Origin of the sequence: Dyadobacter sp. CY343 (assembly GCF_021390335.1) — a bacterium.
Classification (GTDB): Bacteria; Bacteroidota; Bacteroidia; order Cytophagales; family Spirosomataceae; genus Dyadobacter.
Map to the genome: position 1 here is coordinate 1,441,786 of NZ_JAJUXK010000001.1, position 57,671 is coordinate 1,499,456.

Consider the following 57,671-nt stretch of genomic DNA (forward strand, 5'->3'; position numbering starts at 1 on the left):
CAATGGCGGCGGCTGGATTAGCCCAGGTTTCGGGCGGAACGGTGGAGCAGTGCCTGATGGCGGCGGAAATTGCGATGGAGCATCATCTGGGACTTACGTGCGATCCGGTGGGTGGTTTGGTGCAAATTCCTTGCATTGAACGAAATACAATGGGCGCGATCAAGGCGATCACTGCCTGCCAGCTTGCGTTGCAGAGTAATCCTCAGAATGCGAAAGTGTCACTTGATAATGTGGTTAAAACCATGTGGCAGACCGCGCTGGACATGAACAATCGCTATAAAGAAACCTCGGAAGGTGGCCTGGCAGTGAATATTCCGATCAGCCTGAGCGAATGCTAAATGTGCGATTTTACAAATGCAGCAGCATGTGCGCCAGACCGAAATATACACCGTAACCGATCAGGTCATTGGCCGTTGTAATAAACGGGCCCGAGGCCACAGCCGGATTAATGCCAATTCTTTCCAGTAAAATGGGGGTTATCGTGCCCATAAAGGAAGCAAGGAACACAACCGACATAAGTGCCGTAGATACCACGATCGCCAGATTCAATTCATTGCCTATCAGCAGATTGAATCCAAAAACGATCAGGCTGATGATCATTCCATTGATAAATGCAACTGCAAACATTCTGATCAAACGCTGGCCCACCGTGGTATCAATCCCCGTTTTATCAGCCAGACTTTGCAGAATAATGGAAGAAGTCTGAATGCCCACATTCCCGCCGGTTGAGCCGATAATAGGTATAAATGCGGCCATTGCGGGGATTATTTTAAGATCACCTTCGAAAAAACTGATGAATTTCGCGGCGAGTATTCCTCCCATCATTCCCACTAAAAGCCAGGGAAGGCGCGCTTTGGTTTGTTGCCAGATCGTATCATCTTCCTCTACATCACCAGTAATACCCGCCATTGCAAGCGTATCAGAACTGGCGAGATCGGTGATCACGTCGATCACGTCATCGATCGTAATGCGGCCCAATAACTTCCCCTGCACATTCACAACAGGCAGTGCGTCAAGGTCATAGCGTTGCATTAGTTCCGCTACCTCTACGGCAGGACGGTACGTTTCCACAAAAATCACATCCTTGTCGTACAGACTTTCGATCTTGGTGTTTTTGTGCGCTAATACGATCTTTTTGAGAGATAATATCCCGTGCAGCTTGCCAAAATCGTCCACCACGTACACTGCATACACCTTCCCCACATCCTCTGCCTGCTTGCGCAACTCTTCAATACACTGATTTACATTCCAGTTTACATTCGCTTTTACGAGCTCTTTCTGCATCAAACCACCCGCCACATCTTCATCGTAATGCAGCAGATCAAGGATAAAACGCGCCTGCTCACGGTCTTCCAAAAGGGCAATAACCTCCTCTCTGACACGTATTGGCTGCTCATTCAGCAAATCCACCGCATCATCAGAATCGAAAAGATTGACAAAACCTGAAATTTCCTCGGAAGTAAAAGCCTTCAAAAACTCGCGGCGCTCGTCCGGGTCCATATCAGCCAGGATCGCCGCCCCGGTTTCCAGGTTAAGTTGGTTAACCAGAAATTTCGCGCTCTCCGTTTCGAGCTCGTATACCAAACTGGTAATATCTGCGGGAAAAAGGTTCTCCATCTCGCCGCGGATGGCAACACAATCCTTCTTCTCGATCAGCTCCTGAATATGGTCGACGTATAGTTGTGTTAATTCAAATGTCATTGTCGCAGCTTTTAGCGGGTGGGCGGTTTGCTTTTAGCTTAACTCGATTTCTACGAGGATATTGGATCGTTGGAGAGCGTTTCGGCGATTTTTGTGAGCTCAACAAAGTCGCTGACACTCAGTTGTTCGGCCCGCTTGTCGAGCAGTGGGTGTTCTGGAAATGTGCCTATCGGCTTCAAGGCATTTCTCAGGGTCTTTCGCCTTTGGTTAAAGCCCGTTTTTACAACAGTAAAGAACTTTTTCTCATCGCAATCTAAATGCGTAACCTGATTACGACGCAGACGGATCACGCCCGACTGGACTTTTGGCGGCGGGTTAAATGCGCCCGGCGGCACGGTTACCAGGTAGTCAATATCATAAAATGCCTGCAAAAACACACTCAGGATTCCGTAGTCCTTATTTCCCGGTGGTGAAGCAATGCGTTGCGCAACTTCTTTCTGCAACATGCAAACGATCTCCGGAATGCGGTCCCGGATTTCAAGCGCCCTGAAAAAGATCTGGGAAGAGATATTATAGGGGAAATTTCCGATGATCGCGAAAGGCTCCGAAAAGTGGTCCCCCGGATTGAATTTCAGGAAATCACCTTCAATGATCCGTTCTGAAAGCAGCGGGAAATGTGCGTGCAGGTAGGCAACCGATTCACGGTCAATTTCTATCACGGAGGTGGTAAATTCAGTCTTCGGCAAGAGGAATTGGGTAAGTACGCCCATACCCGGTCCGATTTCCAGAACCTGCTTATAACCGCTGTGGCCAGACAGTCCGTCGGCTATGAGTTGTGCGATATTTAAGTCTTTTAAAAAGTGCTGGCCGAGGTGTTTTTTGGCCCTGACTTTCCATTCATCGGGTTTTTTATAATTCGTTTTCACAGACCAAAATTACGTCTTAATTCGTAGATTTATCGAATAAAGAATTGTAGAGAACCTTAAATATGCCCTGATCCCGAACCATGGAAATGATATTGTCCCAGACTCACTGGCAAACTATACACGCTACACTGCAACACCTTAATTTGATTGGGATTACCTTTTCGCCTGACTTCGTGATCCGAAATATCAGCGCCCACGCACTGATGAAAACAGGCTGGCTGGAATCGGATCTGGTGGGGCAAAGTATATTCGACAGGTTGATCCCGAAGGATGAAGAAGACGAGGTAAGGCAAATGCTGGAAGAGGGTATTCAGGGGAAAAGAAAGCTCGAACAGCGCGAAATTCCCTTTATCGCTCGAAAGGGAACAGTCCGGACTTTTTCTATCAATTCCGTATTAATCCAGCGGGAAAACGATGAGATAGAATGCATTACACTCGTTGGAGATGATATTACCCGGCGGCGGCGCATGGAATCTTCAATCTCCAAATCCAACTCACAATTGCAGGATCTGGTGGACAATACCAGCGACCTGATTCAGCTGGTGGCGATTGACGGGAAGTTCATATTCGTCAACAAAGCGTGGCGCGAAGTGCTGGGTTACGGCCTGGACGAAATCGCGTCGATGCGGATGGAAGATATTCTGCATCCACAGCATAAGGAGGAAGCACTCGTGCAGCTGAAAGAGATTGAGCTAGGCAATCCTAATCCGCGATTCGAGGCTGTTTTTCTGAGTAGGGAAGGGAAAAAAGTGTTTGTGGCTGGAAGTGTGAACTGCCGGTACGATAGTGGGAAGCCGAATGCTTTCAGGTTTATTTTAAATGATTTTACCCAAAAAATACGCGCTGAAAAGGCTCAGAACCTGTATTACAGCATTGCAAACTGGACTGTTACTACCCAGAACCTCGACGATTTTTACCAAAGCATTCATGAAGAGTTAGGAAAGATTATCGATGTTAAAAACTTTTTCATCGCACTCTATGATCCCAGCAAAAGCTTCATTTATTTTCCCTATTACGTTGATCAGTACTTTCAGGGCAATGTAAGATTTACGAAAAGGAAGCTGGGAAATGGGGTAACTGAATATGCGATCGCTTCCAATAAGCCGCTCTTTCTTTCAGACGGAGATATTGAGCAGCTGGCCAAAACCAACAGCCTTTATCTCTACGGAATAACCCCCAAGCAGCTGCTTTGTGTGCCGCTGCGCATTGGGGACAGGGTTACCGGAATAATCGGCGTAAAATCGTACGATGATCCCAATATGTTCGATGCGCGGGACCTGGAACTGCTGGAATTCATTTCCGGGCAGGTGGCGCTCGCGATCGCCAGAAAGCAAAGTGAGGAAGAACTGAGCAAGTATGTAGCCCGGCTGAATGCGATCTTCGATAGCAGTTCACATTTAATTTGGTCGGTGAATAAGTCGCTGCAATTGACTTCTTTTAATAGAAACTATGCTGATCTGATCCAGAACCAACTGGGAGTGAGACCGTCGCTGCAATCGAGTACGGAGAAATTCGGCTGGCGGATGGTGGGCAACAGCAACCGCCGCACGTTGGAAACCAAATACCGTCAGGCACTTAGGGGCGAGGCGCAGTACTTTGAGTTCAAGATCGATCGGAACGACGGCGGGAATATGTGGCTTGAATTTTACCTGAACCCTATTCACTACGCAGATGGCGTGATCGAGGAAGTATCGGGTATCGCCCGGGATATTACCCGGCGCAAGGAAGCGGAATTGTCGCTTCGGCATAGTGAGGAGCTTTTCAGGGGGATATTCGAAAATTTACAGGATATCTATTGCCGGATCAACCGCCAGGGGGAGATCACGATGATCAGCCAGTCGGTGCTGAAAAGGCTGGGATATTTGCCAGAGGAAGTGATCGGGCACAAAGTGCTTGAATTTTTTCAGGATAAAAAACGGATACATTCTGCATTGATCCGGCTTCGGAAAACCAAAAGTCTGCGCAATTTCGAGATCACGCTACCCCGAAAAGACGGTACCGAGCGGCAGTTCATGATCAATATGCTGATGTTTTCCAACGAAAAAGGTAAGCCGACAGAAGTGGCGGTACTTGCCCGCGATATTACCGAGCTGAAACGGAATGAGCTCGAATTGCTGAAAGCGAAAGAGCATGCAGAACGTTCGCTGAAAGTAAAAGAGGGTTTCCTGGCGAATATGAGCCACGAAATTCGTACCCCGATGAACGGCGTGATCGGGATGATCGACCTGTTGGGCGAAACGCCTTTGAATGTAGAGCAACGCGACTACGTGTTGACGATCAAACGCTCGTCGGAAACTTTGCTCAACATTTTAAATGATATTCTTGACCTTTCGAAAATTGAGGCAGGAAAAATGGAATTGCACCAAAGCCCGATTTCGGTCGAGGAGCTTTTGCTAAAACTCGTGTCACTTTTCGGGCAGACTGCAAAGAGCAAAAACAATACGCTTACCTACCATATTGCCGAAGATATTCCACGTTTCATTCTTGCCGACCAAACCCGGCTTTTACAGATACTATCAAATTTAACCTCCAATGCGCTCAAATTCACAGAAAATGGCGCAGTGAAAGTTTTCTTAACACTGTTAAAGAAGGATGGGATCAGAAATAAGATCAAAGTGGAAGTGCAGGATTCGGGAATAGGGATCAGCGCTACTGACAGGCAGATCTTGTTTACTTCTTTTACACAACTAGACAATTCTTCCCGTAAATCGTTCGGGGGAACAGGACTCGGGCTCGCGATTTCGAAGCAGCTTTGTGAATTAATGAATGGAGATATTGGGGTGGAATCGGTACTGGGTCAGGGTAGCACTTTCTGGTTTACATTTGAAACAACTGAAACCACCGGCGCCCTTGTAAGTAACGTCGCGCAGCTGGAAGAGGTACCTATTGAGAACGTATTTGCCAATTATCATCCTACCATTTTGCTGGTCGACGATAATGCGGTGAACAGGAAAGTAGCCAATGAAATCCTGAAAAAGTCAGGCTGTGAAGTGGATCTTGCGGAGAGTGGTTTCAAGGCTATTGAAATCGTGGAGGCACGTTTCAATGCTGGTCAGCCGCTTTATGATATCATTTTTATGGATATTCAAATGCCGGATATGGATGGTGTGGAAACCTCGCAGGAGCTCCGCAAGAAATTCCAGGCACTGCCGCCGATCGTTGCGATGACAGCCTATTCGATGAAGGAAGACCGCGACCGGTTTATCAGTCAGGGAATGGACGATTATATTGCCAAGCCGATCCGCGCGCAGACTTTGGTACAGAAAGTGCGTGAATTAATCGGAAATAAACATCTCGCCAAGCCGGAACCGGTTCAGCTCGCGCCTGTTGCCGAGCCTGTGATTCCTGTTTTGGACAAAGAAATCATCGACCAGCTGAATGGAATAGGAGGCGCAGATCTGGTATGGTCAGTGTTTGAAGACTTCGTTACAGAATCCAATGAGCTCGTGGAAGGGGCGCTCACTGCATTTGCGGCGGGGGATATTCCGACTGTAAAAAGCAATCTGCATACATTGAAAGGAAGTGGCGGAACCGTGGGCGTTTCACAGGTAGCCGAGATTGCGCGCGATGCAGAATGGCGCCTGAAATCTGACGATACGAGCACGCTGGCCGAAGCGCTCCCGGAATTAAAACGGGCGTACGAGCTATTTCTCAGTCAATACGAAGGTTTGCTGAAAAAATGGCTTAAATAGGTGATTGAAACTCGTCGACGTATATGGCTGATTGATCGGTAAAAGTTGGGGCTTCTATCGATTGTGGGGGTTATTTGGGAGTTATAGTTAAACCTTCCCTGCGGGGATCGCTCTAAACTTCCAGAAACCTTTACAGAAATCATGAAACGATATATTTCCTCCGCCGTACTGATCCTGGCATTGCTATTTGGCAGCTTAGCTCAGGCACAGAATGCCCAAATTTCGGGCACCGTTATTGACAGCCTGAACCGGTCTGCGGTGGTAGGCGCCTATGTCGCGGTGAGCAGGAATGTTCCTGATGCCAAGCCGGAATATGTTACTACCGACGTAAATGGTAAGTTTTCTTTTACCGGACTTTCCAAAGAAACCGCCTATCTGGTAAAGGTAACTTACCTCAGCTATAAGGATTTCACCAAAATAATTACACTTACTAGCGAATCGCAGGATCTGGGCACCATCCAGCTCACCGAGGCGGTCGCGAATTTAAAGGAAGTAAAGGTGATCGGCCAGGTAACTGCGATGGAGCAGAAGGGTGATACAACCCAATTCAATGCGGCCGCATTCAAGACAAATCCTGATGCGACAACAGAAGATTTGATTCAGAAAATGCCTGGCATAACTGTTACAAATGGAACGGTAACTGCGCTTGGAGAAACTGTAAATCGCGTTTTGGTGGATGGAAAGCCGTTTTTCGGTGACGATGCCGCACTTACCTTAAAATCCCTTCCCGCAGAAATAGTTGATAAGATCGAAGTTTTTGACAAGCTCAGTGACCAGGCGCAGTTCACCGGATTTGACGATGGGAACGGGCAGAAAACGATCAATATCGTAACCAAAGCCGATCGCAAAATGGGCCAGTTCGGGAAGGTATTTGCTGGTTATGGATTAGATAACCGGTACCAGGCGGGCGGTAACGTCAGTTTCTTCAAAGGCGACCAGCGCATTTCGGTGATCGGGTTGAGTAACAATATCAATATGCAGAATTTCTCGGGCCAGGATCTGCTGGGGGTAACCGGCGGCGGCGGTCGTGGCGGCGGCTCTTCGGGTAACTTTATGGTTGGAAACCAGAGCGGCATTACCGGTACCAATTCTTTTGGACTGAATTATGCCAATAAGTTTGGTAAAAAAGTGGAGGTAACCGGCAGCTATTTTTTCAACCGCACCGGGAATGTAAATGAGCAAACTACTTCGCAGGAATATTTTCTGGCGCAGGCAGACAGCAACCAGTTTTACAATGAAGCGAGCCGCACGTCAAGTACCAATGCAAATCACCGCCTGAACTTTCGAGTTGAATATAATATTGACCCCAAAAATTCACTCATCGTAACGCCGCGCCTCAGTTTCCAGGATAATCAGTCGGGGAGTTTCAAAACTGGACTTACCACACTGGCGGACGGGAGTAAGATCAATGGGCTGGACAATACGCAAAGCAATTTTAATAAAGGCTACAATTTTTCAAATGATCTTTTGTTCCGCCACAGTTTTGAGAAAAAGGGCCGCACGATCAGTTTGAACGTAAATACCCAGCTGAACGACCGGAATGGAACACGGAATCTATATTCCCGTAACTTATATTATGACAATTTCGGCCTTCCCGAGTTTTCAGTGAGAGGCGATACAACCGATCAGTTGAGCTATACCTATTCCGACGGAGTTACACTTGGCGGGAATGTGATCTACACAGAGCCGATCAGCAAAACGGGACAGTTACAGCTGAACTACGGGCTGACCGTGAGTAACAGTAATTCCAGCAGAGAGACTTTCAATATGAGTTTCGACGAAAATACTTACACGGATCTGGACACATTGCTTTCCAACAATTTTGACAACCGATATGTGACCAACCGCGCCGGGCTGGGCTATCGCTACCGGAAAAACAGCTGGTCGGCGAACCTGGGTGTCGATTTTCAGAATACAGGTCTGTATAGTCAGCAGCTTGCGCCTTATAATACGAAAGTGGATCAGTCTTTCACCAATTTCCTGCCGAACTTTATGCTGACTTACCGCTCGAAAACGGGTACGCAGTTCCGGACATCTTTCCGCAGCTCGACCAGCCAGCCTTCGATCTCGCAGTTGCAGAATGTGATCGACAACAGCAATCCGCTTTCATTAACCGCAGGTAATCCAAATCTGAAACAGGAATACCGCAATATGTTCAATGTGCGCTATTCACTTGCAGGGGCAGCCCGTCCGTACAGCCTGAATGCGATGGTTTTTTTGACACAAACTAACAATGCGATCGTGAATTCGACGATTATCGCGCAGGAACCGACGACTTTGCCTAGCGGAATTATACTGGAACGCGGCGCGAGACTGACTTCGCCGATCAACGTGGACGGGAGCTGGAATGCACGCTCGTTCCTGGCTTATGGAAAACCAATTGCGCCATTGAAACTGAACCTGAATGTTACTACCGGATTCAACTATGTGCGTTCGCCTGGGATGATCAACAATGTGCCCAATTTCTCTAATACTTATGCTGTGTCACAGGGGCTTGTAGTTAGCAGTAATGTGAGTGAGAAGCTGGATTTTACGGTTTCCTATTCCGGGAATTACAATATCGTCCGCAACTCCATCCAGCCGAACCTGAACAATAACTATTATACGCAGGGAATTACTGGTCGGGTAAACTGGATATTTGGTAAAGGATTTGTGGTGCAGAGTGATATCAACAATCAATCTTACCGTGGGCTGGGAGAAGGTTTTAATCAAAACTTCACCTTATGGAATGCGAGCGTGGGTAAGAAATTCCTGAAAAACAATGCTGGCGAGCTCAAACTGACCGTTTTTGATATCCTGAAACAAAACAACAGCATTACCCGGAATGTAACCGAAACTTACGTGCAGGACGTTACCAACCGTGTGCTGACCCAATATGCGATGCTGACTTTCACTTATACATTGAAGAATTTTGGTAAAATGCCATCGGGAGACAGCAACCGCAGACGTGATTACGAGGGAGAAGGCGGCGGCTTCCGAAACCGCGGAGACGGTGGAAGAGGACCAGGTGGTTTTTGATAGAGTATTATAAATCCTTCCTATAAGTGCAAAAAAAATCCCGGCTCGGTTTGAGTCGGGATTTTTGTATTGAAGGAAAGTGCTTTTTATTTTCTGGAAGCGAAAGGAACAATCAGTTTTTCGCCGCGCTCTGAAAAGTCTTTCGACCTGCCATTTGCTTTCATTAATGCTTCTTTTGTCACGCCATATTTTCCCGCAACTACCCTCAATACATCGCCCGGCCCCACCGTGTGGACCGTCTGCACCTGGATTTTTAACTTGGTAACCCCTGACTTAACATCAGATACACTGGGATTAAGGCCCTGTAAAGTTTCAGTTTTGAGGTTATATCTGGATGCAATGCTGGAAAACGTTTCGCCGCTTTGTACCGAATGCGTGATTTCCTGTCCTCCCAGAGAAGCTGCGGATATAGCCGGTTTGGTCTCTTTTGCGGGCGTTACGGGCTTTTCTGCAACAGGATCTTTGGTAATAGGTTCGGCTTTTTCGGTTTCCACTACATCGAGCGGCTCGTCAGTAATCGGTTCACCCACAGTGGTTTCACTTAATGTAGAGTCCACAACTACGGAGGTCAGTTCCTCGGAATTGGAAGAACTATCGGAGATATATTCATAGCCGACATAAAGCATGGCTAATACCAAAAGAACTAACACCAACAGTGTAACGACCGGTAAATTAGACTTTTCAGTAGGACGGATATTTCTTTTTTTAGCGAATTCGTCTTCCATAATTTAGCCGTTATTCAATTTTTAGTGGAGTTAATATAATACACGAAAATAATAAACAAGGGTTACTTTGCAAGTTGCTTTTTCAATTCCTCGTTCATCGTCGAAACTTTGTCTTTTAAGCTTTCCTTGAATGCATCCAGCCGTTTTCCGGTCGCTTCGTCGCTGGCGCCAATGATCTGAGCGGCCAGAATTCCTGCGTTTCGGGCACCGTCAAGAGCCACAGTGGCAACTGGTACGCCCGCCGGCATTTGCAATATGGAAAGTACCGAATCCCAGCCGTCGATCGAGTTGCTTGAAAGTACCGGTACACCTATTACGGGTAAAGAAGTGAGTGAGGCTACCATACCCGGCAAATGTGCCGCTCCGCCTGCTCCGGCGATGATCACCTTCAAGCCGCGCGAACGGGCAGTAGCTGCATAGTCCAGCATTCGCTCCGGCGTGCGGTGTGCAGAAACGATCTCCATTTCGAAATCTATCCCCAGCTCGGTCAGTGCGTCGGCGGCCAGCTGCATTACTTTGGAATCCGAAAGACTTCCCATTATTATACCTACCATCTGGTCAATGCTTAGATTCTGTACTGATTACCCTGATATTGTTTTTCACAAATTCTACCTTTTCCTTCAAAGCAGAAAGATTGGTGTCCATAATGGTGATGTGGCCCATTTTACGGAAAGGTTTTGTCTGTTTTTTCCAATATAAAAAAGGAAATACCTGTTCCTGCGCCAAAAGCTTTTCCATTCCTTCATAAACTGCCGGTCCTTGAAAACCGTCTTCGCCAAGCAGATTCACCATCGCAGACGGTCCGTAAGCCTGCGTGCTTCCCAGAGGTAACCCCAAAATCGCCCGCCAGTGCTGTTCGTATTGCGAAGTCGCATTTGCGCGGATCGTGTGGTGGCCGCTGTTATGCGGGCGAGGCGCTACTTCATTAATTAGTACTTCACCGTCTTTGGTGAGGAAAAGCTCAACAGCCAGCAGACCTACTATCTGAAATGCCTCGGCAGTTTTAACAGCGATCTCCTGTGCTTTTGCATTGACTTGTGCATTGATTTCCGCAGGTGCAAAAAGGTATTCTACCAGATTGAGTTCGGGATGAAAAACCATTTCCACGGTCGGGAAAGTAGCCGTTTCGCCTGCACTATTACGCGCGACGAGCACAGCCAGCTCTTTATCAAAATCCACAGCTTTCTCTAAAAGGCCCGGCTGATCGAATGCTTTTGGAAGATCTTCGGCTGATGCAATACGCTGCACGCCGCGGCCGTCGTAACCATCTTTACCGAGCTTGTGAAATGCGGGTAAAAATGAAATATGGTTTGAAACTTCTTCCCGATTTTCGGTTAATATAAAATCGGAAGTAGGAAGATTGTTGTCCAGATAAAACTGTTTCTGAATGCGCTTATCCTGGATTTTGCGAATTACAGAAGGCTGGGGGTAAATTTTCTTGCCTTCCTTTTCAAGCTTTTCGAGCGCGTCTACATTTACTTTTTCGATCTCGATGGTAATTACATCAAGGTCTTTTCCAAAATCATAAACAGTATCAAAATCTTGCAGGGAACCCTGGCGGAAATGGGGGGCAATTTGTTTGCAAGGAGCCTCAGCGTCAGGATCCAGGACATGGATATCGAGGTTCCAGTCGACAGCAGCTTGCAAAAGCATTAAACCCAACTGGCCGCCTCCGAGAATTCCAATTCGGTATGAAAGCATTTAATAATTAAATTTTACCACGCAAAATTGGTGTAAAAACCGCTAACATAAAACACAAACGGCGTCTTTTGGCAAAAATGTGAAGAATTTCGACAATGCAGCCGACTCACTTCATCAGCCTGATCAATGCGATTTCCAGCAATAAAAAGAAGAGTGCGGCATATAAAAAATACTTCCACAGATAAGTGCCCATGTTTTGCTGCTGAAACGCTGTCGCAAATGCATCGTCGTCGATCCGGTCGAATACCTGGACATTTTTCTGTCCGGCAAACAACGTCCGGAGCTCGGTGGGGGAGTAGTATTGCAATTTCGATTCGGCGCTGTTGTGGTTGAGCGCAATGATCTGCTCGGTTTTGTCGTTTTTCACCAGCTCATAGTAGCCCGCTGCCAATCCTTCTCCCAGCTGATCGCCCTGCGGAATACCCAGTAGCAGCTGGTTGCCAGCCAGGCGTTGCACGGGGATTACCTCCGTTTTATTTCTTCGCAACTTATATATTGAATTAGCTTCGGTGCCGGTCACGGAAAGACTGATCGGATCTTCGTCAAACTTGAAGGAAGTCCGCTGCGCACGGACACTTGCCGCTGCAATCTTATACATGACCGGAACGAAAATCGCGTGCTGAGCCACTTTTCCATATTCCGGATTGAGGGGCGCAGCAAAAAGGTATAATTTACCCAGGCCGGCAGAAATTTGACTCAAATAAACCTGCCCGTTACGCAGTGAAAGCAGCGGCTGCCCCAAGCTAGACCAGCTCAGTACCGTTGAAGCAGTAGGTAAATTCAGGTTCATCTCCTGGCGGACAGATTCTTCAAAAACGTCGCTGAAAAACGGGTTATTACGATCGGGCGCGGCGAGGTCAACCGGATTAGGAGCCGCATTGCCAGCCACATTCAACCCTCTCACACCGAGGTTAGCCAGAAATCCGCCGTAGCTTTCTGCCTGTGGATTTGCAGAAGGCAGCAGGGCCAGACTCCCGCCTTTCCGAACAAAATCCTGTAATTCCTGAGGCAAAGTGCCCGAAACCTGATTGACACCTTCCAGTACTACCAGATCTGCATTTTTAATCAGTCCGGGATCGACGTTTTGGGCACTGTAACTTTGCAATGTGAACAGGCTGTCATTGTCGTACACATTTTCAATATAGTTTCCGGACGATTTCTGACCGTAAATATGCAACACCCGGATCAGCGGAGAAGAGTTGAGGACGAAATAGTAATCGTTGTCGAAGGTTACAGGGAAATCGTCGAAAGTGATCTGTCCTTTTTTGTAGCCTTTCCCTTTCAGGTTGAAGTTGAATTTCGCGGTAGCGCTGCCGTTCGCAGGCACATTGACAGAAGCAGTCGAAGCCTGCGTATTGTCCAGGCTCAATTTAAGTACGACATTCTTAGCCTCTTCCGTCCCTGAGTTGCTGACTTTTACAAAAAGAATATTGTTTTGAAGCTCGCGGATAAACGGGGTATTAAGCCACGTTGAATCGACGAATATGTTCTTCTCGGCCGCCGCCTGAACGGGGACCAGAAAGAGCTGGTTCGTTGTATCTGCTTTGATTTTAGACAAGTCGCCAGCAGTGCTCTTTTGAAAATCAGAAAACCAGAAAAGCTGGTTGCTGCCTTGTTGCTGGTGCCGGGAAATGAGATTCTGCTGACGAAGGTAGATCTGCTCGAACGTTCTCGGGGTATTGGACAGATTGATGGTAGTAAGCCGGTCGCGCAGCTTTTCGGCGGGGTAAAGTCCTTGTTCCTGTGCCGAGAAATCGTTGGTTACCAGTTGCAGCGAGGCCGAATTTTTGAAGATACCCAGCAAATCGCTGAGCCGCTGCGTGGCAACATCAAGGTACCTTTTGTTATTCAGCTCGCTTTCCATGCTGAACGAATTATCCAGATAAAGGCTGGTAATGCCCTGCCTGTTTACTGAGAGGTTATTTTTCGCGGGAAGAAATGGCTGGGCAAAGGCAATTGCCAGACAGATAATCGCCAGAATACGCGTCGCCAAAACCAGCCAGTGTTTGATCTGCCGGACTGAGCGCGTTTTGGTATCAACTGCTTTTAGGAAAGCTACATTCGTGAAAAAGACCCTTTTTGTGCGACGAAAGTTGAAGATGTGAATCGCAATCGGAACAGATACGGCCAGTAAACCCCACAAAAAAGACGGAAACAGAAAACTCATCGGATCGGATCAAAAAGGCATATTTACTTCTTCAACGCAGTTAAGAAAGACAAATTACACTAAAATCTCTTAACTGGTTTTTATTTCAATGCCTTTCTGATATGTCGGGCGGTTTTTCCTAACTTTGCACTTTATTTTGCAACCCTATTGATCCTTATCTGGTAGAAAATTAGAATTGTTAATTTAAATTAAGTTATGGCCAAAGTTTCGGTGAACAAACACCAACCCGTTTATCAAATGCCCACGAACCCTGCGGCGGTTCGTACAAAAAGGTATGCATTACCTACAAAAAAATACATTTCGCTGGCCATGCGTTACTTTTTCAAAACGCAGATCAAATGGGCGCTTCTTCCTATTGCCCTGATCCTGGTCAACGCAGTACTGAACCTGACAGACGTTTATCCTAACTACTGGATCTATATTACAGTTTTTGTCGGCGTGATCCTATACGTACTTTTCTGGCTGATCCAGTTTACGGGTATTACCCAGCTCGCGCAGTATAAGCCGATGTTTGAGAAATTTCAGTACGAGATTGACAACCGCCAGATTTTGATGAAGCTGAATCAAAAAGAAGGCAGTGTGATGAAATGGGAGCAGATTATGGATGCTTATAAAGACAAAGACGCTTATGTGCTGGTGATTTCAAAAGGCCAGTTTTTGTATCTGCCTTTCAGCATATTTACATCTGAACACGATATTAAAGTATTTGAGCGAATTATGAAGCAGAAGAACTTTCTTGCAGCATAATCAAGCCTATTCTAATTGGAGCCTGACTGTTTCGTCAGGCTTTTTTTATGTTCTTACTATCATGTTAATGAGCGACTATACGCTAAACTCCATTACTATTTCAGATTTTGAGGAGGAAGAACGAGAGGCGGTAGCGCGGCTTTACGAAAATTCTTATCGCGCCACATTCACCTGGTTCAACGAGGAGCAACTTGGCAGGATTTCATTCGACAGCGATACCGAGGGCGAATTTATCCTTGTTGCCAAGTCAGGAGAGGAAATAGTCGGATTTGCATCGCTTTGGGTGCCGGGTCATTTTATTCACCACTTATATGTAGATGCAGCCCGGCAGCATCAGGGTATAGGAAAGGCGCTTTTACATAAATCGCTCCAAAAACTGAGCGGAAAAGCGACTCTGAAATGTTTGGTAAAAAACCGGCCGGCAGTTGATTTTTATCTGAGAAATGAAGGTTTTCGAAGTCAGGTCGGCGATTCGGAAGATGGGGAATATATCCTTTTTGAATGGAAAGAAACTCCTATTTCAGGCTAGCTTCCTCGCTTTCTTTACCAAATTTCTTTTCCCCTGCACTGATAGCCACGGCAAGGTGATTGGCGCTTGGCGGGATCGGGCAGTTGTATCCTACACTATATGCGCAATACGGGTTGTATGCTTTGTTAAAGTCAATTACATAGCTATTATCCTTGATATCAGTCGTTTTAAGGTCAATATAGCGGCCGCCTCCGTACGATTCGCTTCCATTTGTTTTGTCTTTAAATGGGATAAACAGGTAATCCTTGTATTTGGCGTTTGCCTGTAAGCTCAAACTCCGGTACACGGTAAGTGTCTGCCTTCTTCCATTCACCCGGAATTTCAATATCCCATACCTGACATAAGTTTTATTAATCCCGCTGTAAGTCGGCATTTCGAAAGGCTGACCTTTTACTTTCTCAAACCTTGCCTTAACCTTGAATGCGGAGTCGGGCTCGTAGAAACGCAGATAAGGGAGATCTTTCTTTTTTAAAGGCGAATTTCCGGTTGTCAGAAACTCTTTCTTATAGTGCTCCCGAAACTTGTGGGTTTCATCAGCAAAGCTTTGCGCTAAACAGATGGAAACGGAAAAAAACAGAAACAGAAGTGTGTTGAACGCGATTTTCATAGGTAAAAGGAAATCCGGTAAATTGATTACCGGATTTGAGATTATATTTTCAGTAAGATATAATTAAATAATTGTTCCAGCTTATTTTGCCGATACTTTGCGGATTTTAGATTCGTCGATATTGAATGCTTTTACAACTGCATCGTAATCGTTATAATCAACTGCTCCGTTTTTGCGGGCCACAAAATCAGCAGGAATTACTACGATCCGGAATTCCTGATCCTGTGTATAGGCAGCAGGAAGATTCGCCAGGTTCGCAGTTCCGTCCAAAAATATCGAGAAGTCACTGATCGTCTGATCGTAATTGTAGGTCAGGATCTGGTTACCAGTCAGGAAGGCAGTTTGCGGCATCAGGCGGAAAGTCTTAACAGTTTGATTTCCCGATTCGACGTCTTCCCAGCGAACGTAGATCAGTAGTGCGTCCGATTCCAACACTTCGAGTTCAGCCCTGTCATAAGACATCGAGTATTCAAAATTATTGCCGGCATTAAAATTCACGTCGACCAGATCTATGGTTGAACCTACTACATTGACACCATCAGCGCCGGGATCTCCTTCCGGGCCGCGGCAGCCTTGAAACAATGCAACAAGTACAAGCAGCAGGGGGATGAGTTTTTTGTTCATGATATGCTAAAATTAAAAATTGAAAGTAAGTGAAAATATGGTTTTAGATTGTGCTGCAATAATAAAGTTTAATCGTACGCGAAACATTAACTTTCATTAACGAATTGGCCGAAAACGGTTAGTACAGGCACTTTCTGGAACTGTTTTTATATCTTTTTTATTGCCGGGGCTTAATAATATAATAATTTGCGTAGATGCTACGGACATGTTACTTTACGCTAATACCAAGTTTTTTTAATAAAATCAATCAATTTCAAACAAGAATCAGATGATAAATCGCAAGGCCACAGCAGTCTGGAAAGGAACTGGAAAAGAAGGAGCTGGTACAATCAGCACGCAAAGTACCGTTCTTGAAAACACGCAATATTCTTTCAATACCCGTTTTGCAGAGGGAAAAGGTACTAACCCTGAGGAGCTGATCGCAGCTGCACATGCAGGATGTTTTGCTATGAAACTGAGCTTTGAGCTGAATGCGGAAGGTTTTACTGCCGACGAACTCAACGCAACTGCAACTGTGAGCCTGGATCCGTCAAAAGGACAGGTAGTAAAAAGTGCGATCGAGTTGAAAGCATCGGTACCTGATATTTCGGCTGAACAATTTGCTACAATCGCGGAAAAGGCTAAAAAAGAATGCCCGATCTCGCAATTATTGAATGCGGAGATTACGCTGAATGCAGAATTGGTTTAATCGCCTTTCATACTGAGCTTCCTGGTTTTCCGGGAAGTTCAGTCGATAAAAAGGTCGCTCGCAATGCGGTCAGCGAAAAGCTTGCCGGATGCAGTAAGCAGCAGACTTCCCGATTCTTCCCTGAGCCAGCCATTTTTCTTCATATCCGCCAGCTCTTTTTCATGCAGCATAGCAAATTTACCTCCTGATAAACTTTCCAGTTTTCCGCTGTTTACGCCCCATTTCGTACGCAGGCCGGTCAACAGGTATTCATTGGTCTGATCCGCCGCGGTCAACACTTCATAAGTAGCCGGAATGCTGCCCGCCTGAATAGCCTGGACATATTTTGCATTGTTAGCCACATTGAACTCGCGGCTTGTACCATTATAGGAATGCGCGCTCGGACCTACACCCAGATAAGGTCGCTGCTTCCAGTAGGAGCTATTGTGGCGGCTATATTGCTGGTTTCTGGCAAAGTTTGAGATCTCGTATTGCTCGTAGCCGTTTAGTTCCAGTGTTTCGATGAGTATTTCAAATTGCACGGCGGCAAATTCTTCATTAATAGGCTTGATCTTATCCCTTTTCAGCCAGTTGCCAAAAACCGTTTGCGGCTCTATGGTAAGGCAATATGCCGAAATGTGCGCAACGTCCAGTTCGAATGCTTTTTGAAGGTCAATTTTTAGAATGCTGTGGTCGGGTGCAGGTATTGCATAAATAAGGTCGATCGAAATATTATCAATCCCGATCTGTTTGGCCAGCCTCACACAATTTTCAGCTTCCTGCGCTGAATGTACCCGGTTGAGAAATTGGAGATGATCTTCATTAAAAGACTGTATTCCAATACTTAACCTATTTATACCCGCCTGAAAAAATGCTTCAAGTTTACTTTGACTTAGGTCGTCTGGATTGGCTTCGAGTGTAATCTCTACGTCGGTAGCAATAGTGAAATGCTCCCGGACTGTCTGCATCAACAGCTCTAATTCCAGTTGACTCAACACCGACGGCGTGCCTCCGCCGAAGTAAATGGTTTCTATATTGGAATCGGGCAGGTATGATTTGCGGAGTACTATTTCCTTTGCAATCGCCTCCACCATTGCCTGTTTGCCCGCAGTATTGGTACTGAAATGAAAATCACAATAGTGACAAGCCTGTTTGCAAAAAGGTATGTGAATGTATAAATGCATTACTTCTGATTTTTCTGCCACTCCCAGCCGATCTTCACGCCGGCCCACAGGTTATTTTTTGGCGCACTGTTGTAGTAACGGTTTCCGAATGCATTCAGATCGTAACCAAGACTGTATATTCCCGCATTTACTTTTTCGGCTGATGCCGAAAGCTCGCTGTAAAAATGGCTGCCCCAGTTCCGCTTCCAGCTTACACGCGCATTCCACTGACTGTAAGGTGTATTTTTGACTGTATTGGCGTCATTCAAATACATCGCATCTGCATTCTGGTAAGTCACAAATGCAGAAAGCCCATATTTAAGCAATATATCAAGTCCGGAAGTTTGCGAGAAACGTGGGATACCCGGAATAAACTTGCCGCTCAGGTCCACATCCGCCTGCTGGAAATTCTCAAAAGTATATTTCGTGTAGGTACCATTCGTCCACAATTTCAGCGCAACCGGCAGTTGCGGATTTGATATGATATCATAAGAAATTGTGTATTCCAGCCCGTTTTGTCTGGTTTTTCCCGCATTGATAAAATATTCCGAGCCAGCCTCGTTCGTTCTGCGCACGATGGTTTCTTTCAGTCCGAAATGGTACAGACTTACCTCACCTGCAATGCGTTTGCCGGTTCTTCTGATTCCGATCTCGGTATTCATTCCGCGTTCCGCATTCAGATCTTTGCGAAATCCACCTGCCGAGGGACGAACCTCCTGAAGGGTAGGAGGGGAGAAGCCACCGCTGTAAGATGCGGTAACAGCCCAGTTCCTTGCGATGATCTTGTTGACTGCGAACCGGGGCACAAAAATGCCGTCGAAATTCCGCTGGTCTTTTTCGTAAGGCAGTTCGAAAAAGCGCTCGTATTTGTATTTAAATGAATTATAACTCACTCCCGCGCTCAGTGTCAGGTCCGTGAGCAGCACCGCTTCCAGCTGGGTAAATGCAGAAATGTTGGATGTGCGGATATCTTCCACAGTCTGTTGTTCGCCGGGTATCCCGCCCAGATTGTCGTAATTCCGCTGCGCGGACTTGCTGTATTGCCACTCAAAGCCGCTCGTCCATTTGGTTTTTACATTCCCAAACTCGGATCGGTTTTGCCAGAAATTTCTCCCTCCGATTCCGTTTTCATCCCTTTTTTCATAGTTAGATATAAATGGGTTAGCAAAGTCGGTGTAGGTCAGATAGAGCGCCGTCGATTGTGACCAGTTATCGGAAAGCTGAATGGTATAATTGGCTCCTACAAGGGCCAGTCTGGTATAAATGGCTGCACGTTGCGCCTCACTGCCGGGGACAGTCGGTGTAGACTGCCGGGCAAGTCGCGGATCATTTTGGTATTGAGCCAGATTAATGCCGCCGGGCGTTTGATAATATAGATCAGAATACATTCCTAGCAGGGATAATGTGCCTTTTTCTCCTATTGCAGAAGAAGATGTGAAGCGGATCGCATCACGTGCCATAGCGCTGTGGTTTCGGTAGCCATTCTGCTCACTGTGACCATATTGAATAGAAATATCACCGATCTGAACAGCTGTGTTCCGGCTCTGAAAACCATATTTACCAAAACTTACACTCTGCTCTACCCGGTTCTGAAATGCATTGTCGGGCTGGCTTTGCAATAATACTACGCCGCCTGTGCCGGCTCCGTAAATGCTGCTGCCCGGACCTTTGATAATCTCCATTCCCTGCACTGCATTGTAATCTATCGTATTCAGGGGCGTGTTGCCGCTGGCGTCTGTAAAAGGTATTCCGTTCCAGTAAAATTTTACATTCCTGACCCCGAATGGTGAGCGGATCAGGCTGCCCCTTACTGAGAACCGGTAGCTGCCAGGCGAGCGCTCTTCCATTTTTACGCCGGGAACCGTATTAATCGCATTTGCCCAGGTTGTCGATGGAAAACGGTCGAGTGCGCGACGGCCGACAAGTGCTACTGTGGCCGTCGTCGCGAGCGGGTTGCTTCTTGATTCGTAGGCATTCACTGTTACTTCCTCCAACTGACGCGTTGCGGAAGTATCTGTTTGTGCCGTGGCCTGGAAGCTATCAAAGCATAGTATAAGGGGCAAGATGAGCGGGTAAATAAAGCGCATAGGAATGTTTTGAATACCGATAAAATGCAAATATGATTGTATGGAGATCAGGGGGGCGTATTTACCAACAAACTTAATACACCGTCGCTAAGTTCAGTGCAGCGACAGATAAAAGCTGCTTTGAGAATTAAGTTCCACAAATGCTTAAAAAAGCGAGCCATATACGCGTGGTAAGCTTTTTGTACTATACGTTTTGAATAAGGACATTCAAACCAAGAGAATTTTACTAAAAATCCCAATTATGAAAAAGATCACTTTGATGGTTGCTTCCATGCTGACCATGGGAATGCTGACAATGACCAGCTGTTCGGAAAAAACGAAAGATTCGGCAAACGAAACGGTTGAGGAAGCTAAAAACGACATGGATGAAAATGTCGATGAAGCCAAAGCGGATATCAAAGATGCAGGGAACGATTTTGAAGCAAAAGTTAAGGAAGATAAAGCTTCACTGAAAAAGGATATTGATGAAGCAGTAGCGAAACTGGATAGAAAAATTGAAGAAGCTGATGCCAAGATGGATAAAGCTGCTGATAAGGAAAAAGCCAAATGGCGCGAGCGCAAAGTTGAGCTTAATAAAGAAAAAGAGGAGCTGAAAGCTTCGTGGAATGATGTCGAGAACGAAACTGCTGATAAGTGGGACGATTTCAAGGCTAAGACAAATGAAAAGATCTCAAAAGCTAAGGCGGAAATCAGAGACTAGGCATTTAATGTAGGGTTATGAATTGCAAAAAATGCTCCCAGTGAGGAGCATTTTTTTTATTTGACAGGTAAGTGTATTTCGGTCATCATGCAGCGGGCAGAGCCTCCTCCGTATGTTTCTATGAAAGAAAGATCCGTGTGCAGCAGGCGCGCATATTCATTTAATTCCTTGATCTGCTGCGGCGTAAGTGCTTCATAAGCCTGCGTTGACATAATTAGAAACTTTTCAAGCAGCTTATTTCTCACCATCACCATATTACCTGCAAAATGCCGCACCTGTTCCAGTGAAATCTCTACAATGTATTTGCCTGTTTCTTCCAGGGCAGCCCGTACCATTTGCCGCTCGTCGGGATTTTTGATCGCTTCCAGACAAATGATCGCGAATATATCGCCCACACACATGATCACATTGGTATGATAGACTGGCTTATCATTTTCATCAAATGCGGAAAATGACACGGTTTCGTAGTCCATTGCCTCTGCGAATGCGGCCAGTACTTCCGGGTGCGTGCGGGGAGAAAGGCAGGCATAAGCAATTTTATATCGCCTGTCGAGCACCATGCTGCCGGTACCTTCCAGAAATTTCCCTTGCTCTTCGAAATAGGTCAGGTCAATGATCTCTTCAATATTAAAATCATTTCCCAGTGCTTCAATGATATCATGCCGCCGTTCCAACCTTCGATTTTGCGCCATCATCGGATACAGTACCACTTTTCCACTCTGGTGAAATGAAACCCAGTTATTGGAAAAAACTGCGTCAGGTCGAACAATATCGTCGGTATCATCAAATATGCGGAGATCTACGCCTGCCTTGGTGAGCTGGTCAACCATCAGCTCAAATTCCTCCTCGGCTGTTTGCGCGTCGGTCAGCGACTCGTCGATCTGGGAAGTCTGCTGCTGGAACGTGTTGCTGACAGCCGTTTCCTCATTAAAACCAAATCGTGCCGGCCGGATCATCATGATCCGGGGAGTGGATTGTGGCTGAATTTGTGCAGATGAAGTGATAACGCGCATAGGAGTATTTTTTAACAGCAATTTACAATTGATATCCCACGATTACAATATTAAGATTCACGTAAAATCGGCATACTCATACAATGCGAGCCGCCGCGTGCACGCGATAATTCTGCCGATGGGAGTGTGATAAATGTGTCAGTTAATGTGTCGGGTGAAAGTGTGCCGGCTTCAAATTCCTGCAAAAGATGCTGTGCGCTGATGACCGTAAATCCCTTTTTTCGGAATGCTTCCAGCGTTTTGTCATTTCGGTCATAGCCGATCACCACACCGTCTTTCAAGGCAAGTAAGTTGCAGGAATCTGTCCATTGCTCGCGTTCTCCATACGGAAATTCGTTGTCGCCGGAGTATATGAATTGTACCGGTTCCATACTGCCCAGATCTTCGGTACTGATCTCGGCGAGGAGTTCTTCGAGATTCTCGATTTCCTTTGGTTGCTGTTCGCTTCCTTTTTTGAATTGCAATATCCTGAATTCCTTATTTACGTCGACCGGCGCGAGGAAATGCAGTACATCTTTCTTTTTGGCCTCATCGCCCAGCCTTGCGAGCGAGCCCAGCAGTACCCACACATTCTTTTTGACCTGTGTAAATATGGTGTCAATATGCATGTAATCCCGCTTTTTCGGGATTTTGATAATCGTGATTTTTTGAACAATATCTTTTTCGAAAAGAATTTTCATCACCTGCTGCGCCGCGTAAATGCTCGTGCGCTCGCTGCAACCTATCAATAAATGGTTCGGTGCGACGGTCATTACATCACCTCCTTCCAATGTGCAGCGGTGGTAGTCGCTGGCTTTCTCGTCATCAGGAAGCAGGAAATGGTTTTCGTTATCCGGAATTTCAATCAGATTCTGCCGGATTTGCGCAAACATCGGATGGTAAAAGAAAACAAACTGCGCCAATATCGATTCCCGCGTACGTGCCGATTTGGCTGGTTTGTTCAACAAGATATGCTCGTTGATTACTATCCCTATATCCCGCATGAAAATCAGGTTAGGGAGCGGGGCAAACAGCATTTTTTTATCGGGGCAGGAGCCGGAAATGAATATTTTCGCCAGCTCGTGCGGATCGTAGGTATTAAGTTCTTCGTGGATCCTGAACGAACATTTTTCTATACCACAAATCGCGGCAGTCAGTTTAATGCGCGTATTGCTATCCTGTAAAATCTCCCCAAGCAGCTTTTGAATGTCAACTACGCGATCAGAATCAAAGTACTTTTCAGAACCGGGGATATAAAATGATCTGGTTTCGTCGGCGTCGATCTCTGCGAGCTTTCCCTTTATTTTTTCAGGATCAAGAAAATAGAGGAGCAGCTTCACGTAGTAATCGTATTCGCCGCGGCGCATGGTATCCAGGTGCACAATATCCTCAAAAAGCCAATCCTGCGCCTTGCTGGGCACAACTTTGCCTAGTCCGCGGTCAGGACTGTGTATCAGGAGCCGTTTGAGCGTTCCTGTTTCCGTCGAAACGTTAATTCCGAAATCTCTTGACTGATCCATATTTATAGTGAAGTGAAGTGGCTGCCAAAACCGAAAAGTAAGGCTTTCCGGGGCAATTAAAAATTGTTGCTACCAGCCCGGCAGACTTACCCGGATTTTGTTGCGGAATATCATTTTCACGGGAACAAGGGTGTGTTTAAAAAGGTTGTAGGTATACTGTGGCACACGTTTCGTTCGTTTCTGTCCATTTTCATTTACGCCTAAAACGTGTTACTTTTGCGGTAAAATTGCCACGAACTACATATTAAGAATAAATCAGTTATGCTCTCGATAAACGACTTACGTGCCTCAATTGAAGGCAAGGAAATATTAAAAGGAATCAATCTGGAAGTGAAAGCGGGTGAGGTCCATGCGATTATGGGTCCGAACGGGTCCGGAAAGAGTACCTTGGCTTCGGTCCTTGCGGGGAGAGAGGAATACGAAGTGACAGGCGGAAGTGTTCTTTTTGAAGGAAAAGGAATTTTAGAAAGGGCACCGGAGGAAAGAGCAGCGGAAGGTATATTCCTTGCATTCCAATATCCTGTTGAGATTCCGGGTGTTACGACCATAAACTTTTTGAAAACGGCTGTAAATGAAATTCGTAAGTACAGAGGCGAAAGCCCGCTGGATGCTGCGCAGTTTCTGAAAATGGTACGCGAAAAAGCGAAGTTGGTCAGCATGAACGATTCACTTTTGAAGCGCGCATTGAACGAAGGATTTTCAGGCGGAGAGAAAAAGCGCAACGAAATATTTCAAATGGCGGTACTTGAACCGAAACTGGCCATTTTGGACGAAACAGATTCCGGTCTGGATATTGATGCATTAAGAATTGTGGCAGAAGGTGTTAACTCACTTCGCTCGCCTGAAAGGGCTGCGATCGTGGTAACCCACTATCAGCGATTGTTGGATTACATCGTGCCTGATTTTGTTCACGTGCTTTATAAAGGAAGAATTGTAAAATCGGGTCCGAAAGAATTGGCTTTGGAACTGGAAGAAAAAGGCTACGACTGGATTAAAGCAGAAGTGGAAGCGTTGAGTTAAGAAGTTGGGTAAACGTCACATTTACAGTTTCTTAACATTAAAGTTACCTAATACAAAAATCAATGACTACCGAGACAATAGATTTAAAAACCAAGCTGATCACGGATTTTTACGCCCGCGAATCTGTCATGAATGGCGAGGCTGCCTCTGCTTTTCATCAGAAAAAGCGTGCTGCCCTGGCCCGGTTTGATCAGCTAGGCTTTCCAACCGTGCGGAATGAAGAGTGGAAATACTCTAGTGTAAAGGAGTTGGTGAATGAATCTTATAATTTTAATTCCGAAAGCAATGTTGCCCTGTCTGATTTGGAAGATCTCAAAATTCCTGAACAGGATGCGAATATTATCTATTTCGTAAATGGTCGGTATAGTGCGGAGTTGTCACGAATGGTATCCTCACAAGCCCAGATCACGATTTCTTCACTTTCAGAAGCTATAAAAAAAGATCCGCAGCTGGTTAACACTTATTTTAACGAGCTTACAAAAGAAAGCGGAGAAGCTTTTACCGAACTGAATACAGCTTTTGCGCAAGACGGTATATTCATTCATGTACCTGATAACCAAACTGTTGAGCACCCTGTGATCCTGCGTTTCGTAGCAGATGCACGGACTCAGAATGTGGGAAACCAGCCAAGAAATATCGTCGCTGTGGGCAGGAATTCACATTTGAAAATGGCCGAAGCTTTCCGTACCCTCGGAAGCGGCCGGTCGTTTACCAACGCGGTAACAGAAATTTACGTGGGTGAAGAAGCTGGCGTTGAATATTATAAGGTCCAGAACGAAAGTGAACAGGCGTACCATATCGGCACTACGCAGGTCCGTATGCTCGACAGGTCCCAGTTTTATGCAGGTACCGTGACTTTAAATGGTCGTTTTACCAGAAATAACCTGAATATTATCCTGGACGGAGAACGCTGCGAGGCGCACATGTACGGGCTGTATTTCCCGGATGGAACGCAGCATGTTGATAATCATACCGTTGCCGATCACCGTAAGCCTAATTCTGAGAGTAACGAATTATACAAAGGGATTTTGAGAGATAAGTCGAAAGGGGTTTTCAATGGAAAAATCTTCGTTCGGCCCGACGCTCAGAAAACGAATGCTTTTCAATCTTGCAAAAACATTGTGCTGTCGCCCGAGGCAAGTATGAACACCAAACCGCAGCTTGAAATTTATGCGGATGATGTAAAATGCTCGCACGGAACTACAACCGGACAGATTGACGAGGAAGCGTTATTTTACATGCGGTCGCGTGGAATATCCCGGCCGGAAGCATTATCCCTATTGATGTTTGCTTTTTGTGCAGATGTGGTTTCGCAAATAAGAATAGACTCCATCCGCGAATATCTTGAAAATGTGATTGCTGAGAAATTGGCTTCAAAATAATAGTTCTGCAATAACAGGACACACTTTACTGTCGCCCAACTCAATTATTTGGGTTGGGTATTTTTCTAAAATAGCACTCATGAAAACTGCCGTAGATATTGCTTCGATCCGAAATGATTTCCCCATTCTGAATGAGGTGATCAATGGAAAACAACTGGTTTATTTTGATAACGCAGCAACTACGCAGAAGCCCAGATTGGTTTTGGATGCATTGTCGGGTTATTATGAGCATTACAATGCTAATATTCATCGCGGAATCCACCACCTGGCTGAAAAGGCCACGGCTGCATTCGAGCAGACCAGGAAAAGGATGCAGTCTTTTATGAATGCGGAATTTTCGGAGGAGATCATATTCACTTATGGAACGACGGACGGGATCAATCTGGTTGCTTCGACCTACGGGAGGAAATTCTTGAAAGAAGGCGACGAAGTGATCATTTCCACGATGGAGCACCATTCCAATATTGTTCCCTGGCAAATGCTGTGTGAGGAAAAGGGATGTATTTTGAAAGTGATCCCGATCGATGATAACGGCGATTTGCTGATGGATGAATATGAAAAGCTGCTGACTGAGCGTACCAAGTTTGTGTCGGTTGTGCACGTTTCGAATTCACTCGGCACTATTAATCCGATTAAAGAGATCATTGAAAAAGCACACGCAGTAGGAGCTAAGGTGCTGATTGACGGTGCTCAGGCCAGTTCACATATTCATATTGACGTGCAGGATCTGGATTGTGACTTTTACGCACTTTCCCTTCACAAAATTTACGGACCTACGGGACTGGGGATTTTGTATGGTAAAAAGGATCTGCTGAATGCAATGCCGCCTTACCGTGGTGGCGGGGAAATGATTAAGGAAGTTACTTTTGAAAAAACAACTTATAACGAGCTTCCGTACAAGTTCGAAGCCGGAACGCCGAATATAGCAGACGTGGTAGCAGCGAAATACGCATTGGATTATGTGGATACTTTGGGCAAATCCAATATCGCCACTTATGAAAATGGGCTGCTAGAATACGCCACTGAGGCTGTTAGCGAGATTGAAGGATTGAAGATTATTGGAAAAGCGAAGAACAAAGTGAGTGTACTTTCCTTTGTAATAGATGGGATTCACCACCAGGATATTGGCGTTTTACTTGATCAGCAGGGTATTGCTGTGCGTACGGGACATCACTGTACCCAGCCGCTCATGAACCGCTTCAACATCACCGGAACCTCCCGCGCTTCTTTTGCTGTTTACAATACAACCGAGGAAATAGACCTTCTGATAAAGGGCTTGCATAAGGTGAAGAGGATGCTTGGATAATTTTTGTAAATTACTTTTAGATAACATCTAACTCAATAATCCGGCCATTCAAGATGGAAACAATACCAAAGGATACCTTGCTTAATTCGCTGAAAATGATGCCTGACCAGATTGAGGTTGAGGAAGTAATTGAGCAGATTATCTTATTGTCTAAAATTGAAAGATCGAGAAGACAATTAGATAACGGAGAATCTTACACACACGACGAAGTCAAAAGTACATATAAAAAATGGCTGGAATAATATGGTCCAAAGAGGCCAGGCAGGATCTGGATAATACTTTTCTATGGCTTGAAGGTGAATCAAGATCGTATTCCCGGAAATGGATCAATGAAGTATTCCATAAAATAGAACTCCTCGAGAAGTTTCCAAAAATGGGCAGGCAAATTCCGGAAACAAGGATTGAGAGTATTCGGGAGATAAGGGTGGGAAAATATAGGATTATTTATAACACGAAGAAAACTGAGGTAGAGATTCTTGCTATCAGGCATACCTCTAAACCTTTGTCAGAATATTAAAGATACAATGACGATAAACGAGATACAGGACGAACTAATTTCGGATTTTGAATTGTTTGATGAGTGGGAGAGCAAGTACGAGTATATTATAGATCTCGCCAAGCAATTCCCGCCGCTTGAAGAACAATACAAAACCGAGGAAAATATTATCAAAGGTTGTCAATCCAGGGTTTGGCTTAATGCTTACATGGAAGGTGATCTTTTGAAGTTTGAGGCGGATAGCGATGCGATTATAGTCCGTGGTTTGGTAAGTATGCTGGTAAAGGTGCTTTCAGGGCACACACCGGAGGAAATTGCAAGTGCAGACCTTTACTTTATGGAACGCATCGGATTACATCAGCACCTTGCCCAAACCAGATCAAACGGGTTGGCCGCGATGTTGAAACAAATGAAAGCGTACGGAATAGCATACCAGGCGAAATCAGTAAATCAATAGGAAAGTCATTTAGAAAAATAATATTAAAATGTCAGAATCAGAATTGCGGGAAGAAGTTGTCAAGGCGATTAAAACGGTGTACGATCCGGAGATCCCGGTTGACGTTTATGAGCTGGGCCTAATTTACGATCTAAAAGTATTTCCCGTTAATAACGTGTTCGTTTCCATGACATTAACTTCTCCCTCGTGCCCCTCTGCCGGCACATTACCAGGCGAAGTGGAACAGAAAATCAGGGAAGTGGAAGGTGTTAATGACGTGAGCGTTGAGCTTACTTTTGATCCGCCTTACACGACTGAAATGATGTCAGAAGAGGCAAAGCTGGAATTAGGATTTATGTGAGGGCGAAAGCGGAAGTTTAATTAAGTATAACCATAAAAATTTTAGAGATATGTATCCACCACAATTAGTGGCCCCAATGAAAGCTGAGCTTGTTAATGCTGGTTTTCAGGATTTGACAAGTGCGGAAGAAGTAGACAACTTCATGCAGAATACCAAAGGAACTGCTTTGGTTGTGATCAATTCAGTTTGTGGTTGCGCAGCCGGCGCGGCTCGTCCTGGTGTTCGCGCGGCACTTTCACGCAGCGAGATCAAGCCGGATCACCTGGCAACTGTATTTGCAGGTGCTGATGTGGAAGCTACTGCGAAAATGCGCGAGTATACACTTCCTTATCCTCCGTCTTCTCCGGCGGTTGCGCTTTTCAAAGATGGTGAGTTGATTCATTTCGTTGAGCGTCATCATATTGAGGGTCGTTCGGCCGAGATGATCGCGCAACATTTGCAAATGGCATTCGAAGAATTCTGCGCGGAAGAAGCTTAGTTCATCGCGGATAAATTATTGAAATTCGGCTACTTTCAATTAACTTGGAAGTAGCCGAATTTGTTAAAGGCTTTCTAAAAACATCAGATTACAATGCGGGGACATCGTTTTTCTAAATATACTCCACCTGAGCAGGGAGCCAATAGTAAGTTTGATCAGCTTTTCGATATTTTTCAGCAATTACTGCTGATGACTTCCGGCGACGTAAGTGAAGCTATGTCGTGGCTCAGCGAGCTGGACCGTCAATACAATCTTACCAACGATTCGTACGGAATAGGGGACTTTTTCGATGATCTGAAAAAGAAAGGCTATATCACCGAAGAGCAGCAGGAAGGCGAAAGTAAGATTATTATGACGCCGAAAGCGGAGAAAAGTATCCGCAAAAGTGCGCTCGATGAAATTTTTGGTAAACTAAAAAGATCGAAGACAGGCGGAAATCACCACACACCGCACATGGGCGTGGGCGACGAGCTAAGCAGTGATATTCGTCAGTTTCAATTCGGCGATACACTGGATCAGATCGCGATGACGGAATCCATCAAAAATGCGCAGGTTAACCACGGGATCGGCGACTTTACCTTGATGGAAAATGACCTGGAAGTGGTGGAACGTGAGCAGAAAACTACGACTGCAACGGTCGTTATGATCGATATCAGCCACTCGATGATATTATATGGGGAAGATCGCATTACGCCGGCAAAGAAAGTTGCGTTGGCTTTGGCGGAACTGATCCGCAGCAAATACCCGAAAGACTCACTGGATATTATTGTCTTCGGAAACGACGCGTGGCAGATTCAGATTAAAGATTTGCCTTACCTGGAAGTGGGCCCTTACCACACGAATACAGTTGCAGGGCTGGAACTGGCTATGGATATTTTACGCAGAAAGAAGACGCGTAACAAGCAGATTTTCATGATCACCGACGGCAAGCCTACGTGTTTGAAAGAAGGGATCAGATATTACAAAAATAGCTTCGGTCTCGACCGTAAAATCATCAATAAAACACTTACACTGGCCGCACAGTGCCGCAGGCTGGATATTCCGGTGACTACTTTCATGATCGCCACTGATCCATATTTAAAACAGTTCGTGCAAAACTTCACGCAAGTGAATAACGGCCGCGCGTATTACAGTAATTTGCAGGGATTGGGTGGATTTGTTTTAGAAGATTTTCAAAGAAACCGTCGGAAAAACGTCAAATAGGTTCTCTATACTATTTTTTACCGACGGAAATCATATTCGCAAATAGCCGGTAGGCACCAGTAACGCCTGCCGGCAATTCGCGGAAAAAGGATAGTCCTGTATATATGTAATGTCCTTTTCCATATTTTGCGTACAATACGCTGCCTTCCTTGGCGCTCTCGGTTTCGTCATTTGCCGAAAACAATGCCTGATAATTTTGTTTGTCCCAATCCGCAGCGAAATACAAGCCACGTTCCTGTACCCAACCCTCGAAATCCTTCTGCGTGATCTTGTTTGGTGTATTCAACAACGGACTTTCGGGCACTAGGAAACGCATTTCCGCATCCTCTTCTGTTACCCGCTCCCGGCCCAGTTGAATCGGAAATGGCCCAATTTGTCTTACTTTTTGTCCTGGAATCGTGTACTGTACTACCATAGTACCGCCATTTTTCACATATTCCATCAGTTTTGCCTGGTAGTTTGCAAGATAATCCTCTGTGTTATAAGCACGTACGCCCACGACGATCGCATCGAATTGCGCAAGGTCTTTCGAAAGTCCGGCTGCATTTAGCATCGTTACCTGGCAATCCATCTGGCGCAATGCAGTGGGAACGTCGTCGCCAGCTCCGGCAATGTAACCGATATTTTTCGCAGTAGTTTTTACATCAATTTTAGCAAGTCTTGCTTCTGAAACGGGGAATATGGTCTGCGATGGAATGTGCCGGTAGGAGATTGTTCTGATCGACCTATCGAACGTTTTTCCCTCGACTATCGCGGTAGCTTTTAAAGAAACTTCCTGATTATCAATGGGCGGCGTGATAATGAAAGAGAAATATTGTTGCTGGTATTTGTTCTCCAATGTAAAGCTGGCAGATTCCGGAACTGATTTCCAGCCCGCCGGGATTTCCGGTCTAACGGTCCCACTCACATAATTCTTTTGTGCCTCCACGACCATAGTAATGGTTTTAGGCTCGGCTGAGGCGAAGATATAAACCGGCTCGACAATGGTTGTGGTTACCGCCGGACGAATTTCAAAAGGCCTGTAAATTTCACCCTCCGCAGGATCAGCATATTTAAAAATCCATGGTCTCGTGAATGTAAACTGCTGACCACCAATATCAAAAGTGAAATGGGTAACAGTAGCCGGGCGATTTTCAGGGTAACCGATATCCTGTTGCCTATCGATCTGGAATATGCCTTTTTCAATCGGTTTTTCCAGCCAGTAAGGTTGACTAACCGGCAGATTGTCAGGTAATTTTGCCTTAATAGCGAATGCATTCAGTTCATTCTGGTTCAATGGAAGGTTGACCAGGCTATCCTTTGTATTGCCAATCCAACCCAGAGAAACCAGTTTCACAGGAACATCTGACCGTTTTACTACCGAAATATTCACCGCCGCCAGATCGCCCGCAACTGCTGAAAACTCATTTGGATTAGATTCAAACCAGAGCCCGGCACATTGTACGATCAGGTCGCGGACTTCCTCTTTTTTTGCTTTAATATAAATGTTTGCAGTGTCCAGTCGATTCAGTTCTGTGTTGATTTTTAACAGATCAGCGATCGACGCAGACGGTTTATTGACCGAAAAATTCTTGATAGTCGATGCGATCAGCGTTTTAACTTTTTCACTTCCCTTAATGCGTTTCCAGCTGATATCTACATTGTCGAAAAGACTTTTCTGCGCAGGCTGGCCGACTTTATGTAAAAAGAAATCAATCCGCTCACCTCGTTGTGGCGCACTGCCAAATCCCTGACTTTTATGCTGACTACGACTTTCGGCCGCAATTTCGGTATAAGATTTTCCAAGTATCGGATTGTAACCGCCGATCTCGATCGATATGAACGGCGTTTTTTCCTCCTCAGGTTTTTTGTTGGTAAATCCGGGTGTATAGGTGTTCCAAACCAACCTTTTCGCCTGCCAGGGTTTCACAAATTTCAGCTGATCGGGATATGAATTTGGGTCGGCGGCGAGCTTAAAACCTTCCTCAGCCAAATAGGCGGAGGTTTGGTGATGCCCGTGGCCGGCTCTTGGGTCAGGCGGGAAACGGGTGATAATTACATCGGGTTGAAATTTCCGGATCATCCAAACGACGTCGCCCTGCACTTTTTCAGCGTCCCAGAAATGCAGCGTTTCATCCTTTGTCTTGGAAAAACCAAAATCATAAGCCCTGGAAAAAAACTGCTGCGCCCCGTCAATTCTTCTTGCGCCGAGCAGCTCCTGCGTTCTGATCACACCGATATTGTAACCTTGTTCTGCGCCGATCAGATTCTGGCCTCCATCGCCGCGGGTCAGCGAAAGGTAGCCGGTTCTCACCATTTGATCCTTTGATAAATAGGAGAGCATCAGCGTGTTTTCATCGTCGGGGTGAGCGGCAATGTACAGTACCGAGCCCAGCACATTTAATTTCTTGATATTCTGAAAAATTTCGCTGGAAGAAAGCGAGGGAACTTGGGCAGAAAGGGTAGTGGCAATGAATAGAAACAGAAAAGTAAAGGATCTGCGCATCGGTGATCGGGTTAGGGAGCTTGTAGTGAAGTTAAAGCGTCCAGGTCAAAACGTAATTTTCGAAAGTATCGTAAGCAATATCCAGCCGCTCCGATTCTATCTGATTTGAAATCAAAACCTCAAACTGACCATTTTGGTTGCGTTCAAAATGGCTAATCGTGAAGTGTTTTTTTAAATCAAGATCCGCATTACCGGCATATTTGAAGGCAGATTCCTTGGCCGACCACATTACATGCAACAGCAGATTGTCAGCCGCATCGATCCATTCCTGTTCTTCCGCATTCAAAAAATAGTCAATTCCCCTCGAAATTGACGGTTTCATTTCCTGGATATCCACACCCACAGACCTGGAATCCTTGATATAGATAATTGCATATTCACCCGAATGGGAGATAGACAGCTGCATTTTACTGTCGGGAATATACGGTTTTCGGTTCACGTCGTGGCGCACAACCGGCGACGAGCTGATCATTTTCTGAAGCAACAGCCGGCAGGATAACCACTCGATTTTTCTTTTATCTTTTTGGATAGAAGTCAATTTGCCCATTTCCGGGGCTGGAAGATCGACCTGCGCTGCAAGCTCCTGCCAGGATTCTGTCATGTGCCACATTCCCAGCAGGGCGCCGGGTGCGATGGTTTTTATATAACAGATCGCCATTTATTGTTAATTTTAAATGTAAAACAGCTTGTTCTTATCCGGCTGTGTGATGAACAATTTATGTTGCCCAGAAACAAAGTTCTAAGATCCGCCCTCAAAGCTGTTTCTATTATCCTCCTGGTAATCGGCGTTCTATTTGGCATTTTTCTGTGGCGGATCAATCTGCCGACTCCGAAAATTGAAAGTAATAAAACTCTCGACAGTTACAAGCGCGTTCAGGTTGGGAAAGACCATTATGCTGTTGGAAACTGCTGGCTCAGGAAAAATAAGCACGGTATCTGGGAAATGTACCTGGAAGGCGCGCCTTACGAACGCGGGTTGATTTACGGAATTCTTGCAAGGGAATTAATGGAAAAGCAGGAAGTTCATTTTGTAGGGCAGATCAATGAGCTGATTCCCAGTTTTGTTTTTTTACAAGTATTGCGCGGATTTGTAGGCTGGTTTAACCGGGATATTTACAAATATATTCCTGATGAAAACCAGCAGGAGATTTACGGTGTGTCGCAGTCGTTTTCTGAGAAATTCAACTACATAGCCCCTAAATATTACCGCATATTGAATTACCACGCGGCCCACGATATCGGGCATGCGCTGACGGATATGAATGTAGTTGTCGGCTGTACTTCATTTGCGGTGAATAACGGGCTTTCCAGCGATTCAACGCTGCTTATCGCGCGGAATTTCGATTTTTATATGGGCGATGCTTTCGCCGAGGATAAGCTGATCGTTTTCATGAAGCCGGACAAAGGTTACAGTTTCGCCTCTTACGCCTGGGCCGGGCTCACGGGCGTGGTTTCGGGAATGAATGAAAAGGGCATTACAGTGACATTAAATGCTTCCAAATCGGATATTCCGTTTACGGCAAAGGAACCAATATCGATACTTGCGCGCGAAATATTGCAGTATGCGGGGACGATTGAAGAGGCTAATCAGATTGCGCAGCGGAGTGAAACTTTTGTATCGGAATCTCTTTTAATCGGGTCTGCTGCGGATCAAAAAGCGGTGATCATTGAAAAGTCGCCGAAGAAAATGGGTATTTATGAATCAGGCCAGGATTACCTTGTTTGCGCGAATCACTATCAGGGGCCGGCTTTTGTAAAAGATTCGGTCAATATCGAAAATATTGCCAATTCTGATTCCAAGTCGAGATTTGACCGGATGAACCAGCTTATGAAACGCTCCTATCCGCTGGATATTAAAGACGCGGCGGCGATACTGAGAGATAAAAATGGCGTGGATGATAAGTTTATCGGTTACGGAAATGCCAAATCATTGAACCAGCTGATCGCGCACCACGGGATTTTGTTTAAACCTGAAAAAAAGGAAATGTGGATTTCCACGCCTCCTTACCAGCTGGGTGAATTCATCCATTATGATCTGAATGCGGTTTTTTCGGGCAAGGGAAAGTTTGGAGAAGGTTCTCAGGGAGTTGATGCAGATCCATTCCTGAAATCAGCTGATTACAAGCGTTTTGAGGCATTCAAAGAGACCAGGCAGAAAATTAACAAATACGTTTTGATGGATATTCCGTTTGACCTGACGCAGGCGGCCGAGCATGATTTTGTAAACAATAATCCCAAAAGTTACGTCACGTATTTAACACTGGGCGATTATTTCCAGAAGAAAGAAAATTCGAGAAAAGCCCTTATTTATTATCGGGAAGCATTGAAGTTCGACGTTTCGTCCGCCCAGGAGGAGCGCGCTATCAAACGTAAGATTTCCGAAGCCAGCAAAATAAAACACGGACCGTTCTTCTCAAAAAAAGAAACGAAATGAACAAAGTTGCCTACCGTGAAGCGCAGGATAATCAGCTCAAATATCTGTTATCCTACGTGAGCGACCATTCGCCTTACTACCAGAAAGTGTTCCGCGAGCGCGGCGTGGATATTGAAACCATATTGAATATAGAAGATCTGGCGGTGCTGCCTTTTACGACAAAAGACGATCTGGCAGCTGCAAACGATGATTTTCTATGTGTTCCTAAAAGCCGGATCGCCGACTTTGTGACTACATCCGGCACGTTAAGTGACCCCGTCGCATTCTATCTTACGGACTCGGATATTGAAAGACTGGCGACAAATGAAGCCGCCTCTTTTCAGTGCGCAGGAGGGACGGAGCAGGATATTTACCAGCTTATGACCACGATCGACCGTCGGTTTATGGCGGGACTGGCTTACTGGATGGGCGCGCGGAAAATGGGGGCAGGTATGATCCGGGTGGGGCCGGGTGCTCCTTTTCTGCAATGGGAGTCGATCCAGCGGTTTTCACCAACTGTAATTATCGCTATTCCTTCTTTTATACCCAGATTGATAGACTATGCTGTCGCAAATGGGATCGACTTCAAATCTTCGACGATTAGGTCTATAATCTGTATTGGTGAACCGATCCGTAACCAGGATTTTACCTATAATGAACTGGGGAAAAGGATTACTTCGCAATGGAATGTGAAACTATATTCGACCTACGCTTCCACCGAAATGGGCGCTGCTTTTACCGAATGCAGCGAAGGTAAGGGCGGTCACCTGAATCCCGATCTGCTCGTTTTGGAGGTAGTAGACGAACAGGATCATGCAGTGGCAGAGGGTGAATTGGGCGAAGTGGTGATCACCACATTGGGCGTGGAAGGAATGCCTTTGATCCGGTATCGAACTGGTGATTTGTGTCATGTATATTATAGTCCGTGCGCGTGCGGGCGAACCAGTCCGCGGCTCGGCCCGGTGATGGGCAGGAAGCAGCAAATGATCAAGTTCAAGGGAACTACTATCTTTCCGCCTGCCATTTTTGATGTATTGGATATGGTGAAGGAAATAGAGTTATATCAGGTGGTTGTTTCTAAAAATGAGTTTGGAAATGATGAGATTACGATTCTCCTGGCTTTGCATTTAAATACCGCCGCATTCCGGGAAATGCTGCATTCCCTATTCAAATCCAAGCTCCGTGTGACGCCCCTTTTTGAGTTTATAACCGCTGAAGAACTTACGTTCCGAATCTTCCGCCAGGAAAAACGCAAACCTGAAAAATTGATATATATTTGAACCCTATCATTTTTATAAACTCAATAATAGTCCATGAAAAAGTTCTTTTTTAAGGCCGTAGTGGCCATTTTTGCATTAGGCCTGCATGTTGCGAACGCGCAGCGGGTTGAGCTTCGCTCGGGAGATGTAGGTGTATTATCCGGCCAGAAAACCATCAATGTCGAGTATGATTATTCCAGTTTCGGAGTAGGTAAGTTTGCGACAGAACAGGAGTATCTTGATAAAAAAGCAGGGGAATATAATTCAAAAGAAGCTGGTAAAGGTGATGCCTGGAAAAAGGCCTGGGTCGACGATCGCAAGAACCGCTTTGAGCCAAAGTTTGAGGAGCTCTTTAATAAAGGTTTAGGTGAAAAAGGGGTGCAGGTTGTCCAGTCGCGGCCGGACGCAACCTATACAATGATCGTGCGCACCAAGTTTGTGGAACCGGGTTTTAATGTAGGGGTAATGCGTAAAAATGCTTACGTGGATTACGAGATCGATATTGTTGAATCAAACAATAAATCTACCAAAGTGGCTGAACTCGGTATGCGGAACGTACCTGGATCTATGGCAATGGGAATGGATTTCGATACCGGCGCGCGGCTCGCCGAATCTTATGCAAAAGCAGGAAAAACACTTTCGGCGTTTCTGGACAAGAAGCTCAAATAGTCGTTCACTTCAATATCTAACACGATGAAAAAGTTAATACTTTTTGCTGTGCTACTATGTAATGCGGGGGCGGTGTTGGCGGATAATACGATGGCGGACCTATTCGCCCGAAAAACCAAGCTGGTTTTCCTGGGGCTGGATTTTACGCAGGCTAAATACGTAGGTGCTGTGGGTTTTACGGATCCTACCGCGATCCAGAACCAACATATAGTAAGCTGGAACAATCTGATCGAAATGGAGCCGAAGAAATTCTCACTTCAAAAAGCGTTTAGTCTGGCAGACGATCAATATGTTTCCAGAGTAGAGGATATGGTGAAATTAAATAAGTCGGTTAATGTGGCTGAAAATATCACTGAAACGGAACATGCGATTACGGAAGAGCAGGTAAAAAAATCGGTATCTGAATATGCATTGAGCGAAAAGGACGGGGTAGGCGTCGTGTATGTGGTAGAAAGTTTGAGTAAAACTGCCGAAAGAATGAGCGCCTGGGTCACGTTCATTGATCTTAAAACAAAAAAAGTACTTCACACTGAGCGTGTTGAAGGAAAAGCGGGCGGCTTTGGATTTCGTAACTATTGGGCCGGAGCTGTATATAAGATCACTCAAGAGATCGATTCCAGGCTTTATATGAAGTGGCGTAAAGCTTTTAAAGGATAGAAAATAGAGAGAATTGCTTATTTTTAAAACCAGAATTCAATACCGATACCATATCGCTACCTGATAAGCTGTGATCTGCTTGCCGTTTCGGTGAACATTTCACAGCTTACTGTTTAAATTGATAACCTCTATTGTGAAGATCACGACCTTGATCCTTTCGGGTATCCTTTCCTTATTTTTGTCGGGATGCGGCAAAATGCTTTACCGCGCAGCTGAGAAGGAATATCACAAGGGAATGAAGCAGCAACCCTACGATGCGATCATCGTGCCGGGTTTTCCTTACGACGGTAAAAAGTGGGATATGGTGTTGCAGCTGAGGATTCACTGGGCGCATTACCTGTATTCCAAGGGTTATACCAAAAACATAATTTTCTCCGGATCAGCGGTCGCGACGAAGTATATTGAGAGCCGTGTGATGGCCAACTATGCCGAAGCGCTGGGAGTGCCCCGCGAGCATCTTTTTACAGAGGAAAAAGCGCAGCACAGTACTGAAAATATCTATTATTCGTACAGGCTGGCTAAGGATCAGGGTTTTACAAAAATCGCATTGTCAACTGATCCTATTCAGTCGAGCTATATGAAACGGTTTATCAAACGCTTCGAGCTGCCGATCGGGTTATTGCCTACGGTGATCGATACAGTAAAAACGCTTAATTTGTACGAACCAAAAATTGACGTGACCAATGCGATTGCGGAGAATTTCCAGAAGCTTTCCGACAGAGAAAACTTTTTCCAGCGTTTTCAGGGGACAATGGGCAAATACATTGAGTGGCACGAGGAAGATCTGAAAACGAAGAAACTCAGGCGAAAATTTAAAGACCGGATGATATCCTCTTCTCCGGAGAATCAGGAACCTTAAACGCAAATAATGAAAAAAGAAATGTCCGCCGTTGAGGCTAAGTATGAAGCACAAAAGATAGCATTCGGGCCGATTTATTTCCAGTCGGTAGTCGCATTGCGGGACCTGGGGATTTTGCAATTTATCAGCGAAAACAGAAAGGGTGTCGGGATAGACAAGATCGTTGAAAAACTGGAAGCTTCGGAATATAGTATCCATTTGTTGCTGGAAGCGGCGGAGATCCTTGGGGTGATAGAGATAGAGGAAGATATTGTCAGGATCACCAAAGTGGGCTTTTTTCTTTTGAAAGATGAAATGACCCGGGTCAATATCAATTTTATGAATGATGTTTGCTACCTGGGAGCGAAGAATATGACTGAGAGTTTCATCAACGGCAAACCCGAAGGATTGAAAACGCTAGGCGACTGGCCCACGATCTACGAGGGGCTTTCCGTGCTTCCCGAGCCAGCGAAAACTTCCTGGTTTGAATTTGATCACTACTATTCAGATAATGCTTTTCCTGAGGCACTGAAAATTGTTTTCAAGAAAAAACCAAAACAACTTTTCGATATAGGCGGCAATACCGGAAAATGGTCTTTCGCATGTTGCGCGCACGATCCAAATGTCAGGATCAAGATACTCGACCTGCCGGTCCAGCTTAGGGTAGCGAAAGCAAATGCGACAGAGAAAAATCTGTTGGAACGCATTGATTTTCATCCGATCGACCTGCTGGACACTGCCCAGAGAATTCCGGAGGGCGCTGACGTGATCTGGATGAGCCAGTTCCTGGATTGTTTCTCAAAAGAGCAGATTGTGCAGATTCTGGATAATGCATGTCAGGCGGCTTCTGAGGATACGACGATCTTCATTCTGGAACCATTTTTTGATAACCAGAATTATCCTGCTGCACATTACAGTCTGGTAGCGACGTCCCTGTACTTTACGATTATGGCCAACGGTAACAGTAAAATGTACCGGATCGGCGTAATGAAGGACCTTATCGGGAAGGCGGGTTTGGAAGTGGTCGAAACTTATCCCCTGATCGGAGACAGCTACCATACTATTCTGGAGTGCAGGAAAAAGCGGAAGGCTTAATCCTTTTTGGAATACTAAACGTAGATAGCAAAGCTATGAAGAGGTCAGCGATTGGTTGTTTTTTGTTGTTTCTAATGTTTTCAAATGGCTTCGGAGCCGTTCTGGTTGACAAGAAATCTGTTTACCAAGCACTATCCTCGGGCGAAGAGAAAACGATTGATAAAATGATCTCCCAGCTGGAATCTGAAAAATCTTCCGCTCAGAACAGCGCTTACATCGGCGCATTGACGATGAAAAAGGCCGGTTTTTTAAAAGGTGTAAAAACCAAAGTGAATACCTTCAAAAAAGGGGCTCAGTTGCTGGAAAATGAGATTAAACAAAATCCTGACAAGGTAGAGTTTCGGTTTCTGAGACTAACCGTTCAGGAACATGCGCCCAATGTCTTGAAATATAACAAGCAAATCGACGAAGACAAGAGGGCTGTACTGGCTGGTTACGCGAAGTTAGACGAAGGATTGAAAGCGATTATAGCAGACTACGCAAAGGATTCGAAAGTCCTGAAAGCTGCTGATTTGAAATAAAAATATTTGTATCGATAGTTAAATGGCGAAAGTACTAGTTGTTAATTACTCGCAATCCGGACAGTTGCATGAGATCATCGATAATTTTTTAGCACCTTTTGATCCCTCACAAGTTGAGAGAATAATAATAAAGCCGGTAAAGCCCATAAACTTTCCCTGGACAAGTGAGGTGTTTTATGACACCATGCCGGAATGTGTTTTAGAGGAACCAATTCAATTAGAGCCCGTTAACTACGGTTCGGATAAGTACGATCTCATTGTGATCGGCTATCAACCCTGGTTCCTTTCCCCATCATTACCCATCACGTCACTTTTGCAAGATCCTGATTTCCAGAGGAAATTGAACGGAACTCCGGTTGTGACCATTATAGGTGGGCGAAATATGTGGCTGAATTCACAGGAGAGTATAAAAAAATACATTCGTGAAGCCGGCGGTACTTTGGTTGGGAATATTCCATTGATGGATCGCGAGCCGAACCTGATCAGCGTGCTCACTATTTTCCACTGGATGTTGACGGGCCGCAAGGAGCGGAAATGGAATCTGCTGCCTGTTCCGGGAGTAGGTCAAAGTGATATTGACGGCGCAGGCAGGTTTGGTTCAATTGTGAATAATGCGCTCAAAACCAATGACTTCGCCAATCTGCAAAGACAGATACTGTCTCTGGGGCTTATTGAAATTCCTACCGACATTTGGTTCATCGAAATGCGCGGGAAGAAGATTTTTAAGATATGGGCAGGATTGATCAAGAAAAAAGGAACAACACCGGAGAAGCGAAAATTTTTCGTCAATTTGTTTAAATATTACTTATTAATAGCTCTTTTTGTAGCATCTCCTATCATATTGACGTTCTATTTCGTTTTGATAGCGCCTTTTATGCAAAGTAAAATTAAGAAGGAAAAGGAGTATTTTTACGGAGTCGCTTAGTCGAAGAATTTTACACATTTTGTAGATATAACAGAGCACATCACTTATTAGAGTCAATACTTACCAGTACAATGTCAGAAGCATACATTACCAGAGCTGCTAAATTTCTTCCGAATGAATCCGTACCCAATGAGGAAATGGAGCAGTATTTAGGATTTATAAACGGCAAACCTTCTAAGTCAAAATCAATCGTTTTAAGGAATAACAGGATCAAGAGCCGATATTACGCTTACACGAGGGACGGAGAGCCGACGCACACCAATGCCGAAATGGCCGCGCTCGCGGTGAAAGGTCTTTTTGCATCCGATCCTGAGAAAATCAAAAATGTTGACTTGCTGAGTTGCGGAACGTCCAGTCCGGATCAGATCATGCCTTCTCACGGGGTAATGATCCACGGGTGGTTGCCTGAAACGGGTATGATCGAGGTGGTATCACCATCCGGTGTGTGCTGTGCAGGAATGCATGCGCTGAAATATGCGTACATGTCCATTAAGTTGAAAGACAAGAAAATGGCTGTTGCTGCGGCTTCTGAGCGGTTTTCGCCTTCTTTGCGTGCAGGGCAGTTTGAGGAGGAAGTGCAGCAGCTGATCCGCCTGGAACAAAATCCATATGTATCTTTTGACAAGGATTTCCTTCGCTGGATGCTTTCCGATGGCGCTGGTGCTTTCCTGATCGAAGGCGAACCCAACCCGAATGGACCGTCCCTTAAAATTGAATGGATTGAGGGTTGCTCATTCGCTAACGAAGAGGAAGCGTGTATGTATATGGGTGCGCACAAGCAGGAAGACGGAACTTTGAAGAGCTACAAGGATTTCTCCAATGAGGAAATTCTTGAAAAGTCAATTTTCAGCATTAAGCAGGATGTCAAGCTGTTAAGTGAAAAAATTGTAAAGCTTGGGTTTTCAAACCTTAAAAGTATATTGGACGAAAAAGGGGTGACGATGGATGACGTCGATTATTTCCTGCCACATATTTCCTCTTACTTTTTTGAGAGTAAAATAGAAGATACCCTGAATGAAAATGGAATTCCCGTGCCCAAGGAGAAGTGGTTTACGAATCTCGCGTCGGCGGGAAATGTGGGAGCGGCATCTATTTACATGATGGTTGAAGAGCTATTTAATTGCGGATTGCTTAAAAAGGGCGAAAAGATCCTGTTAGCAGTTCCTGAAAGTTCGAGGTTCTCCTATATGTTCTGTTTGCTGACAGTTTGCTAAAACATATTTTTATTAACTTGGTGTATTAGTCCTACCAAATTTCTGTTTTGAAATCTTGTCGACATGAAAAAGGAAGATTTGCCACAGGAGCCCGGCGCACTTTCCAGGTTGACCCGGGAAGTCTGTTACGTCAAAAATGAAGATGGGAAGTACGAAACTGCATTGAGCGACGGCTGGAATGTGAAAAAGGATGCACTTGACAGTGCCTGGGTTGAAGTGAATGAGCGGATTGAAGAAGCAAGAAAAGCAGTAATGAATGGCGAAAAAAGCCCGATTTACTATTTTATGGAATTGAGATTAATGGACGTGGGAGTACTTTCAGGTTATACGGGAAATTTTACCTTCTTCACGAAAAGACATTTTAAACCTTCTGTTTTCAAAGATCTCAGCGAACGTCAATTGACCAAATACGCCAGTGCCTTCGACATTACTGTAAGTGAGTTGAAAAATTTTAAAGGTTGAAACAGTGAATATTGATAGCACGACTGATGCATTTCATCATGTACAGACAGCGCATTGCGAGAATGGCGTTACCACAGCACTGCTTCGGTACCACGGCCTGGATTTTATGACCGAACCACTCGCATTCGGGATGGGATCGGGTCTTTTTTATATTCAAATTCCTTTTCTGACTATTAATAATGGTCCTGCTATTTCATTCAGAACCATGCCCGGAGCGATATTCAAAAGAACTTGCAGATCGCTTGGAGTTGAAGTTACCCGCAAAAAGTTTTCAAATCCGGTTGCGGCGGAAGCTTTTTTAGATCAAAAAGTAAAAGAAGGCGTGCCGGTAGGCTGCCAGGTCGGCGTATTTCACTTGACTTATTTCCCCAAAGAATACCGGTTTCACTTCAATGCGCACAACCTGATCGTTTATGGAAGCGAAGACAATCGCTATATGATAAGCGATCCGGTGATGGAAGATGTTACTTCACTTTCACGCGAAGAACTGACCCGCGTGCGATTTGCGCAAGGGCCGCTTGCTCCAAAGGGACATATTTATTTTCCCGAAAGCGTAAAGAAGATTTCTGAGGACACGATCCGCAAGGGTATTGTAAAGGGTATTAACCGAAATGTGCGTGATATGCTGCGGATTCCGGGAAATTTCGCGGGCGTGGATGGGATCAGGCACACTGCTGGTCACATTCGGAAATGGCGGGACAAATTGGGGCTGAAAAAAGCCAGCTTGTATCTCGGCCAGATCGTGCGGATGCAGGAAGAGATCGGTACGGGCGGCGGAGGATTCCGGTTTCTTTACGGTGCATTTCTGGAAGAGGCTGCCGCTTACATGCAGGATGACAGACTGTTACAGGTCTCGGAAGATTTTACCAAAGCCGGGGATATGTGGAGAGCCAGTGCGATCAAAATGGCCGGCGTTTATAAAGGTCGGCTCACCGAACAGAAGGATTTTGAAGAGATTGCCGATATGCTGGTGGATATTCGTCTGGTAGAAAAGGAAGCATTTCAAAAGCTTTCCAGATTTAACCTCGGGAAGTGAACAGGATGATGGAATCAGGCGGTCGGGTGTGTATTGAAATTCAACATGTTTCAAAAAAATACAAAGGTGCTCAGGAAAGTAGCCTTTCGGACGTTTCACTGAATATCTTAACCGGTGACGTATTTGGTCTGCTGGGGCCAAACGGTGCTGGGAAAACCACATTAATATCCATTCTCTGCGGCATTGTGCCCGCTAGTTCCGGCGATATCAGTTTTTATGTCGATGGTCAATCGCTATCTAAATCCCAGCGAAAATCCAGGATCGGCTTTGTCCCGCAGGAATACGCATTTTACCAGGAATTGAGCCCGCGCCAGAATCTTGACTATTTCGGGGCAATGTATAACATTCCCAAAACCAAACTGGAAGAGCGGCGGGAGCATTTGCTCCAAGTACTGGGCCTTTCGAAAGCGGCTGATAATAAGGTAGAGACGTTTTCGGGCGGGATGAAACGGCGGGTAAATTTAGCGATCGGCATTATTCATGAGCCAGCCATTTTATTTCTCGACGAACCTACCGTCGGCGTCGATGTGCAAAGCAGAAATGCGATTATTCGGTATCTGCAATCGGTAAATGAAACCGGCACTACCATTATTTACACCTCCCACCACATGTCCGAAGCGGAGGAGTTCTGCAAAAGTATCGCATTGATAGATCATGGTAAGGTTATTGCTGAAGGGGAGATACAGGCACTGAAAACTGCGCACCATGTAGCCAGCCTGCAATCATTATTTATCAACCTGACCGGAGACGCCTACAGGGACTAGGATGTTCAAATTATTTTCCTCACTTCGTAAAGAATTTTTACTGCTTATCAACGATAAGACAGGTCTGGCACTGATGTTTTTGATGCCGCTTTTGCTCGTCTTTATCATTACGATCATCCAGGATAGCGCCTATAAAATGGTGAACGAAAACCAGATTCCGTTGCTCGTAGTTAACCATGACAAAGGTGGGGAAGGGGATAAGCTGGTTAAAGCGCTTAAAAGCTCCTCCCTTTTCAAGATCGATAGCCAGGATCAGATCCCACAACAGTCTTTACGTTCCGAGCTGCTTGCAAGAGGCAAGATGATCGCGCTATTTATCCCGGAGAAATTTTCGGCCGGGCTGGAAAGCAATGCAGGGGACGTGAGCAATATACTTATGGATGATCTGGGGCTTGAATACGATTCTATTGCAAAAGATAAGGTGGATATGCCCAGGCTGTCTTTTTACCACGATCCCGTTTTACAGGATAATTACAGCCAGTCGGTGATGGGCATTGTGCAGTCGTACATGAGCATGATCGAAAACTCACTGATGATCGATAGAATGTATGCAAATATGGACCTGGGTGACAAATCGGAGGTATTGAAGAAAAAAATGATCTTGAACCGGGTGAAGATCGATCAGATTGTTGCCAGCAATAATAACTCTACTGCATTACCCAATTCAACCCAGCATAATGTACCTGCGTGGACGATATTCGCGATGTTTTTTATGGTTGTTTCTCTGGGCAGTAATATTGTAAAGGAGCGGGTAAATGGCAGCTTCCTGCGTTTGAAGACAATGCCGACTACATTTATGCTGGTCATGTTTAGTAAAATGGCCATTTATGTAGTTGTGGCTGTATTTCAGGTGTCACTCACATTCTCAATGGGTATCTGGATACTGCCTAAGCTCGGACTTCCGACGTTATCGGTACCTAATAATTTTCTTGCATTAATAGCAGTTGTATTTGTAAGTAGCATGGCAGCAGTTAGTTACGCCCTCATGATCGGCGCTTTTTCCAAAACGGAACAGCAGGCCAACGGTTTCGGTGCTATATCCATTATCATTTTCGGCGCGATCGGTGGAATCCTGGTCCCGACGTTTGTCATGCCGGGATTTATGCAGTATGCGAGCAACTTTTCGCCGCTCCACTGGTGTCTGGAAGGATTTTATGTATTGTTTTTAAAAGGAGGAAGCTGGAAAGAGCTTGGGCTGGTTTTTTCTTTTTTAGGGATTTTTATACTGATTTGCCAGCTCGCGACATATTTTAAACTCAGGCTCGAAAGAATTATTTAAGTTTGGCCTCCGCAGCATTTAACTACTCATATGGACATAATAAGTTTGAAGCCCATTTTAAAAGGGCAGATTGTACAGTATCTTAATTTATTGGACGTCAATCCGGAAGATATCAAGGACGATGAACCGCTATTCGGCGGTGATTTGGGATTGGATTCGATTGATTCTCTGGAACTTGTCGTGCTGTTGGAAAGAGAATATGGTATTAAGATCAAAAATCCGGCAGAGGGCAGAAAGATTCTGATTGACGTTAACCACATGGCGGAATATATTCTTGCCAATACAAAAGTTGCCTGATCATGGGAAGAGTCCTGGTTACCGGAATGGGCATTATCTCTGCCATTGGAGAAAATCTCTCTCAAAACCATGAGAGCCTTCGCGCCGGGCGTACTGGAATAGGAGACGCAACCTACTTTGAATCGCAATATGCCTCCAAGCTTCCGTTTGGGGAATGCCGCATTTCCAATGATAAATTGAAAGCCTTACTTGGCCTGGAAGACAGCCTTGGGTATACCAGAACCTGTCTGCTGGCCAGCAAGGCATTCGAAGAGGCAATCCAGGATGCCGGTCTCACGAAAGAACAACTTTCTGACGCCGATACTGCTTTTATCTCGGCAAGTACCGTCGGAGGAATGTGCCTTACCGACCAGCTTTACGACGATGCGAATATGAAATCCAGCGGTTCAGAATACCTGGATGCGTACGGATGTTCCGCACATACACTCAGGCTGGTAGACAGATATCAGATCAGCGGATTTACAGACACGATCAATACCGCTTGTTCTTCTTCGGCAAATGCCATTATGCTTGGCGCGAGATTGATTAAAACCGGCCGGGCGAAGCGGGTAATCGTCGGGGGTGTTGATAGCCTTGCGAAATATACGGTCAACGGTTTCAATGCACTAAAAATCCTTTCTGAATCAGCCTGTAAGCCTTTTGATGAGAACCGCGACGGGTTGAACCTGGGCGAGGGAGCCGCATATCTTGTACTAGAATCTGAGGAATGCGCTGCTGGTAAAAAAGTTTATGCAGAAATGTTGGGTTACGGCAATGCAAATGACGCATACCACCCATCCGCAATGTCGGACGAAGCAATCGGCGCTATTCGCTGCATGAAAGAGGCGATTACGATGGCGGGAATTGGCTCTGAAGAGATTGATTATGTCAATGCGCACGGTACGGGCACCAATAATAATGACGACGTTGAGCTGTTTGGTTTGCATGAGCTGTTTGGGGAAATACCGCCGTTCAATTCAACCAAATCGTTTACCGGACACACGCTTGGTGCGGCTGGGGCGGTAGAGGCGATTTACAGTATTCTCAGCATTCTCCACTCCGAACTTTATCCGAGTCTGAATATCAGCAACCCCGTGAAAACATTCGATACGGCGCCTTTGATGGAATTCGAAGCGAACCGCCCGATACGGTACGCGCTTTCCAACTCATTCGGTTTCGGTGGAAACTGCACTTCTCTCGTTTTTGGTCGGGTTAATTAATGCTCCTGCATCAGATCAGTAAGGATCTTTTGTGCAGCTACTGAGATAATCGTCCCCGGTCCGAAAATACCCTTCACACCCGCATCGTACAGAAACTGATAATCCTGAGGGGGAATCACTCCGCCGGCAATCACCATAATATCAGCCCTGCCAATCACTTTAAGGGCATCGATCAGTTCGGGAATCAGCGTTTTGTGTCCCGCAGCGAGGCTGGAAGCGCCGATCACGTGCACATCATTTTCGGCAGCCTGTTGCGCCACTTCCTGTGGGGTTTGAAAAAGGGGGCCAATATCCACGTCGAAACCCAGGTCGGCGAAACTGGTGGCAATCACTTTCGCTCCTCTGTCGTGACCGTCCTGACCCATCTTAGCCACCAATATCCGCGGGCGGCGGCCTTCTATATCTGCAAAATGATCTGAAAGCTCCCGCGCAGCTTTAAAATGCTCGTCGTCCGAGGCTTCCGCCTGATATACCCCTGAAATTGACCTGATCGTTGACTTATACCTCCCAAATTCTTTCTCCATCGCTTCTGAAATTTCACCTAATGAAGCCCTGGCCCGGGCTGCATTGATTGCCAGCGCAAGCAGGTTAGTGTCCATATTTTTTCCGCCGCTGCTCCTGCAAGCATTCGTAATCGCTTCCAGTACCGCTGCTACTTCCCTGCTATCCCGTTGCGCACGAATGCGGCTCAATGCATCAATTTGTGATTGTCTTACTGCCTGATTATCAATTTGCAGCAGCTCAATTGCATCTTCTTCTTCAACCCTGAATTTATTTACACCCACAATAATATCCTTTCCCGAATCAATCCGGGCCTGTTTCCGGGCAGCAGCTTCCTCTATCCGCATTTTCGGTAAACCAGCTTCGATCGCTTTGGTCATTCCGCCGATCTGCTCCACTTCCTCAATCAACTGCCACGCTTTTTTTACCAGTTCATCCGTCAGAAATTCTACATAATATGAACCTCCCCAGGGATCGACGAATTGACAGATATCAGTTTCATATTGGAGAAAAAGCTGCGTATTCCGGGCAATCCGGGCTGAAAAATCAGTAGGCAAAGCCATTGCTTCATCCAGTGAATTGGTGTGTAAAGATTGCGTATGCCCCAGCACCGCAGCCAGCGCCTCTACGGTTGTCCGGGCTACATTATTGTACGGATCCTGCGCGGTAAGGCTATATCCGCTGGTCTGGCAATGCGTGCGCAGCGCCATAGATTTTTCATTTTTTGGGTCAAACTGCCTGACGATTTTTGACCACAATAGCCTGGCAGCGCGCATTTTGGCTATTTCCATAAAATGATTCATCCCAATTCCCCAGAAAAAGGACAGCCTCGGTGCAAAATTGTCAATATCAATTCCTGCGGCAATGCCCGTTCTGATATATTCCAGTCCATCGGCCAGCGTGTAAGCCAGTTCCAGATGTGCCGGCGCGCCCGCTTCGTGCATGTGGTAACCGCTGATACTGATCGAGTTGAAACGGGGCATGAACTGCGATGTGTAAGCAAATATGTCGCCCACGATCCGCATGGAAGGCGCAGGTGGATATATATAGGTATTGCGAACCATGAATTCCTTCAAAATATCATTCTGGATCGTACCTGATAACAGTTCTTTCGAAACGCCCTGTTCTTCCGCCGCTACAATAAAAAATGCCATTATCGGAATCACAGCGCCATTCATGGTCATGGAGACAGACATTTGATCGAGCGGTATCTGATCAAAAAGCATTTTAATATCTTCTACGGTATCGATCGCAACTCCGGCTTTTCCTACATCGCCGGTAACCCTGGGATGGTCCGAGTCGTAGCCGCGGTGCGTAGCCAGGTCAAATGCAACTGACAGACCTTTTTGGCCGGCTGCAAGGTTTCGTTTGTAAAAAGCATTGGATTCGGAGGCGGTCGAAAACCCCGCATATTGGCGGATAGTCCACGGGCGATCGAGATACATGCTGGCGTAGGGGCCCCGGAGAAATGGGGGAGTACCTGCGCCGAACGAAATATGTTCCGAACCTGCAATATCGTCGGAAGTGAACTGGCTCGGCAGGCGAATTCCTTCGCGTGTTGTCGCAAGTTTCCCATTGCTTTTTTTGGGGGAAACAGAAGTAAATTTTTGCTCAGGAATATTCTTAAAATCCGGCTTCATAATGCGTGTTGCTGATTTTTAAAACATTCGGATAGGCGGAGATCTGTTAAAAAAGGCGACGTGCCGGTCGGGGACATATTGCCCGGATTAGAAACCGTTTCCGGCTCTGTAAAACGATTCAGTCCTACCATCAAATTCGTCCCATTCAAATCACTGATCTTTTTGTTGAGAGATTTCCTAAGTTCTTTTTGAACAAAACCATTTTCAAAACAACTGAGTAGTCCACCCTTCTCTTCCACTTCAAGAAACAGCTCCCACGCTGCTGCGGAAAGTTGTTGAGACAGCATTTCGATACTAAAAGATCCGGCGGCAGGATCGGCGACCAGGTCGAGATATCCCTCAAAGGAAAGTACGGAAGAGGTATTCCTCGCAATCCGGTCAGAAAGTGTGGCTGGCCTGGATAAATGATCTTGAAACCCGCTGACTGTCAACGCATCGCACCCGCCAGTCACCGCACTCATTGCCTCCGAGCTCGTGCGGATCAGATTCGTATGACTCGCGCTGTCTGAATGATAAAAGTGTGAGGTTTGCGTATGAATGTATGTGCCTGCTTGCTCGTCGGAAATTTGGTAGGCGAGCGTGATTTTATTTATTAAGTGCCTCAACGCACGTAGCTTGGCAATCTCAGTCAGGTAGGAAGTGCCAATTGAGACAGAGAAAAAGAGCTCATTAAATGCCTGCGCGGCAGACAAACCGGCATTGGTCAGAAGATCCATATAGGTAACCGCGCAGGAAAGTGTAAAGGCAAGCTCCTGAACGGGATCTGCACCATTATTATGGTAAATGTGAGATTCAACCATAACCGAACGAAAGCCTGGCAAGCGTAAGGTATCTCCACTCAAACTGACCACAGAACTTAGAAATGGTTCGAACGAGGCGCCGGTCCGCATCCGGTTTGCAATAGGATCAGATGCAATTCCTCCCTTTAATTGATAACCAGTATTTCCTGACAGCCGCTGAAAGAGCTCGTGAGCGGGCTGGGTACTTTTAAAGAAAAAAGTATGATCGCTCAGACGAATATCTTTAAACAATCTCAAAAAATCATGTGCGGAAAGCATATTGCCGCCCAGCTCGATCCATGCACCGTCGCCACCGGAACTAAGCGCATTTTTGATTTCAGTATTGGTATTTGTAGTGTCCTCAAACCGGATACATGGAAGATTGAGCCAGCTAGGAACAGATTTCTGACATTGCTGCATCGCTGATATTTGCTCCACATCCAGATCCTGGGCGGTGCTATACGCTTCTACTGAAATTGCGCCTGCAACGTTGTATTTCGATAGCAAATCGAATTTATCCTTCAATTCTCTCTGCGCCTGTTTCTCCCAGACAGCCTTATCCGCCGGCGCGAAATCTGCAAAAAGTGAGCTGGACATAGTCGGTTTGGCTTAGGGAAAAAGTGAGCGATATGAGCAAATCTACAAATTTGAACCCATACTTTTTGGTGAGATACTATACGTAAAATAAAACCGCATCGCCCGATTTTTTAATCCGTCTGTTTTTATCAATTGGCTTGGAGTTCGGGCATAATGGTATTAAATTGAACCCTGGACCAATCTTGACAGATCAGGTATTTTTATATCTTTGCCGTCCCTTAAACAAAAATCTGAGTCTTGGTTAATTACACATTGGAAAGAGTTAACACACATACAGAAGTGGACCACGTCTGGAATGCCTGTCTGAGGATCGTTCAGCAGCACATTCCTGACGAAAGTTTTAAGACGTGGTTCGAGCCGATTCGGCCGCTGCGACTGTATGGAAAAGTGCTCACTATCCAGGTTCCGAGCCAGTTTTTTTATGAGTGGCTGGAAGATAATTACGTAAACCTGCTCCGGAAAGCGCTGGATTATGCGATCGGACGGGACGGCATGCTGGAATATTCGATCATTGTCGATAAGGGAAACGACAAGCACCAGCCGCTTACCATGAATGTGTCGACGCCGAAGTCACCGAACTATTCCAAGCCGGATAATTTCGCTACCGACCCGCGCCTGGGCTCGAATCATAAAAGCAAGGACCAGGATTCAATGAATCTGGACACTTATCTGAACCCAAACTACTCATTTGATAATTTTATCGAAGGGGACTGTAACAGGCTCGCTCGCTCGGCCGGTTTTGCTGTTGCGCAACGTCCTGGTCTGACGTCGTTTAACCCGTTGATGATGTACGGTGGGGTAGGATTGGGAAAAACGCATTTGGTGCAGGCGATCGGAAATTACATTATGAACCACTATGAAAATAAGCTGGTACTGTATGTGTCTTCCGAAAAATTTACGAACCAGTTTATTAATTCGATAAAAAATAATACCCTGCAGGACTTCACTGATTTCTATATGAAAGTGGATGTACTAGCCATTGATGATGTTCAGTTTTTGTCAGGAAAAGAAAAAACGCAGGATACCTTCTTTCATATCTTCAACCATTTGCACCAGCTCGGAAAGCAGATCATCATGACGAGCGACCGGCCTCCGCGAGAGCTGCAGGGCTTGCAGGATCGTTTGCTATCCCGCTTTAAATGGGGACTTACCGCCGATTTGCAGGCACCTGATTATGAAACCCGGATCGCGATCATTCAGAAAAAGATCCAGTCGGAAGGTATTTATATTGATTACGATGTAATCGAATACATCGCACACAGTGTTAATTCCAATGTAAGGGAGTTAGAGGGTGTGATCGTTTCATTGATGGCCCAGGCTTCGCTTACGCGCCGGGAAATCGATGTGGAGCTGGCGAAGAATACGCTGAAAAATATCGTCATGAATGAAAATAAGGAAGTCACTATTGATACGATTCAAGAAGTGATCGCCGATTATTTTCAGGTAACGATTGCAGACCTTAAAAGTAAAAGTCGCAAAAAAGAAGTGGTGTACCCACGGCAGCTGGCAATGTTCCTTGCCAAAGAATATACAGATCTTCCTTTGAAGTCAATCGGGTACCATTTTGGTGGCCGCGATCATAGTACAGTCATCCATTCTATACAAAGTATCAACCTGCTGATGGACGAAACGCCGGACGTGGAAGAAACTTTACAGAAGCTTCGCAGTTACTTTAAGTAGCATCTTACGTCTAAAGGGTCAGGAATATTCTCACTTGACTCTGAAACGTTGGTCCCGATCCTATTAAACCGCAATGAAATTAACGATGCAGCCTGGAACAGACTGGTAGAAAAGTCCGGGCAAAGCATTATTTACGCCTTCACTTTTTACCTCGATCTGGTATGCAGCGACTGGAAAGCGCTCGTCTGGTCTTCCGCGGGCGAATATGAGATCATTATGCCGCTGTCGGTCCGCCGGAAATGGGGCTTTGAAATCGTTTACCAGCCGCATTTTTGCCAGTATCTGGGTGTTTTTTCTCAACGGCCAGTTACTGCCGAAGAGATCGCTGCTTTCCTGGCTCAGCTCAATAAGCATTACCGCTACATATCGGCTTATCATTTTAATCCCGATAATCATGAAGTATTGCGGGCTCAGCTTAGTCAGATTGCAGGTATCAAGGTTGAGGAGCAAAAAACACATTGGCTTCCTCTGGATCAGCAATATGAGAAAATAGCAAATGGCTATTCCAGGGACCGCGTGCGGAATTTAAAACGCTCGGAGAAGTCCAGGTGGCGCTATTCGGTCAGCAATCACATTCACCCGCTGATTTTTCTCTTTGTAAATCACCACGCGCGCCGGATCCCGGGAGGTATTAGTCACGCTTCATATCAGACGCTGGAAGCGCTATTTAAAAGTCTGAGCCGAATGCAATGCTGCGATCTGTGGTATGCGCATCGGGACGGGGTTATTCACGCGGGTATCCTGATGATCCGGTTTAGGGGAAAAGCTGTGTTTCTGTTTAATGCGGCCGATGAGATCGGCAGGAAAGATAATGCGAGGACTTTTTTGTTGGATAGCTATATCAAGCTACACGAAGAGAGCGATTTGATCTTAGACTTCGAAAGTCCGATGAAAAGCTCCATCGCATCTTTTTATAAGAGTTTTGGCAGCACTACCGTGCCTTTCTGGAAGATATCCAAGAACCGATTGCCATTTCCGCTCAGGCAGATACAGCATTGGAGAAAACGGAATAAACTCAGAACCAGGTAATTTCTTTACGCAAACCTCTGTATGATTTCAAGTCCATTTCCAACGAGCCGATTTTAAGTTCTACCTCGGCTTTTACCGGTATCTTGTTGGAATCGTCTGTAACCCACAGTCGCATTGCCCCTTCATCCTTGAAAAATTTATTGGTAGGAATCAGTGGGTTAATTCTCAAAACGCGTGTTTTTCCAAATTTGGTTTTGATCACATCTTTCCCCACATATCTGACGCGCAGTTTATAAACTTCTCCGTCGAAAAAAGTAGGTACTTCAATAATCTCGCCTTCGGATACTTTTTCGAAGTTGACCGTGCGCAAAAAGAAGTAGCCGCTGATAATATCGTGTATATTATTGGGGACTGCGAAAGTCTTCGTTTCGTCCTTTACGCTGGATACAGCCTGATCTCTCTGGTGATTAAACATCACCTTTTCCTCTTTTTTATACTTGTTTTCCTGAATTTGCCGCTCAAACATTTGTGGTAGAATAGCCGTGGTATCAATATAGGAACGCCAGGTATCTCTAACCTTCGAGATCAGATCAAATGCGCCCACGGTTCGGCCGGTTACATTCACGCGATAACAGGGGCGGCTATTGATCATCGAGATATTCTTAGAAATCTCGACTTTTGCCTCAGCTGCATTGATAAATCCGTAGTGGACGCGGTATTCAACACGCTCTCCCGTACCAAAACTTTTGTTGGAAACTACTCGGTTTTCGGCAGATTCTCCTTCCATTTGACGGAAAGAAAATAGAAACAATAAGATTGAAGCGGCTAATATCGAAATGGCTATCTTCATACTAATCAGATTATTACATAGAGGGGTACTGCTTTTTTAAATATTGCAGGTAAGCTTTCAGGTCACCCGCGAACTTGCTTTCAAACTCTTTCAAAAATATTTCTTGCTTCGATTTATAAGTCAGGTAACTGATAAAGTATGCATTGTTAGGCAGTTTATCGTCGGCAAGTCGTTTTTTTGTTGTTAACGTTTGGGTCCCCGAAAGAAGTGTGTCCGTGTCATCAATGATCTGTCTGATCAACTGCTTCTTCAAAGTATCCTTTCGGGCATCCGCAGCTTGTTCATTTCCAAATGTTTTGTATAAACTATCAAGTCGCACCGTCCCGCGCAGCATGTGCTGCGAATAGGCGTCGTTATATTTTTTCGAATATTCATAAGTCCGCATTTCGGGAGATTCAGCTCCATATTTATATTTCAAAAATCGGATCGCGCCCTGGTCTCCTACGAAACTTGCCAGGTTCTCATTCAGTTCAAGATTGTTTTTGACAAAAAGTGTACCATGCGTAAGCTCGTGCAGGATCAGATTTGCCAGGCTGCCGTCCTTCCTTTTCAGCATACTGGAAAGGATCGGATCTTTGAGGTAGCCCAACGTCGACCACGCAGAAACGTCCCCGATATCAGTATCCAGCCCTTTTTTGATCAGCTCCTTTTCCTCGGAAACTGCTCTGGTAGAATCGAAAAAGCCTTTGTAAGGAAAAGTCCCGACGATAGGGAAGTGCCACTCGTGAGGTTCAATTTTGTATCTCTCAGAAGCGGTGATCAGCCAGATCAGCGGACGACCGTGCTGGTTGTAAAAAGTAGTATAGTTTTCAGAAGGTTCAAGACCAAGCGAATCCACACCAAACTGCTTGATTTCCTGTATCAAACGGATCCTTCTTTTGAGCGAGTCGGGGAAATTCTGATCGGCCAGGATATCGTCTACCTTCTCTACATTCATCAAAATACTGATCTGTCCGCGCGCCTGCATGAAGCCGTAAGAGAGTACATCGTAATAAAAGATACTCAGTAACAGAATGAGAGCCAGCAAGGCCAGTAATATCTTCTTAATCAATGGAAGCGTATTTTTTCAAGATTGTTAATGTAAAAAGGCCAGCTTTAACCTGCCTCAGCGGCGCAAATCTAATTAAAAGCTGCGAGCCGGTAAGATATCAATAAAATAAGTAATTTTCCGGATACATATCATGGATCTGAGGTAAACGCGCGACTTGCTTTACCTTAAAATCAATGAAATTAACCATTTGAAAACTAGCAATTTGCCTGACTGTTAGCTAACGATTTAGGAATGAGCTTTAAGCCATAAAAAGCATCATTTTTTGCCGAATACTACATTGCTTTATGCTCTGAATTTACTAAATTTACAATTAGAAAAAGACCAGTTTTCAAGCGGTTTTTGTACTGCAAAAGCCGCTTTTTCTATGTACAAACTAACTTTTTGTCACCATTTATGGCACAACCAATTTCCGATAAGGACAACAAACTAAAAGCATTACAGACCACACTTGAAAAGCTGGACAAAACTTATGGTAAAGGCACAGTAATGCGCCTGAGCGACAGTAAGGTTTTGGATATTCCGGTTATCTCTACAGGGTCGCTCGGGCTTGACCTGGCATTAGGAGTAGGAGGCGTGCCGAGAGGTCGCGTCGTTGAGATATATGGCCCGGAATCTTCGGGTAAAACAACGCTGTCAATGCATTGCATTGCAGAGGCACAAAAGAAAGGCGGCCTGGCAGCATTTATTGATGCAGAGCACGCTTTTGACAGGGCGTATGCTGAAAAGCTTGGTATTGATACAAGTAATTTGCTGATCTCCCAGCCTGACAATGGCGAGCAAGCACTTGAAATCGCAGAACATCTGATCAGCAGCGGGGCTGTGGATATTATCGTAATTGACTCCGTCGCTGCACTTGTTCCAAGAGCAGAGCTTGAAGGTGAAATGGGTGAAAGCAAAATGGGTTTGCAGGCAAGATTAATGTCACAGGCCCTTCGCAAGCTAACCGGCGTAATTAACAAAACCGGCTGCTGCTGTATATTCATCAACCAGTTGAGAGAAAAAATCGGTGTGATGTTCGGGAACCCTGAAACTACTACCGGTGGTAATGCACTGAAATACTACGCTTCGGTGCGTCTGGATATTCGCCGCGTCGGACAGATTAAAGAAAGCGCTGACCAGATCCTGGGTAACCGTACCCGTGTGAAAGTGGTGAAAAATAAAGTTGCGCCTCCATTTAAAGTGGTAGAGTTCGACATTATGTATGGTGAAGGTATTTCTAAAGTAGGTGAAGTAATTGACCTTGCTGTGGAACTGGAAATCGTTAAGAAAGCCGGTTCATGGTTCAGCTATGATGGAAACAGGCTAGGACAGGGTAGGGACGCGGTTAAAACGCTTTTGAAAGACAATCCTGAGCTACTGGACGAACTGGAAGCCAAAGTGCGCGGGAAAGTAAGTAACGAGCCCGATTCTTTGATCGACACCAGTGAGCCAAACATTGTAGACGAAGGAGCACCATTATAATTTGAGATTATCGTAAAGTAAAAATGCCCTGCTTTAAAACAGGGCATTTTTTGTTGATATCGAGTTCTATAACTTAAAACGGTTTGCGGTCGTCGTCGTCTTCATCAAAATCAAAGTCTTCATCTTCCGGTCCTGAGAACATACTGCTCACCAGATCCTGAAACTTCATTCCCTGGTCAAGCGATTGCTTTCCGATCAAAGAAAATTCAGCCATTCCGTGTAATGCAAATTCCATCATAAACAGTTTTTCTTCTGCATTGGAATAGGCACTCAGCATATCTACGAAATCGTCCAGGCCGTCGATGGTCTTTAACCTCGCCACATATTCCCTTTCGGTCATATCGCCCGGCATTTCCATTTCATTTCCGGCACCAAACCATTCTATGACCTTCGCATAAGGATTGATCTTGCTCTTTTTCGTTTTTTCAGGATCCGGGAAGAAATTCAGGAATTGTGTCCGAATTGCTTTTCCGATCAGGTTTTGCGCCACGATAACCGGCCCCTCTACTTCACCTTCATAAACAAGCTCGACTTTCCCGCAAATAGCCGAAACTACGCCGTAAAGATCCGAAATACGCACATAAGTAGAAGTTTCGCCATTAATCAGCGCCCGACGCTCAGCTGTACTCAGCAAGCTTTCGTACGCCGAAATTGTCAAACGCGCAGAAACACCGCTTTTGCTATCGACATATTCGCTCTCACGCGCCTCAAATGCGATCTGTTCTATCAGCGTTTTGGCCAGCTCATTTACTTTAACAATCTCTTTTTGCTCAGCCTTAACAACCGCTTCCTGCTCAGTAATTTTCTTGCCTGTTTCGATCGTCTTCGGATAGTGGGTCACA

The 57,671-nt window shown here is 45.5% G+C and carries 53 protein-coding genes (2 of these 53 only partly in view); 34 read left to right on the forward strand and 19 right to left on the reverse strand.

Features of this window, described 5'->3' with window-relative positions; translation table 11 throughout:
- Positions 1-338: the end of an L-serine ammonia-lyase gene (locus LZG94_RS05910; RefSeq protein ID WP_233791002.1), read on the forward strand. Its footprint begins 1,087 nt before the window's first position; only the last 338 of its 1,425 coding nucleotides appear in the window; the start codon falls outside the window, past its left edge; its stop codon occupies positions 336-338.
- A 10-nt stretch (positions 339-348) separates the two neighbouring features.
- On the opposite strand, the gene mgtE is transcribed toward LZG94_RS05910, so the two are convergent.
- Positions 349-1,701 carry a magnesium transporter gene (gene mgtE / locus LZG94_RS05915; RefSeq protein WP_233791003.1) on the reverse strand — a complete coding sequence of 451 codons (1,353 nt, stop codon included), beginning with the start codon at positions 1,699-1,701 and terminating at the stop codon, positions 349-351.
- A gap of 50 nt (positions 1,702-1,751) precedes the next feature.
- A complete protein-coding gene (gene rsmA, locus LZG94_RS05920) occupies positions 1,752-2,567 on the reverse strand; it encodes a 16S rRNA (adenine(1518)-N(6)/adenine(1519)-N(6))-dimethyltransferase RsmA (protein WP_233791004.1) in 816 nt (271 codons plus the stop codon).
- A gap of 80 nt (positions 2,568-2,647) precedes the next feature.
- Between rsmA and LZG94_RS05925 the strand changes: the two genes are divergently transcribed.
- Positions 2,648-6,259, forward strand: coding sequence for a PAS domain S-box protein (locus LZG94_RS05925; protein WP_233791005.1), 3,612 nt, complete (start codon positions 2,648-2,650; stop codon positions 6,257-6,259).
- A gap of 141 nt (positions 6,260-6,400) precedes the next feature.
- Complete coding sequence (locus tag LZG94_RS05930; protein WP_233791006.1) at positions 6,401-9,277, forward strand: TonB-dependent receptor domain-containing protein; 2,877 nt, start codon at positions 6,401-6,403, stop codon at positions 9,275-9,277.
- An 86-nt stretch (positions 9,278-9,363) separates the two neighbouring features.
- Here the strand turns inward: LZG94_RS05930 and LZG94_RS05935 are convergent, their stop codons facing one another.
- The 4 genes from LZG94_RS05935 to LZG94_RS05950 all read right to left on the reverse strand — a co-directional run bounded on the left by LZG94_RS05935 (position 9,364) and on the right by LZG94_RS05950 (position 13,870).
- The gene (locus LZG94_RS05935; protein WP_233791007.1) at positions 9,364-10,002 is read right to left on the reverse strand and encodes a LysM domain-containing protein; all 639 of its coding nucleotides are present in this window, start codon (positions 10,000-10,002) and stop codon (positions 9,364-9,366) included.
- A 62-nt stretch (positions 10,003-10,064) separates the two neighbouring features.
- A complete protein-coding gene (gene purE / locus LZG94_RS05940) occupies positions 10,065-10,556 on the reverse strand; it encodes a 5-(carboxyamino)imidazole ribonucleotide mutase (protein ID WP_215235336.1) in 492 nt (163 codons plus the stop codon).
- Between the two features lie 4 nt (positions 10,557-10,560).
- Positions 10,561-11,703 carry a 5-(carboxyamino)imidazole ribonucleotide synthase gene (locus LZG94_RS05945; RefSeq protein WP_233791008.1) on the reverse strand — a complete coding sequence of 381 codons (1,143 nt, stop codon included), beginning with the start codon at positions 11,701-11,703 and terminating at the stop codon, positions 10,561-10,563.
- Positions 11,704-11,809: 106 nt separating this feature from the next.
- Positions 11,810-13,870, reverse strand: coding sequence for a BatA domain-containing protein (locus LZG94_RS05950; protein WP_233791009.1), 2,061 nt, complete (start codon positions 13,868-13,870; stop codon positions 11,810-11,812).
- Between the two features lie 237 nt (positions 13,871-14,107).
- Here LZG94_RS05950 and LZG94_RS05955 point away from each other — a divergent pair, with 237 nt between their 5' ends.
- Complete coding sequence (locus LZG94_RS05955) at positions 14,108-14,617, forward strand: YcxB family protein (RefSeq protein WP_229254766.1); 510 nt, start codon at positions 14,108-14,110, stop codon at positions 14,615-14,617.
- 67 nt (positions 14,618-14,684) lie between these two features.
- Positions 14,685-15,146: a GNAT family N-acetyltransferase gene (locus LZG94_RS05960; RefSeq protein WP_233791010.1), complete on the forward strand. Its 462-nt coding sequence runs from the start codon at positions 14,685-14,687 to the stop codon at positions 15,144-15,146.
- Here LZG94_RS05960 and LZG94_RS05965 read toward each other — a convergent pair.
- Positions 15,133-15,753, reverse strand: a complete 621-nt coding sequence (locus LZG94_RS05965; RefSeq protein ID WP_233791011.1) for a DUF1684 domain-containing protein — start codon at positions 15,751-15,753, stop codon at positions 15,133-15,135. The two genes, LZG94_RS05960 and LZG94_RS05965, sit on opposite strands and share 14 nt — an antisense overlap.
- A gap of 81 nt (positions 15,754-15,834) precedes the next feature.
- Positions 15,835-16,377: a hypothetical protein gene (locus LZG94_RS05970; protein ID WP_215235330.1), complete on the reverse strand. Its 543-nt coding sequence runs from the start codon at positions 16,375-16,377 to the stop codon at positions 15,835-15,837.
- Positions 16,378-16,645: 268 nt separating this feature from the next.
- Between LZG94_RS05970 and LZG94_RS05975 the strand changes: the two genes are divergently transcribed.
- Positions 16,646-17,065, forward strand: a complete 420-nt coding sequence (locus tag LZG94_RS05975; RefSeq protein WP_215235329.1) for an OsmC family protein — start codon at positions 16,646-16,648, stop codon at positions 17,063-17,065.
- A 38-nt stretch (positions 17,066-17,103) separates the two neighbouring features.
- Here the strand turns inward: LZG94_RS05975 and hemW are convergent, their stop codons facing one another.
- Complete coding sequence (gene hemW, locus LZG94_RS05980) at positions 17,104-18,228, reverse strand: radical SAM family heme chaperone HemW (RefSeq protein WP_233791012.1); 1,125 nt, start codon at positions 18,226-18,228, stop codon at positions 17,104-17,106.
- Positions 18,228-20,294 carry a TonB-dependent receptor gene (locus LZG94_RS05985; protein ID WP_233791013.1) on the reverse strand — a complete coding sequence of 689 codons (2,067 nt, stop codon included), beginning with the start codon at positions 20,292-20,294 and terminating at the stop codon, positions 18,228-18,230. The genes hemW and LZG94_RS05985 overlap by 1 nt, the downstream gene beginning before the upstream one ends.
- A gap of 241 nt (positions 20,295-20,535) precedes the next feature.
- Between LZG94_RS05985 and LZG94_RS05990 the strand changes: the two genes are divergently transcribed.
- Positions 20,536-20,994 (forward strand): hypothetical protein, encoded by a 459-nt coding sequence (locus LZG94_RS05990; protein WP_215235326.1) that lies wholly within the window; start codon positions 20,536-20,538, stop codon positions 20,992-20,994.
- A 56-nt stretch (positions 20,995-21,050) separates the two neighbouring features.
- On the opposite strand, the gene ctlX is transcribed toward LZG94_RS05990, so the two are convergent.
- Together ctlX and LZG94_RS06000 are read right to left on the reverse strand one after the other, a co-directional pair.
- On the reverse strand, positions 21,051-22,007 hold the full coding sequence (gene ctlX, locus LZG94_RS05995) for a citrulline utilization hydrolase CtlX (protein WP_233791014.1): 957 nt from the start codon (positions 22,005-22,007) through the stop codon (positions 21,051-21,053).
- A 50-nt stretch (positions 22,008-22,057) separates the two neighbouring features.
- Positions 22,058-23,506, reverse strand: coding sequence for an arginine deiminase family protein (locus LZG94_RS06000; protein ID WP_233791015.1), 1,449 nt, complete (start codon positions 23,504-23,506; stop codon positions 22,058-22,060).
- A 261-nt stretch (positions 23,507-23,767) separates the two neighbouring features.
- Here LZG94_RS06000 and sufC point away from each other — a divergent pair, with 261 nt between their 5' ends.
- The 9 genes from sufC (at position 23,768) to LZG94_RS06045 (ending at position 30,188) form a co-directional block, all read left to right on the forward strand.
- A complete protein-coding gene (gene sufC / locus LZG94_RS06005; RefSeq protein WP_233791016.1) occupies positions 23,768-24,526 on the forward strand; it encodes a Fe-S cluster assembly ATPase SufC in 759 nt (252 codons plus the stop codon).
- 62 nt (positions 24,527-24,588) lie between these two features.
- A complete protein-coding gene (gene sufD, locus LZG94_RS06010) occupies positions 24,589-25,908 on the forward strand; it encodes a Fe-S cluster assembly protein SufD (protein WP_233791017.1) in 1,320 nt (439 codons plus the stop codon).
- Between the two features lie 79 nt (positions 25,909-25,987).
- Positions 25,988-27,214: a cysteine desulfurase gene (locus LZG94_RS06015; protein WP_233791018.1), complete on the forward strand. Its 1,227-nt coding sequence runs from the start codon at positions 25,988-25,990 to the stop codon at positions 27,212-27,214.
- Between the two features lie 53 nt (positions 27,215-27,267).
- Positions 27,268-27,456, forward strand: coding sequence for a hypothetical protein (locus LZG94_RS06020; protein WP_233791019.1), 189 nt, complete (start codon positions 27,268-27,270; stop codon positions 27,454-27,456).
- Positions 27,444-27,731, forward strand: coding sequence for a type II toxin-antitoxin system RelE/ParE family toxin (locus LZG94_RS06025; protein ID WP_233791020.1), 288 nt, complete (start codon positions 27,444-27,446; stop codon positions 27,729-27,731). The genes LZG94_RS06020 and LZG94_RS06025 overlap by 13 nt, the downstream gene beginning before the upstream one ends.
- Before the next feature lie 7 nt (positions 27,732-27,738).
- Positions 27,739-28,167 (forward strand): SufE family protein, encoded by a 429-nt coding sequence (locus LZG94_RS06030; RefSeq protein WP_233791021.1) that lies wholly within the window; start codon positions 27,739-27,741, stop codon positions 28,165-28,167.
- A gap of 28 nt (positions 28,168-28,195) precedes the next feature.
- A complete protein-coding gene (locus LZG94_RS06035; RefSeq protein WP_215235318.1) occupies positions 28,196-28,507 on the forward strand; it encodes an SUF system Fe-S cluster assembly protein in 312 nt (103 codons plus the stop codon).
- A 49-nt stretch (positions 28,508-28,556) separates the two neighbouring features.
- Complete coding sequence (locus LZG94_RS06040; protein WP_215235317.1) at positions 28,557-28,985, forward strand: BrxA/BrxB family bacilliredoxin; 429 nt, start codon at positions 28,557-28,559, stop codon at positions 28,983-28,985.
- A gap of 93 nt (positions 28,986-29,078) precedes the next feature.
- On the forward strand, positions 29,079-30,188 hold the full coding sequence (locus LZG94_RS06045; protein WP_215235316.1) for a VWA domain-containing protein: 1,110 nt from the start codon (positions 29,079-29,081) through the stop codon (positions 30,186-30,188).
- Between the two features lie 10 nt (positions 30,189-30,198).
- Here LZG94_RS06045 and LZG94_RS06050 read toward each other — a convergent pair whose 3' ends face one another.
- Positions 30,199-32,673, reverse strand: coding sequence for a PIG-L family deacetylase (locus tag LZG94_RS06050; RefSeq protein WP_233791022.1), 2,475 nt, complete (start codon positions 32,671-32,673; stop codon positions 30,199-30,201).
- A 31-nt stretch (positions 32,674-32,704) separates the two neighbouring features.
- Positions 32,705-33,331, reverse strand: a complete 627-nt coding sequence (locus LZG94_RS06055) for a 4'-phosphopantetheinyl transferase superfamily protein (RefSeq protein ID WP_233791023.1) — start codon at positions 33,329-33,331, stop codon at positions 32,705-32,707.
- A 60-nt stretch (positions 33,332-33,391) separates the two neighbouring features.
- Between LZG94_RS06055 and LZG94_RS06060 the strand changes: the two genes are divergently transcribed.
- The 15 genes from LZG94_RS06060 (at position 33,392) to LZG94_RS06130 (ending at position 47,301) form a co-directional block, all read left to right on the forward strand.
- Positions 33,392-35,107 carry a C45 family peptidase gene (locus LZG94_RS06060; RefSeq protein WP_233791024.1) on the forward strand — a complete coding sequence of 572 codons (1,716 nt, stop codon included), beginning with the start codon at positions 33,392-33,394 and terminating at the stop codon, positions 35,105-35,107.
- On the forward strand, positions 35,104-36,366 hold the full coding sequence (locus LZG94_RS06065) for a phenylacetate--CoA ligase family protein (RefSeq protein ID WP_233791025.1): 1,263 nt from the start codon (positions 35,104-35,106) through the stop codon (positions 36,364-36,366). Before LZG94_RS06060 ends, LZG94_RS06065 begins: the two co-directional genes overlap by 4 nt.
- A 33-nt stretch (positions 36,367-36,399) precedes the next feature.
- The gene (locus LZG94_RS06070; RefSeq protein WP_233791026.1) at positions 36,400-37,014 is read left to right on the forward strand and encodes a hypothetical protein; all 615 of its coding nucleotides are present in this window, start codon (positions 36,400-36,402) and stop codon (positions 37,012-37,014) included.
- A 24-nt stretch (positions 37,015-37,038) separates the two neighbouring features.
- Positions 37,039-37,671: a hypothetical protein gene (locus LZG94_RS06075; RefSeq protein ID WP_233791027.1), complete on the forward strand. Its 633-nt coding sequence runs from the start codon at positions 37,039-37,041 to the stop codon at positions 37,669-37,671.
- A 133-nt stretch (positions 37,672-37,804) separates the two neighbouring features.
- On the forward strand, positions 37,805-38,530 hold the full coding sequence (locus LZG94_RS06080) for a YdcF family protein (protein WP_233791028.1): 726 nt from the start codon (positions 37,805-37,807) through the stop codon (positions 38,528-38,530).
- A 9-nt stretch (positions 38,531-38,539) separates the two neighbouring features.
- Positions 38,540-39,604 (forward strand): methyltransferase, encoded by a 1,065-nt coding sequence (locus LZG94_RS06085; RefSeq protein WP_233791029.1) that lies wholly within the window; start codon positions 38,540-38,542, stop codon positions 39,602-39,604.
- A gap of 35 nt (positions 39,605-39,639) precedes the next feature.
- Entirely contained in the window at positions 39,640-40,125 is a 486-nt protein-coding gene (locus LZG94_RS06090) for a hypothetical protein (protein ID WP_233791030.1), read from the forward strand.
- A 22-nt stretch (positions 40,126-40,147) separates the two neighbouring features.
- A complete protein-coding gene (locus tag LZG94_RS06095) occupies positions 40,148-41,050 on the forward strand; it encodes a hypothetical protein (protein ID WP_233791031.1) in 903 nt (300 codons plus the stop codon).
- A gap of 71 nt (positions 41,051-41,121) precedes the next feature.
- Positions 41,122-42,264 carry a beta-ketoacyl-ACP synthase III gene (locus LZG94_RS06100; RefSeq protein WP_233791032.1) on the forward strand — a complete coding sequence of 381 codons (1,143 nt, stop codon included), beginning with the start codon at positions 41,122-41,124 and terminating at the stop codon, positions 42,262-42,264.
- 63 nt (positions 42,265-42,327) lie between these two features.
- The gene (locus LZG94_RS06105) at positions 42,328-42,726 is read left to right on the forward strand and encodes a hypothetical protein (protein ID WP_233791033.1); all 399 of its coding nucleotides are present in this window, start codon (positions 42,328-42,330) and stop codon (positions 42,724-42,726) included.
- Positions 42,727-42,730: 4 nt separating this feature from the next.
- Positions 42,731-43,762, forward strand: a complete 1,032-nt coding sequence (locus LZG94_RS26460) for a BtrH N-terminal domain-containing protein (RefSeq protein WP_233791034.1) — start codon at positions 42,731-42,733, stop codon at positions 43,760-43,762.
- Between the two features lie 5 nt (positions 43,763-43,767).
- A complete protein-coding gene (locus LZG94_RS06115) occupies positions 43,768-44,526 on the forward strand; it encodes an ABC transporter ATP-binding protein (protein ID WP_233791127.1) in 759 nt (252 codons plus the stop codon).
- Position 44,527: 1 nt separating this feature from the next.
- Positions 44,528-45,805 carry an ABC transporter permease gene (locus LZG94_RS06120; protein WP_233791035.1) on the forward strand — a complete coding sequence of 426 codons (1,278 nt, stop codon included), beginning with the start codon at positions 44,528-44,530 and terminating at the stop codon, positions 45,803-45,805.
- Between the two features lie 30 nt (positions 45,806-45,835).
- Positions 45,836-46,102 (forward strand): phosphopantetheine-binding protein, encoded by a 267-nt coding sequence (locus tag LZG94_RS06125; RefSeq protein WP_215235302.1) that lies wholly within the window; start codon positions 45,836-45,838, stop codon positions 46,100-46,102.
- A gap of 2 nt (positions 46,103-46,104) precedes the next feature.
- Positions 46,105-47,301, forward strand: a complete 1,197-nt coding sequence (locus LZG94_RS06130; RefSeq protein WP_233791036.1) for a beta-ketoacyl-[acyl-carrier-protein] synthase family protein — start codon at positions 46,105-46,107, stop codon at positions 47,299-47,301.
- Here LZG94_RS06130 and scpA read toward each other — a convergent pair.
- Positions 47,298-49,442 carry a methylmalonyl-CoA mutase gene (gene scpA, locus LZG94_RS06135; RefSeq protein WP_233791037.1) on the reverse strand — a complete coding sequence of 715 codons (2,145 nt, stop codon included), beginning with the start codon at positions 49,440-49,442 and terminating at the stop codon, positions 47,298-47,300. The two genes, LZG94_RS06130 and scpA, sit on opposite strands and share 4 nt — an antisense overlap.
- Positions 49,439-50,818: a methylmalonyl-CoA mutase family protein gene (locus tag LZG94_RS06140; RefSeq protein WP_233791038.1), complete on the reverse strand. Its 1,380-nt coding sequence runs from the start codon at positions 50,816-50,818 to the stop codon at positions 49,439-49,441. The genes scpA and LZG94_RS06140 overlap by 4 nt, the downstream gene beginning before the upstream one ends.
- Positions 50,819-51,070: 252 nt before the next feature.
- Here LZG94_RS06140 and dnaA point away from each other — a divergent pair, with 252 nt between their 5' ends.
- The gene (gene dnaA, locus LZG94_RS06145) at positions 51,071-52,498 is read left to right on the forward strand and encodes a chromosomal replication initiator protein DnaA (RefSeq protein ID WP_233791039.1); all 1,428 of its coding nucleotides are present in this window, start codon (positions 51,071-51,073) and stop codon (positions 52,496-52,498) included.
- Between the two features lie 48 nt (positions 52,499-52,546).
- Positions 52,547-53,527, forward strand: coding sequence for a GNAT family N-acetyltransferase (locus tag LZG94_RS06150; protein WP_233791040.1), 981 nt, complete (start codon positions 52,547-52,549; stop codon positions 53,525-53,527).
- On the opposite strand, the gene LZG94_RS06155 is transcribed toward LZG94_RS06150, so the two are convergent.
- Complete coding sequence (locus LZG94_RS06155) at positions 53,514-54,317, reverse strand: DUF3108 domain-containing protein (RefSeq protein ID WP_215235297.1); 804 nt, start codon at positions 54,315-54,317, stop codon at positions 53,514-53,516. The two genes, LZG94_RS06150 and LZG94_RS06155, sit on opposite strands and share 14 nt — an antisense overlap.
- Before the next feature lie 13 nt (positions 54,318-54,330).
- Entirely contained in the window at positions 54,331-55,368 is a 1,038-nt protein-coding gene (locus LZG94_RS06160) for an aminopeptidase (RefSeq protein WP_233791041.1), read from the reverse strand.
- 393 nt (positions 55,369-55,761) lie between these two features.
- On the opposite strand from LZG94_RS06160, the gene recA reads away from it, so the two are divergent.
- Positions 55,762-56,829 carry a recombinase RecA gene (recA, locus tag LZG94_RS06165; RefSeq protein ID WP_233791042.1) on the forward strand — a complete coding sequence of 356 codons (1,068 nt, stop codon included), beginning with the start codon at positions 55,762-55,764 and terminating at the stop codon, positions 56,827-56,829.
- A gap of 73 nt (positions 56,830-56,902) precedes the next feature.
- Here the strand turns inward: recA and LZG94_RS06170 are convergent, their stop codons facing one another.
- Positions 56,903-57,671: the 3' portion of a sigma 54-interacting transcriptional regulator gene (locus LZG94_RS06170; protein WP_233791043.1), read on the reverse strand. It continues 767 nt past the right edge of the window; the window shows 769 of its 1,536 coding nt (coding positions 768-1,536); its start codon lies off the right edge, out of view — the gene reads right to left on this strand; the stop codon is at positions 56,903-56,905.

Bases quoted from the DNA above. Each gene is read 5' to 3' on its own strand.
- mgtE (WP_233791003.1), bottom strand. From the start codon at position 1,701: ATGACATTTGAATTAACACAACTATACGTCGACCATATTCAGGAGCTG.
- LZG94_RS05925 (WP_233791005.1), top strand. From the start codon at position 2,648: ATGGAAATGATATTGTCCCAGACTCACTGGCAAACTATACACGCTACA.
- LZG94_RS05930 (WP_233791006.1), top strand. From the start codon at position 6,401: ATGAAACGATATATTTCCTCCGCCGTACTGATCCTGGCATTGCTATTT.
- LZG94_RS05935 (WP_233791007.1), bottom strand. From the start codon at position 10,002: ATGGAAGACGAATTCGCTAAAAAAAGAAATATCCGTCCTACTGAAAAG.
- purE (WP_215235336.1), bottom strand. From the start codon at position 10,556: ATGGTAGGTATAATAATGGGAAGTCTTTCGGATTCCAAAGTAATGCAG.
- LZG94_RS05945 (WP_233791008.1), bottom strand. From the start codon at position 11,703: ATGCTTTCATACCGAATTGGAATTCTCGGAGGCGGCCAGTTGGGTTTA.
- LZG94_RS05950 (WP_233791009.1), bottom strand. From the start codon at position 13,870: ATGAGTTTTCTGTTTCCGTCTTTTTTGTGGGGTTTACTGGCCGTATCT.
- LZG94_RS05955 (WP_229254766.1), top strand. From the start codon at position 14,108: ATGCCCACGAACCCTGCGGCGGTTCGTACAAAAAGGTATGCATTACCT.
- LZG94_RS05960 (WP_233791010.1), top strand. From the start codon at position 14,685: ATGAGCGACTATACGCTAAACTCCATTACTATTTCAGATTTTGAGGAG.
- LZG94_RS05965 (WP_233791011.1), bottom strand. From the start codon at position 15,753: ATGAAAATCGCGTTCAACACACTTCTGTTTCTGTTTTTTTCCGTTTCC.
- LZG94_RS05970 (WP_215235330.1), bottom strand. From the start codon at position 16,377: ATGAACAAAAAACTCATCCCCCTGCTGCTTGTACTTGTTGCATTGTTT.
- LZG94_RS05975 (WP_215235329.1), top strand. From the start codon at position 16,646: ATGATAAATCGCAAGGCCACAGCAGTCTGGAAAGGAACTGGAAAAGAA.
- hemW (WP_233791012.1), bottom strand. From the start codon at position 18,228: ATGCATTTATACATTCACATACCTTTTTGCAAACAGGCTTGTCACTAT.
- LZG94_RS05985 (WP_233791013.1), bottom strand. From the start codon at position 20,294: ATGCGCTTTATTTACCCGCTCATCTTGCCCCTTATACTATGCTTTGAT.
- LZG94_RS05990 (WP_215235326.1), top strand. From the start codon at position 20,536: ATGAAAAAGATCACTTTGATGGTTGCTTCCATGCTGACCATGGGAATG.
- ctlX (WP_233791014.1), bottom strand. From the start codon at position 22,007: ATGCGCGTTATCACTTCATCTGCACAAATTCAGCCACAATCCACTCCC.
- LZG94_RS06000 (WP_233791015.1), bottom strand. From the start codon at position 23,506: ATGGATCAGTCAAGAGATTTCGGAATTAACGTTTCGACGGAAACAGGA.
- sufC (WP_233791016.1), top strand. From the start codon at position 23,768: ATGCTCTCGATAAACGACTTACGTGCCTCAATTGAAGGCAAGGAAATA.
- sufD (WP_233791017.1), top strand. From the start codon at position 24,589: ATGACTACCGAGACAATAGATTTAAAAACCAAGCTGATCACGGATTTT.
- LZG94_RS06015 (WP_233791018.1), top strand. From the start codon at position 25,988: ATGAAAACTGCCGTAGATATTGCTTCGATCCGAAATGATTTCCCCATT.
- LZG94_RS06020 (WP_233791019.1), top strand. From the start codon at position 27,268: ATGGAAACAATACCAAAGGATACCTTGCTTAATTCGCTGAAAATGATG.
- LZG94_RS06025 (WP_233791020.1), top strand. From the start codon at position 27,444: ATGGCTGGAATAATATGGTCCAAAGAGGCCAGGCAGGATCTGGATAAT.
- LZG94_RS06030 (WP_233791021.1), top strand. From the start codon at position 27,739: ATGACGATAAACGAGATACAGGACGAACTAATTTCGGATTTTGAATTG.
- LZG94_RS06035 (WP_215235318.1), top strand. From the start codon at position 28,196: ATGTCAGAATCAGAATTGCGGGAAGAAGTTGTCAAGGCGATTAAAACG.
- LZG94_RS06040 (WP_215235317.1), top strand. From the start codon at position 28,557: ATGTATCCACCACAATTAGTGGCCCCAATGAAAGCTGAGCTTGTTAAT.
- LZG94_RS06045 (WP_215235316.1), top strand. From the start codon at position 29,079: ATGCGGGGACATCGTTTTTCTAAATATACTCCACCTGAGCAGGGAGCC.
- LZG94_RS06050 (WP_233791022.1), bottom strand. From the start codon at position 32,673: ATGCGCAGATCCTTTACTTTTCTGTTTCTATTCATTGCCACTACCCTT.
- LZG94_RS06055 (WP_233791023.1), bottom strand. From the start codon at position 33,331: ATGGCGATCTGTTATATAAAAACCATCGCACCCGGCGCCCTGCTGGGA.
- LZG94_RS06060 (WP_233791024.1), top strand. From the start codon at position 33,392: ATGTTGCCCAGAAACAAAGTTCTAAGATCCGCCCTCAAAGCTGTTTCT.
- LZG94_RS06065 (WP_233791025.1), top strand. From the start codon at position 35,104: ATGAACAAAGTTGCCTACCGTGAAGCGCAGGATAATCAGCTCAAATAT.
- LZG94_RS06070 (WP_233791026.1), top strand. From the start codon at position 36,400: ATGAAAAAGTTCTTTTTTAAGGCCGTAGTGGCCATTTTTGCATTAGGC.
- LZG94_RS06075 (WP_233791027.1), top strand. From the start codon at position 37,039: ATGAAAAAGTTAATACTTTTTGCTGTGCTACTATGTAATGCGGGGGCG.
- LZG94_RS06085 (WP_233791029.1), top strand. From the start codon at position 38,540: ATGAAAAAAGAAATGTCCGCCGTTGAGGCTAAGTATGAAGCACAAAAG.
- LZG94_RS06090 (WP_233791030.1), top strand. From the start codon at position 39,640: ATGAAGAGGTCAGCGATTGGTTGTTTTTTGTTGTTTCTAATGTTTTCA.
- LZG94_RS06095 (WP_233791031.1), top strand. From the start codon at position 40,148: ATGGCGAAAGTACTAGTTGTTAATTACTCGCAATCCGGACAGTTGCAT.
- LZG94_RS06100 (WP_233791032.1), top strand. From the start codon at position 41,122: ATGTCAGAAGCATACATTACCAGAGCTGCTAAATTTCTTCCGAATGAA.
- LZG94_RS06105 (WP_233791033.1), top strand. From the start codon at position 42,328: ATGAAAAAGGAAGATTTGCCACAGGAGCCCGGCGCACTTTCCAGGTTG.
- LZG94_RS06115 (WP_233791127.1), top strand. From the start codon at position 43,768: ATGATGGAATCAGGCGGTCGGGTGTGTATTGAAATTCAACATGTTTCA.
- LZG94_RS06120 (WP_233791035.1), top strand. From the start codon at position 44,528: ATGTTCAAATTATTTTCCTCACTTCGTAAAGAATTTTTACTGCTTATC.
- LZG94_RS06125 (WP_215235302.1), top strand. From the start codon at position 45,836: ATGGACATAATAAGTTTGAAGCCCATTTTAAAAGGGCAGATTGTACAG.
- LZG94_RS06130 (WP_233791036.1), top strand. From the start codon at position 46,105: ATGGGAAGAGTCCTGGTTACCGGAATGGGCATTATCTCTGCCATTGGA.
- scpA (WP_233791037.1), bottom strand. From the start codon at position 49,442: ATGAAGCCGGATTTTAAGAATATTCCTGAGCAAAAATTTACTTCTGTT.
- LZG94_RS06140 (WP_233791038.1), bottom strand. From the start codon at position 50,818: ATGTCCAGCTCACTTTTTGCAGATTTCGCGCCGGCGGATAAGGCTGTC.
- LZG94_RS06155 (WP_215235297.1), bottom strand. From the start codon at position 54,317: ATGAAGATAGCCATTTCGATATTAGCCGCTTCAATCTTATTGTTTCTA.
- recA (WP_233791042.1), top strand. From the start codon at position 55,762: ATGGCACAACCAATTTCCGATAAGGACAACAAACTAAAAGCATTACAG.